Below are 57,671 nucleotides of genomic sequence, written 5' to 3'. Positions count from 1 at the left end.
GAAAACTACATCACCCTGATAGTTCTTTTCCTCGCCGGCAATAATGCGCAGCAAAGTGGATTTACCCGATCCGTTAAGACCGAGGATCCCGATCTTGGCTCCGTAGAAAAAGCTCAGGTAAATATCTTTTAAAACTTGTTTATTGGTACTTTGGTAGGTCTTGCTGACCTTGTTCATTGAAAAAATGACCTTCTTATCGTCTGACATGTTTTGTTGTTTATTGTTCCTCCCCCGACCCCTCCGAAGGAGGGGAGTTTTGTTTGCTGTTTGGTTTATTTTGGTCCAAGTTTGATACTTCTAACCTCTAACTTCGTACTTCCTTACACTCTTCCTTTTAATGCATTGAAGACCCAGGCAATGGCAAAAAAGCCAACGCCCACGGAGGCAAATCCCCATCCTGCAACATCATCGTAGCGAAATGCGCCTAATGCTATTAAAGCGATTCCGACAATGATCATGATCCAAGTAGCCCAAGCTAAAATTGTGTTTTTATTCATTCCCATATATAGTAACTTTTAAAAGGTTGAGGGTTTGTTTTAAAGGTCGCCAAATATCGTACAATTTAAGGAAATAATAGCGAATTTTAGAAGATATGATTGGTTGGAATGCTAGAACGTTAGATTATTAGATTGTTATGATGTTGTTTAATTACAAATATTACTTTTCTATTTTTTATCCGCTATGAGTTCTTTAAAGAAGTCAGCCACTATTGAAGCTCCTTTTTTTCCACCATCATCAATATTGGATAATATTACAATAGTATAATCGTCATCCATAAAATCCATCAATTCGGTGTGAATTCCATACCAGCCTCCACTGTGTCCTAGTATGGTTTGGTTATATCTGTTATCTACATCTATTCCGTAACCTAAATGTGTATTGTAACCTTTTACTTTAGGTTTAAACATCAACTCCGTAGTTTTTTTATTTAAGAGCTGGTAATGCCTTAGTGCCTTTGAAAAATTAAATAAATCCTCTAAGGTTGAGTAATGAAAGCCTGCGGGCATAGTTTTCATGAGGTAATATTCATTTTTTCTTAGCGTCTTGCTTTCTCCGAACGTGGATGTATAACCACTCGCTTTATTTTTTACTATCGAATCTACTTCTAATGCAACGGTATTTGTCATGTTAGCCGGTTTAAAAATATGCTCATCAACATATTCATAATAACTCTTTCCGCTTACTTTTTCAATAATCAATCCCAAAACCACAAAACCGGAACCACTGTAACTGTACTCTATTCCGGGTTTAAACAACAGGGTGTCATTGACAAAAAAGTCAGCAAAATCAGAAACTTTCTTATACTTTAAGCTATTGCCTTCCGGGAAATTATTATTAGTTCCCGAGGTATGCGTTAGAAGTTGGTGTATCGTAACACTTTCTTTAATGGTTTTATTCGGGTAGTTTGGAAGATATTTTCCGATTGGCACATTCAATTCTAATTTTCCTTGTTCGTAGAGTTGTAAGGTTGCAACCGCCGTAAACATTTTTGTGATAGAAGCAATATTGAATTTCGTGTCAACATTATTTTTTACTTGATATTCAATATTTGCAAAACCGTAGGCTCTTTTGTCTAATATCTTATCATTATGTGCTACTAAGATTGTCCCTGAAAATTCATCCTTAGTTAAGTTATTTAAAAATGATTCAATTTTAAGCTCATATGAATTTTTTGACTGTCCGTTTACTGAAAATGTTAATAGGAAAACACATATCAGAAAACTTAATTTATATATTTCTTTCATTATTTGTCTTACAGTTGTAATTAACGACATTTACATTTCTTTCACCTCTCTACCCCCTCAAAACCTTCTCCATAGCCTTCCCCCTCGCCAATTCGTCCACCAACTTATCCAAATACCGAACTTGCTGTGTCAGGGGATTGTCGATTTCTTCTACACGATAGCCACAGATAACTCCGGTAATAAGGTGTGCATTGGGATTTAATGTAGCCTTCTCAAAAAATGTTTCAAAAGTCACCTTTTCCTTAATGAGTTCTTGCATTGTATCTTCGTCGAAGCTGGTTAACCACTCAATGACCTGATGTAATTCTTCTTTTGTCCTGCCTTTCTTTTCCACTTTTGTGATATAATGTGGATATACCGAGGCGAATGTCATTTTTGCAATTCGTTGATTGTGCTTGTCTGTTATCTTCATACTTTGTGCTTTAATGTTCTTCTCTCCTATTTAGATCAATCGCTCCAATTTACCTTTTCTTTTCACTATATTTTTATAATCCCACTGGATTTCTTTTGATTTTTTGAGCCAACGTTTAATATCTTTTATATTGATTTGTTCAACCGTAGTATAAAAAATAGAAGCATCCTTAAATTTTTTGCCTTTCACATTCAATTTTTCTTCATCAAAACTCGCTCCACTCCAAAACATCAAACGCCAACCTGCTTTTTGTTTGCTGTAACCAACAATTGGATTACCGTCTATAAACCATACAGGATGGGCATGCCATATTTTGCTTTCCTCTCCGGTTAGTCCACTATCAATTGTCCTTGCAAGCAAGTCACAAATTTCTTTGTCAACCGGTGCCTGTCTGTCGTTATATGCTTGGATTTCTGAGTTCATCTTTGTCTGTATAATGTCAATCTGTAGACTAATATTTTAATTAGATTTCATCAAGTTTTTTTTACGGTAAATTCGTTTTCAGTTGATATTTATTATCTTCAAATATAACTTTTTTCTTTAGGAATGTTCAAGAAGCTTCTGGCCAAAAAGCTGCCCTTTTTAGGTGAAAAGATGGGTCAGATAGGTTACTATGGTGCTTCTTTAGCTAACTTTTTTCTGAAAAATCGGTAGAAATCTATTTAAGGGGAGTTTAGTCAACCTTGTAATTCAGGTTGAGCGATTTATGCCAGTGTTAAAAATAATGAAGAAAACTAAAACACCCTAACAATCAAGTATTTAAATCCGAAATAATCGATATTTAACCTTTAAGATTTAAATTCCAAACTTCGTGCTCCCGACTTCTGACTTCTGACTTCAGTCTTTACCCCACTATTTTGTATTTTAGCGTCCGAGACGAAATAACGATCCATGGATATAAAATTCAATAAAAACGAAGACTACAATAAACTCCTCACTGCCGACCTTAAAAAAAGACTTGCCAAGGTACATCTGGGCGGTGGAAAAAAACGAATTGAAAAACTCCATTCACAAGGAAAAATGACCGCCCGGGAGCGTATTGATTACCTTTTGGACAAAGGGGCAAAAAGCATCGAAATTGGTGCTTTTGCCGGGGATAACATGTATGAGGAACACGGTGGTTGTCCGTCAGGGGGTGTGGTGGTCAAAATTGGCTATGTAAAAGGACGACAATGTCTTGTTGTAGCCAATGATGCCACGGTAAAAGCCGGCGCTTGGTTTCCGATTACAGGGAAAAAGAACCTTCGGGCACAAGAAATAGCCATGGAAAACAAACTCCCCATCATTTATCTGGTGGACAGTGCGGGAGTTTACCTTCCTATGCAGGATGAGATCTTCCCAGATAAAGAGCACTTCGGACGTATTTTCAGGAACAATGCTATTATGAGCAGTATGGGAATCACCCAGATTGCTGCTGTTATGGGAAGTTGTGTTGCCGGAGGGGCTTATCTGCCGATTATGAGCGATGAGGCTTTGATCGTTGATAAAACCGGGAGTATTTTCCTCGCAGGCAGCTATTTGGTAAAGGCAGCTATCGGAGAGGACATCGATAACGAAACCTTGGGTGGCGCTACGACGCACTCTGAAGTCAGCGGGGTGACCGATTACAAGGCAAAAGACGACAAAGATGCCTTGGATACCATCAAAAATATAGTGGATAAAATAGGTGATTATGACAAAGCGGGCTTTAACCGGGTTAAAGCTGAAAAGCCTGCTGAAAAGGAAGAAGATTTATACGGAATCCTCCCAAAAAGCCGTACCGAGCCTTATGACATGAAAAAGATCATCGCCAGCCTTGTTGATCAGTCAGAATTTGAAGAATACAAGGAGGGCTACGGAAAGACTATCATCACCGGATATGCCCGTATTGACGGTTGGGCTGTGGGTATTGTCGCCAACCAACGTCATATCGTGAAAACCACCAAGTCGAAAACCAAATCGAGCGAAATGCAATTCGGCGGGGTGATCTATTCGGATTCCGCCGATAAAGCCACACGGTTTATAGCAAATTGTAATCAGAAAAAGATTCCGCTGGTCTTTTTACAAGACGTGACCGGTTTTATGGTGGGTAGTAAAAGTGAACACGGGGGCATCATAAAAGACGGCGCGAAGATGGTCAATGCGGTAAGTAATTCCATTGTGCCAAAATTCACCGTCATTATCGGAAATTCATACGGTGCCGGAAATTACGCCATGTGTGGCAAGGCTTATGATCCGCGTCTTATTGTCGCCTGGCCCAGTGCCGAACTGGCTGTAATGGGAGGTGCACAAGCCGCCAAGGTCTTGTTGCAGATAGAAACAGCTTCCTTAAAAAAGAAAGGTGAAAAAATCACAGAAGAAAAGGAAACTGAACTTTTCAATAAGATCAAATCGAGATACGACGAACAAACATCACCGTATTACGCTGCGGCAAGGCTGTGGACAGATGCTATTATCGATCCGCTGGACACCCGAAAATGGATCAGTATGGGGATTGAAGCTGCCAACCACGCTCCTATCGAAAAGGATTTTAATCTGGGAGTGATACAAACCTGAATAATAAAAAGAGACTGTCTAAAAAGCTATATATTCAGATGTCATGTTGAGTAATGTCACCCTGAGCTTGTCGAAGGGCTGTCGAAGCATAATCGAAGTACAATAGGTCTTCGACATACTGAAACTAGTTCAGCACAGGAACTCAGACTGACAAATCAAATTCATTAAGGGCTTTTTAGACAGTCTCGAAATACTAATAGAAAGAACGTCAACAAAACAATAAAAGCTCCGCTAGGAGCGCAATATTAAATAGACAACAACCTTGAAACAAACCGAATTAAAAGAATTCCTGGACGAAAAAGTAGCCTATTACAACCATCCGCGTTTTGTGGAAACCGATCCCATTCAGGTACCGCACCGTTTTCAGCAGAAAGAAGATATTGAAATTGCGGGGTTTCTCGCTTCAACCATCGCTTGGGGAAACAGAAAGAGTATCATCAAAAACGCATCGGGAATGATGGAGTTGATGGGCAACACTCCATTCGATTTTGTCATGAGTCATAAAGAAGAACACTTGGAGGGGCTGCTCCCGTTTGTTCACCGTACTTTTAACGGACATGATTTTATTCAGTTTATAAAAAGCCTTCAGCATATTTATAAAAATCACGGTGGATTTGAAGCTGTTTTTGCCAAACATGCTGAAAAAGATTCGATGCAGTCGGCTATTTCAAAGTTCAAAACAATATTTTTTGAAAAAGAACATCTTGCCCGTACCAAAAAACATGTATCAGATCCGCTAAAAGGCTCAGCTGCCAAAAGAATTAACATGTACCTGCGGTGGATGGTAAGACCTAACGAGACAGGAGTTGATTTTGGCATCTGGAATAGCCTTTCCCCTGCTCAACTCTCTTGTCCGCTTGATGTGCATTCAGGAAACGTAGCCAGAAAATTAGGCTTGTTAAAACGCAAACAAAACGATGCAAAAGCGTTAGCAGAACTTGATAAAAGTCTTCGTAAATTAGACGCATCAGATCCCGTTAAGTACGACTTTGCTTTATTCGGACTCGGGGTTTTTGAAAAGTTTTAATTCATGAAGGAACAACTGAGAACATATCTAAACCGCTATATATCGCTTACAGACACCGAACTGAATTTGTTTTTCAACCATTTAACTGAAGATTTTTTCAGTAAAAAAGAATACCTCTTAAAGCCGGGAGAAACCTGTAAATACAAGTATTTTATCACCAAAGGATTAATCCGCACCTTTTATATCGATGAAAAGGGTGATGAAAAAATAACCCAATTTGCCATTGAGAATTGGTGGGTGACCAATATGGAAAGTTTTACCCTTCAACTCCCCTCAAAACAATACCTACAGGCTATTGAAGACACAGCGGTATTGAAGATCGACAAAGAAAATTTAGAACAAGTATTTGCCAAAGTGCCAAAGCTGGAAAGGGCTTTTAGGATAATGACAGAAAATATGCTGATTGCCATACAGCGTAACCACGATTTTTATCAGAAAATGAACAGCAAAGAGCGCTATGAACATATGGTAAAAGCACAACCGAAATTCACACAACGCGTGCCTCAGTATATGATTGCCTCCTATTTGGAGATCACTCCTGAATATCTGAGCTCGCTTAGAAAAGGGTATTAAGGTGTCTATCGACAAAATATGTCGCCCCTACAGGGCTTATAGACCTTACCATTATATCCTTTACTATAAATATCATCCGCCTAAGGTGGGTTAAAGTCCGTAGGACTGGAATATTTATAGCAAAAAAAAGTAGACAATGACAAGTTCAAACCCGCCCTAGGCGGGGTAACACATAATTGTCATGAAAGTCTTTTTAAGATATCTTAATTTTTTCCTCTTCCTTCTCCGCTAATTTTGGATCATGTAATCATTTAAAAACAAAAATCATGGTACAAATTAAAGAAAATGACATCCCTGCGGGGTTCTATGAAAAACTAATGCCAATCGAGGGTTATCTAAAAAACTCAAGCCTTGATTTTCAATTATTGGAATTGATGCGACTTAGGGTTTCGCAAATCAACAAATGTGCGTATTGTGTGGATATGCACCACAAAGAACTAAAACACGCAGGGGAAACTGAATTGCGGATGATTTCCGTTTGTGTGTGGCAAGAAACGCCCTATTTTTCAGAAGAAGAACGTACAGTACTTCAATTTGCAGAGGAACTTACTATTCTGAATAACGAATCGGTCTCTGACAAACTGTTGGACAAGCTCAACCAGTATTTCAGTAAAGAGAAAATCTGCTATTTAACGCTGGCAGTATCACAAATCAACACCTGGAATCGTTTGATGCGAACTTTTAGCTTTATCCCAGGTAAATATGAAGTTCAGAAGCAAGAGGAATTGTCATAACTCCTTTTAAATATCCGATTTATAAACCTCACAGATTCACCCCGATGATTATCGGAGCCTGTGAGGTTTTGTCATTTCTTAAGATATCTTAACCCTTTCTCCCTTTCTGTCCGGTAATTTTGCTTTATCCAACTATAAATCATGAGATTATTTAGAACAATGTCATTATCGTTTGTTTTGCTCGTTTCCGTTACAGTTTATGGACAAGTTGAAAAACAAACCTTCACCTACTCTGATACGCTTCAACTGGATTTCTATTCCGAAGAAAACAATATTGATGCTAATCGACTTTTAGTCCTATTGGTACACGGAGGTGGTTTTTATGCAGGTAAAAGAGACAATCCATTGGAAACTGAATTTTGCAAAGCAATGGCTTTAAAAGGATACGCAGTGGCATCTATGAGTTACCGTCTAACCAGAAAAGGGAAACCTTCCGGATTTGGGTGTGGATGTCCTGCTTCAGAAAAGATAGAAACTTTTGTGGCGGCATCGGAAGATATTGCCGATGCGGTGAAATTCCTTCAGCATAAAAACAAAACATTGAAATTTGATGCAGATAAATTTGTTTTAATTGGCAGTAGCGCCGGAGCCGAGGTTGTACTCAACAGTGCTTTTATGCAAGACCATTATGCGTTTAAACACATTCCGAAAATCAAACCCTCAGGAGTCGTATCAATGTCGGGGGTGGTGTTGGATGCAGATTATATAATTAAGGAAAATGCAATTCCAAGCCTTTTTTTTCACGGAAAGAAAGACAAAATAGTGCCTTTTGCTACTGCTCCACATATTTATTGTAAGCCTAAGGATGTAGGTTATATTATTTTAGACGGATCAAAAACCGTAGCTGTTAAACTCGATAAATTGAAAACCTCCAATGTGCTTGCTTATGATGAAGAAGGAGATCACGAGTGGTCAAATAAATCATATGCCGAAGTTAATCTGATTAACTGGTTTATTCAAGAAGCAGTCGTAGAACAAAAAATACTGAAGGAAGAAATCATTTTAAATGACAAACCGATATCCAGAGACTATTAAAATTTATAAAGAAAACTCATGTCATTTCTTAAGATATCTTAATTTTTTCTTCGTATTTCTCAGCTAACTTTAAATCTTAAAAAACAATCACAATGAATCATTTATATACAAAATTATTTTTAAGGGTAGCTGTGGCTGCCGGATTTTTATCAGCGGTAGCCGATCGCTTTGGCCTTTGGAGCGAAAATATCTCCGCTTGGGGAAATTGGGAGAACTTTGAAGGTTACACCCATTCGCTTTTGCCATTTTTACCCGAAACAGTAATCCCTTTCTTTGCCTGGACTGCCACATTAGCTGAAATTGTTTTTGGAATACTCTTGTTAATCGGTCTTAAAACCCAACTTGTCGCAAAATTAAGTGGTGTTTTACTGATTTTGTTTGCATTGGCAATGACTATATCTTTAGGAATAAAAGCCCCATTGGACTATTCAGTACTCCCAGCTTCTGCCGCCGCATTTGCTATCAGCGTAATAAAAGGGAAATATTTAGAGCTTGATATGCTATTAAACAAAAACTAATAAGGAGTCTCTATATGTATTAATACTGGTTTTGTTTAAATTTTGCCCTGCTTGTGTAATTTCAATAGTGGTATTATTACAGTTATTTTATTACTTTTAGGCTTTGACATCAACCCCTAAATTGGGTTGAAAAAACTAAAAAACATTTCAACGCAAGCCTGTCTATCGATAGGCAGGTGTCGAAACTCCCGGCAGTTATCGGGATTAAATCTCACTTAGTGAGTTAAAGCTTTTTCTAATGATAAAACGTCTACTTTATTTTTGTTTCTTATTTTCCATTATCATCAATGCCCAGGATCGAAAAATTCCTGTGGACACCATTATCACTACTTCCCATCAGGTAAACATCAATGGGGTGAGGGTTTCATATAAGTCCAATACCGGAACTTTACCGGTCTGGGACGATAAAGGAAAAGTAATCGCTACACTATTTCACACCTATTATTATCGTACCGATGTTGGTGATAACAGTTCCAGACCTCTTTTGATTTCTTTTAACGGCGGACCGGGATCGGCCTCTGTTTGGATGCATTTGGCCTATACCGGACCTAAAATATTAAAGATTGATGATGAAGGTTATCCTGTTCAGCCTTATGGCGTAAAAGACAACCCGAATTCCATTCTTGACGTGGCCGATATCGTTTATGTCAACCCGGTAAACACTGGATATTCGCGTATGGTAGCCGATAAAGAAGGGGAATATCCCGACAGGGAAAAATTCTTTGGTATCAACGCTGATATTGAATATCTGGCCGATTGGATTACCACCTTCATTACCCGAAACAACCGCTGGAGATCTCCAAAATACATCATCGGGGAGAGTTATGGTGGTACGCGTGTAGCAGGACTATCGCTCGCTTTACAAGAAAGACAATGGATGTACCTAAACGGAGTAATCATGGTCTCTCCGGCAGATTATAAAGTTATTCGAGTAGGTGGGCCTGTATCTTCTGCTTTGAATTTGCCGTATTACGCAGCTGCGGCCTGGCATCAAAAAGCTTTGAGGACGGATTTACAGCAAAAAGACTTATTGGAAGTGCTTCCTGAAGTAGAAAACTATACCGTAAACACCCTTATCCCGGCTATTGCCAAAGGCGGATTTATTTCTGATGCTGAAAGAGAGTCCGTAGCTACCAAAATGGCGCAGTATTCTGGACTTTCAAAAGAATCGATCTTGCAACATAACTTGGATGTGCCTACTTCATTTTTCTGGAAGGAATTACTTAGGGACAAAGGCTTTACCGTAGGACGTTTGGATTCTCGCTACCTTGGAATTGACAAAATGGCCGCAGGTACAAGACCAGATTACAATGCTGAACTTACTTCTTGGTTACACTCCTTCACCCCTGCCATTAATTATTATCTGCAGGAAGAACTCAATTTTAAAACCGATGTCCCTTATTATATGTTCGGACCGGTACACCCCTGGAATAACGAAGATGACAACACCCGGGACGATCTAAGACAAGCTATGGCTCAAAATCCGTATTTACATGTACTTTATCAGGCCGGGTATTACGATGGAGCGACGACTTATTTCAATACCAAATACAGCATGTGGCAAATGGATCCAAGCGGAAAAATGAAGGATCGCCTACGTTTTGAAGGCTACAGAAGCGGACATATGATGTACCTACGAAAAGAAGACTTAAAAAGTGCTAATGAGCATGTTAGGGAGTTTATCCGTTCAACCTCGAATCAAGGGAAGTCTGCGAAGTATTGATTGGATTGAAGATTGAAGATTGAAGATTGAAAAATTTAAAGTTTAAAATTCAAGGTTTAAGGTTTGGTTGTTATACAATAGTTAGCACTCATCAAAAAAACATTATGCATAAAACGTTAATCACATTATCTGTCTTAATACTTATATCATTTTTGTCTTATGGACAACAGCATCTTGAAAAAACAGGCTTAACTAAACACCTTGAAATAGAGTCAAAGTATTTAGGAGAAAAAAGAGAGGTGGAAATATACTTCCCTCCTAGTTATCAGGGATTAGAAATAAAAAAATATCCCGTGATGTACGTAATGGACGGGCAAGAATATTTTTTGCATCCTGTTGCCTATCAAAAGATGTTGCGATTTAAAGACAAATCGCCAGAGTTTATAGTTGTAGGCATAAATTCCGATAGAAAGAAAAGAAGAATCTTGTATCATCAGGATGCTAGTAGATTCATCAACTTTATAAAAAAAGAACTAATTCCGCTAATAGATGAGAATTACAGGACTTTGGAAGAAAAAGAACGTATATACTTTGGTTGGGAAATGGCTGGAGGTTTAGGATTGGAGATTTTTGCAAATCATCCAAACATGTTCAGTGCCTTCTTTTTGGCAAGTCCGACACATTTCACAGAAGACAGGATTGCAGCTTTAGATAAAACCACAACAGAAAATACGCCTTATCTCTATTTTTCAAAAGCACCGGAAGAAACTTATATCGAAAAATCATTAAATGAAGTTGATAGCGTTTTCAAAACCCGTAATCCAAAGCATACTTTTTGGAAAGTCGATAATTTATTGGGTGAAGACCACTATACCACTCCGCTTAAAACAATAAGCAATGGATTAAGGGACTATTTTAAAGATTACAACACCTTGCGTTTTTATAGTCTGAAAGAATTTGACGAATTTGGGAACCTGGACAGTATAAAGAAATACTATCGCCATAGGGGAAATCGCTACGGAATTTCTACAGACGTTCACAGAACTACAAAACATTTTTTGTTGCTCAATGCCATGACGGAAAATAAGTTTGAACGCTTTGAAGAGTATGCCAATGAATTTGGAAAATACCTATCAAACCCAACCCGAGAAATCTGGGCGGTTAGGTTTGGAAATTATTTTGCTGAAAATAACAAGGATAAAGAAGCGTTGGATATTTATGAATCTGGTTTAAATAAATTTCCCGAATCACCTGCAATTCATAATGCAATAGGAACATTCTATACAAACAAAGGAAATGAGAAAAAGGCAAGAATACATTACAAACTGGCCATTGAATATGCTGAAAAAAACGATGATTCTGAATTAGGGCAATATAAAAGTGATTTAGGGAAGTTATAAACGAGCTTTAACACTGTACAACAACACAAAAATGATTCTTTGCCCCTTTGCGTCTGCCAAAGGCAGGAAAACCTTGCGGCCCTTGCGGTTAAGTTTAACCGCAAGGCGCGCAAAGAAATACGCAAAGTACGCTAAATTTTAAACTTTGAACATTAAACTTTAAATCTTCAATAATCGTATATTTGAATAGATTTATAAACTACAGGAATGCAATTTAAACATCCGGAAATCCTATGGGCGCTTTTTCTACTTGCCATTCCACTTATCGTTCACCTATTTCAGCTTAGGAAATACCAGAAGGAAGCCTTTACCAATGTCCGTTTCTTAAAGGAACTGAGCATCAAAACCCGTAAGAGTTCCCAATTGAAAAAGTGGTTGGTGTTACTGATGAGGATGCTTGCTTATGCGTCCATTATCATCGCTTTTGCGCAACCTTATTCTGCCAACAGGGATATTCGGCAAACGGAAAAAGAAACCGTGATCTACCTCGATAACTCTTTCAGTATGCAATTGAAGGGAAATCAAGGGGAACTGTTGCGTAGGGCGATCAACCAAATGATTGAAAACATCCCTGAAACTGACGTTTTTAGCTTTTTTACCAACGAAAAGACCTATAAAAACATTCGTATCAACGATATCAAGAACGAACTCCTGGGGCTGGAATATTCAACAAAGCAATTGTCGTTGAAAGAGGTCTTTTTAAAAGGAGAACAACTTTTTTCTGATGCTGATGCGCTTGAGAACTTTATCTTTATCTCCGATTTTCAGCAAAGAAATGCAGAAGACATCCCCCAAAGGGAAACAGCTCCCGTTTTTGTGCAATTACGTCCGACTTCAACGTCAAATATTTCGGTTGACAGTGTTTTTATTGCTGAAAAGAGTGCGGATACCTACGAAATTGAGGTGCTCACCTCCAAAAATGACGCTACGGAGAATGTCCCTATGGCTTTGTACAACGGGGATCAATTAATAGCTAAAACCTCGGTTACTTTTAACGAAAACCAAGGAAGTGCTACTTTTTCCGTTCCGGCGACTGAAGCCGTCAAAGGACGTGTTGTTATTGAGGATAACGGACTCCAATATGACAACGAGTTCTTTTTCTCCATCAATAAACAGGAAAAAGTCAACGTGCTTTCCATCAACGATGCTGATGACAATTTCCTAAAAAAGATCTATACGGAAGACGAATTCAACTATTCCTCCTCCCCTTCCAACGCCATTGATTACAACAGTATTTCAGATCAAAATTTAATTGTCCTCAACGAACTGAAAAGTATTCCAAATGCATTGATCACCACTTTAAAGAGTGCTGTTTCAGAAGGAATTAGTATTTGTATTGTCACTTCAAAAGAAAACAATTTAAATACTTATAATCAATTACTTACAAATTTATCAAATCTCACATTTACTTCCGCCAACGAAACAGAAAAACAAGTCACTGGAATCGCTTTTAACCACCCTCTATTCAACAAAGTTTTTGAAAGCGAAGTATCCAATTTTCAATATCCAAAAACACAGTTTTCATATTCGTTTTCCGGTCAGACAAATCATGTCATTTCCTATGCGGATAACAGTCCGTTTTTAGTAGAAAAGAACAATGTGTACATCTTTTCCTCCCCTTTAAACAAATCAGTGTCCAATTTCCAGAATTCCCCTTTGATCGTTCCTGTGTTTTACAATATGGCCAAGCAGAGTCTAGCGCTTCCAAGTCCGTATTTTACTATCGGAAAGGAAAACATTTTTGATGTAAAAACGACTTTGGGCAACGACGAGATCATAAACATTAGAAATGCAGAAGCCTCTTTTATCCCCCTTCAGCAAAATTATGGAAAACATGTAAGAGTCACTACAAGCGAAGCTCCCGATAAAGCCGGTATTTATACAATAGACAACGGTGGACAAGCATTAAAAGACCTGAGCTATAACTACAACCGAAATGAAAGCCTGTTGAATTACCTCGATTTGAGCGCTGTCTCGTCCGAAAAAACATTCAATAGCACCTTTGAGGCACTTAAAAACATAAAAAGTGAAAACAATGTCAACGAGCTTTGGAAATGGTTTGCTATTTTTGCATTGGTGTTTTTATGCATCGAACTGCTCATCTTAAAATATTTTAAATGAATATCCTTCTAAAGTCAGCTAAAATAATTGCTCCCAATAGTGAGTTTCACCAAAAAACCAAAGACATTCTTATTGAAAATGGCGTTATCAGTAAAATTGCAGCGAATATTGAGCCTTCGAAAAAGGTAAAGACCATAACACTTGATAACCTGTACGTGTCTGAAGGTTGGTTTGACAGCAGTGTGAGTTTTGGAGAACCGGGTTATGAGGAGAGAGAGACTATAGAAAACGGACTTAAAACCGCGGCGCTAAGCGGATTTACAGCCGTAGCCGTCAACCCCAACACCAATCCCATCGCCGACACCAATGCCGATATTTCATTTTTAAAGTCAAAAGCCTCGGGGCATGCCACTTCACTTTACCCGATTGGAGCGCTCACCTTAAAAAGTAAAAGTGTTGACCTAGCAGAGCTTTATGATATGAAAAATGCCGGAGCGGTGGCTTTTGGTGACTATCAAAAACAAATTGACAATCCGAATCTAGTTAAAATTGCAATGCAGTACGCCCAGAATTTTAACGGACTTGTGCTTTCTTTTCCGCAGGAGGACAAGATTTCGGGAAAAGGAATCGTCAATGAAGAAATTACAGCTACCAAACTCGGATTAAAAGGAATTCCCGCACTTGCGGAAGAACTCAATATCACCCGCGACCTCTATATTTTGGAGTACACGGGAGGTAAATTGCACATCCCGACCATTACCACGGAAAAATCGGTTGCTATCATTAAAGAAGCGAAGAAAAAAGGACTGGACGTAAGTTGTAGTGTAGCTGTTCACAACCTTGTACTGACAGACGAGCTGCTTTCAGAATTCGATACTAATTATAAGCTACTTCCTCCCCTACGCACTAAAAAAGATACAAAAGCCCTGTTGAAAGGCCTGAAAGACGGTATCATTGATTTTGTGACCAGTGACCACAACCCTATCGATATCGAGCACAAAAAAATGGAGTTTGATCATGCCATGTACGGAAGTATTGGCTTGGAAAGTGCCTTTGGGGCGCTCAACAAAGTTTTACCACTGGAAACGGCTATAAACACCCTTACAGCCGGAAAATTGAGGTTCGGGATTGCTTCCGAAGGCATTAAAGTTGGAGAAAAAGCAGACCTGACACTATTCAATCCGGAAACGGAATATGTTTTTACTGAAGAACACGTCATATCCACCTCAAAAAACAGTGCTTTTCTCGGTAAAAAGCTAAAAGGGAAAAGCTACGGAATCATCGCCAATAACAAAATAGAACTAAAATGACCCTGGAAAAGAAAGGAAAAACACATGCCATTGTCGCATACATTACCATTTTTGGCTTGATCATCGCTATGATTCTGAACATGGAAAAGCAAAACCCTTTTGCCACTTTTCATATCAGACAGGCATTTGGAATTAACCTCTTATTTTATGTTATTGGTTATTTTATTATAAGTAATTTTGATTCCTTGATGATTTCAACAGCCTTTTGGATCTTTATTGCCATCCTTTGGTTTTACGGATTTATAGGTGCGCTACAAGAAAAATACAACAAAGTACCTTTGTTGGGTGAATACTTCCAGAAATGGTTCACTTTTATCAAATAACAACCTCCAAAAGCAACAAACATTGCAAACAAAAACACTTTCACTTCATCATATTATAAAGGAACCGGAAAACAAACAGGAAAAACCGAAAGCCCTCTTTATGTTTCACGGTTATGGGAGTAACGAAGATGATCTTTTTTCTTTTGCAGGGGAATTGCCCGGCGAACTTTTCATTATTTCCGTTAGAGCACCATACGACCTGATGCCTTTTGGATATGCCTGGTATGCCATACATTTTGATGCTGAAGACGGGAAGTGGAGTGACGACGAACAAGCTATTGAATCACGGGAAAAAATAGCCGCATTTATAGATGAAGCATGTAAAGCCTATGATCTGGATGAAAGAAATGTGACCTTACTCGGTTTTAGTCAGGGAACTATCCTTAGCTGTGCCGTGGCACTCTCCTACCCTGAAAAAGTAAAAAATGTGATTGCCCTTAGCGGTTATATCAATCAGGATGTTTTAAAAGAAGGCTATCAAAATAACGATTTGTCTAAACTTCATTTTTATTGCTCCCACGGATCGGTCGATCAGGTTATTCCGGTGGATTGGGCCCGTAAAACAGCACCTTTACTCAAATCTTTGGAAGTAGACCATATCTATGAAGAATTCCCAGTAGGTCATGGTGTAGCGCCGCAGAATTTCTTTTCACTTAAGAATTGGCTTGTTGATAGGGTTTAGTTGTTGGTTGTTGGTTGTTGGTTGTTTGAGTGAAATTAGTGTTTTTCATTTTAGGTATTAAATAAGAATAAAACCAAAAAAACGGCTCCTCCCTTGTGATGAAGAGGGCGGAGCGTTAAGAAACAGTCCACCGGACTGTTTTAGCGAACGAGCCAGATGGCGCATGGGGAAATAGATTCAGTTTTGCGATAGCGAAACTGAAGACGGAGGGTTTTGAAATCCCAAACCATAGGAAGAAAACAGATATTTGGAGATTAACCATAAGCCTGCGTTTGTCAAAAACTCTTTCTCGTATTTCGTATTTCTAATCTCATAACTCCCAACTTCATTAGGACAACAAAAGAATAATAACTAATTTAAAGCCATAAAAAAATCTTCTATGTGGCGTTATATTAGTATCGTTCTCATCTTTTTAATGGGGCTAAATGATGTTTTTGGGCAAAATAAAAGACTTCGTGATTATGGAATTGAGATCGGGGTATTAAAACCGGGCGAACACAACGCCATAACTGATGTGAACAATGTCAAAGTTGGACAGGTCACCCTAATTGAAGGTGATAGCATCCGAACCGGGGTTACGGCTATTCTTCCCTACTCTGGGAATATTTTTCAGCAAAAAGTGCCCGCAGCCATGTATATCGGTAACGGCTTTGGGAAATTAACCGGCTACAGTCAGGTTAAGGAATTGGGAAATCTGGAAACCCCTATCATCCTCACCAACACATTAAGTGTGCCTACAGCGAGTAATGCCCTGATAAGTTACACCCTTTCCCTACCGGAAAATAAAGATGTCAAGTCTGTCAATCCCATTGTAGGGGAAACCAACGACGGTTATTTGAACGATATCCGCGGAAGACATATCAAAGAAGAACATGTACTAAGTGCCATACAAAATGCAAAAAGCGGCACTGTAGAAGAAGGTAACGTAGGTGCCGGAACAGGAACGGTTTGTTTTGGATATAAAGGTGGTATTGGTACTTCTTCCAGAGTATTACCCAAGGCGTGGGGAGGCTATACCATAGGTGTTTTGGTGCAAACCAATTTTGGAGGTGTCCTGGAAATTAACGGAGTCCCCGTAGCAAAAGATCTTAAAAGATATCCTAATAAGTATATTGAAGAAGCCGATGGCTCTTGCATGATCGTTGTCCTAACCGATGCACCTCTCGATGCCAGGAATCTGGAACGCCTTGCCAAAAGAGCGATGTTGGGATTGGCAAAAACGGGAGGTATTGCTTCCAATAGTAGTGGTGATTATATTATTGCGGTGTCCAATGCAGAAGAAAATCTGGTAGATTATCAGAGTGATTCTAAGTTCCATAAACAAACGATATTGGAAAATGATGCCATGACCCCTCTTTTTATGGCTACTATAGAAGCTACCGAAGAAGCTATATTAAACTCCCTTTTTGCCGCAAAAACCATGACGGGAAGGAATTCGCATACCGTAGAAGAGTTGCCAAAAGATACCATCATTGAACTATTAAAAAAGTACAATCGGATTAAAAATTGATCTAACCATTCTAAAAAAAATTGCATGAATACACTCTTTAAGAAATTTATAGTAGATCGGGTACGTCGCAAATACCGAAAAGCATCAAAAGAAGACATAAAAACCCAGAAAAGCTTTAAAAGACAGGTCCGGGACCTTGAAGTAGAAATTACTCATGAGATCAACGATGTAATTTACTTGATTATTGGTGTTATGGCGGCTGCATTCGGATTAAAGGGCTTCCTTTTGCCCAGCTCATTCATTGACGGAGGAGTGACCGGTATTTCATTGATCGTCAGGGAACTCACCAACATTCCCCTTTCGGTATTGATATTTGTCCTCAACCTCCCTTTTGTTATTTTGGCCTATATCGCCATAAGTAAACACTTTGCCATCAACAGTATCATTGGGATCTTTTTATTAGCGTTGGTCGTACATTTTATTCCTTTTCCTGTGATTACAACCGACCAGATCCTGATTGCTGCTTTTGGCGGTTTTTTCCTCGGATTGGGAATCGGGATGGCTATCCGTGGCGGGGCTATTATCGACGGAACGGAGGTCTTGGCCATATACATCAGCAGAAAATCCAGTCTCACGGTCGGGAACATCATCCTCATTTTCAATATCATTATTTTTACAACAGCTGCCTATATTTTTTCTATGGAAATCGCCCTGTATGCTATCCTTACTTATTTTTCGGCTTCCAAAACAGTAGATTTTGTCATAGATGGTATTGAAGAATATATAGGTGTGACCATTGTTTCTGATAAAAGTGACGAGATACGAAGAGCCATTATCGGGAATATGGGACGAGGGTGCACGCTTTTAAAAGGAAAAAGAGGATTTGCCCCCGAAGGTTCTCCTTTAAGGGATGTGGATGTGGTTTATGCTGTAATAACCCGTCTGGAGATGGCCGATTTTAAAACCGAGATCGACAAGATCGATAAAAGCGCTTTTATCATTATGAATTCGGTAAAAGACACCAAGGGCGGGATGATTAAGAAGAAACCTTTAAGTAAGATTTAGGTTTAACAATAGCTTTCAATTTGAGTTATAAATGTGATAGCGCGGAAATATTTTCCTTGCAAAGCACACGGATTGCAAGCCTGTCTGCCAAACTTGCCTGACGGCAGTCAAGTAGGTAGATCCGCAATATCTTATGATTTGAGATTGAAAACAATAATCACTTTGCCTCCTTTTTCTCCTGATGTAAAGACACCCATACCCCTACGCCTAATGAAGCTCCTATAACTGACAATGATAGCCATTCTGGTATTTCCACATGATGGGATAGGATCATTTTTACCCCTACGAAACTCAGTATCACAACCAAACTGTATTTCAGGTAACCAAAACGTTCCAGCATATTAGCCAAAAAGAAATACATGGATCGGAGTCCGAGTATCGCCATGATGTTGGAACTAAACACAATAAACGAATTGGACGTAATGGCTAAAATTGCCGGAATACTATCCAAAGCAAAGAGAATATCGGTAAACTCGATGATGATCAGCGTTATAAACAAAGGGGTAGCTACCAACAAATGCTTTTTCCTTACAAAAAAATGTTCGCTGTCGGTCTGTGTTGTTACTGGAACAAATTTCCGAACCAGTTTATAAATGAATGTCTTTTTTGGGTCGTATTCATCATCCTCCTTTTCAAGAGCCATTTTAATAGCTGTGTAAATAAGAAACGCTCCAAAGATATAAATCACCCAATCAAATTTTTTGATCAGGAACACGCCTAATAAAATCATCAACGCCCTGAAGACAATGGCGCCGAGTATCCCCCAAAACAAAACCCGGTGCTGGTAGATTTTTGGGATTTTAAACGAAGTGAATATAACGGCAATCACAAAAATATTGTCAATACTCAGCGATAGCTCGATCAAATACCCTGTGATGTACTTCATCAAGGCTTTCCACGGTGTTAAATGATCGGTATTGGGAATCCAATCGTGTTTGAAGATGAAATAGATCGTTATAGAAAAAAGCAAAGCCAGACTTACCCAAATACAGGTCCACACTGTGGCTTCTTTATTGGTGATTTCATGTGGGTTCTTATTAAAAACCCCCAGATCTATGGCTAGAAAAATAACAATAAGTGAAATAAAAACAATCCAAACTACCATGCTAACTACGCGTGTATAACAAATGATCGAGCAAAGTGAAATTAACGCTCAAATCATCTTTTAATTCATATCTAAGTAAAAGTTCGCCCCAATATTTCCCATCGGAAAAATCAGCGATGATCCATTTTTGGTTCATCACCTTTATTTTATTGATCTTCATCGGAGCTCCGGACATGCCATCGTAAGGCACCAAAGGGTTGTTCCCCTTACTTTCATTTGTTTCAAGTAATTTATCGGATATATAACGGGAAGGGTTCTCTAATTCCAAATGATCGTAATATGCCAATGCGTCATCGTTGTTCTCTAACGAAAAATATTGTAGATCGAGATTGTTGAGGATAAGTGCTTGTACAGAATCCTTCAATGTTTCATTTTCCTCTTTCAGATTCTCCATTTTAACCGTTTCAGAATCAAAATATTTCTTCGAACTCACATATTGGTATATGATATACAAAGCTGCAAAGAGAAATAGATACATAAAAATGTTACGTCTCATATCAATGGGGTTGTTTTAAATTTCAATTTTTAAATTATCATAGGCAATAAAAACACCTTCCGGTAATTCCTTTTGTACCACTTCATGAAAGCCCAGCTTCGGACTAATATGCGTAAAATAAGCTTGTTTTGGTTGCACTTGGTCTATAAATTCCAAAGCTTCCTCCACATTAAAATGTGAATGGTGTTTTTTCTTTCTGAGGGCATTGACGACCAAAACCTCCACGCCTTTCAGTTTTTCGACCTCTTCATCTTCTATCATCTTCACATCCGTTAAATAGGCAAATTTATCAAATCTATATCCAAAAACCTGCAATCTGTTGTGAAAAGCATTAATAGGAATGACATCCAGATTCCCCAAAGTAATGGGCACATTGTTTTCCACTACATTTGCTTTAACCGCCGGGGCTCCCGGATAACGGTCTTTATCGGCAAAAATATAATCAAATTTTATTTGGAGATTATCCAAAACCCTTTGGTGTGCATAAATGGGAACATCACCCTGCCGGAAGAAAAATGGCCTGATGTCGTCCAATCCCATGATATGATCGGCATGTTCATGGGTAAACAAAATGCCGTCAATGCGTTTTACATCATTGCTCAACATCTGTTGCCTAAAATCAGGGCCACAATCAATAACATAACAATAATCACCCCACTCTACCATCACAGAAACCCGCAAACGCTTGTCTTTCGGGTCTGTACTTTTGCTAACGGGATCATCACTACCTATAATGGGGATTCCTTGAGAAGTTCCGGTACCGAGAAACGTAATCTTCAAAACTGTATTTTTTCCAAATTTATCATTTATATTCTGAACTTGTTTAAACTTTTTGGATTGAAGCAAAAATTTAACCCCTGCGCCAGCTGGCTCGTTCGCTAAAATAACCCAAAGGTTATTTTTATACGCTACGCCCTACGCTCAATTGGAGACTTTTTTGCTCCCGAAAGCTTTCGGGAATATAGCAAAGCTAAGGAAAGAAAACCTGCCTGCCGACAGGAAAAACTGGACCGAACGTTAAGAAAACACCCCGTGGCTGATTAAGCAGGTTCAAAAGAGCAATTTTTTTAACCAATTGGTAAAAGTTTAAACGAGTTCTGCAAATAGCTTCACGAAACTTTTTTAACTTTGTCACAAATCAGGGCTGCTATGACATTAATTTTAAAAGGCGATAAAAATTTTGAGAATATTCCTTCTCTAAAATCCAAGGCGTTACGAATTAATCTGAATGAAGATATTTACGGAACCTTTGCCGAAATTGGAGCAGGACAAGAAACAGTAAGGCATTTCTTTAGAGCCGGTGGCGCCTCCGGAACCATTGCAAAAGCGATGAGTGCCTATGACAAGAACTTTAGTGATTCCATTTACGGTGTTGAAGACGACAGTCGTTATGTAACCGAAGCCCGTTTAAAAAAAATGCTGTCGCACGAAATGCGATTGATGGAAGAACGTATTCCGAGAGACGAAAATCCCAATAAAATATTCTTTTCTTACGCAAATACGGTAGCTACTATCGATTTTGCCAAAAAATTTAAAGGCCACGGATGGCTGGGGATTCGTTTTCAATTGGATCCAAAAGAAGATTATAACGAGATCATTCTGCATATCCGTTTCAAACAAAACGAAGCCCGACTGCAACAAGAAACCTTGGGAATTGTGGGGGTTAACCTTATTTACGGGGCGTTTTACAAACATCACAAACCCAAAAAACTATTAAGATACCTCTACGATCATATCGATAAGGATACCATTGAAATTGATATGATCAATTTCTCAGGACCTCGTTTTGAAGATGTAGACAACCGCTTGATGAGCTTACAGCTGGTTAGAAACGGAATGACCGAAGCTGTGATGTTTGGCCCGGATGGCAACAATATTCTTCCTGCGGCCATTCTGTATAAAAAGAACATTCTCGCACTTCGGGGTAGTTTTAGACCGGTAACGCTCGTCAATATGGACATGTATAAAAAATCATATGATATTTTTGTACGGGAAAACAAAGTAGATGTCGACAATGCCGTTGTTGTGTTTGAAATTACACTTTCCAATCTTCGCGCTGAAGGCGAGATTGACGAAGAGGATTTTATGGACAGGGCCCGGTTGCTTTGTTCATTAGGGCAAACGGTGATGATCTCCAACTTCCAAGAATATTATAAACTGGTAGAATATTTCTCTAACTACACCAGAGAACGTATGGCGCTGACCATGGGGGTAAACAACCTGATCGATATTTTTGATGAGAAGTATTACCGTCACTTGAGTGGCGGTATTTTAGAAGCCTTCGGAAAGCTTTTCTACAAAGACCTGAAGGTCTACCTCTACCCTATGACCAATCCGGATACAGGTTTGTTAATGACGAGCAACAGTTTGAAAGTACATCCGCGTATGAAAGAGCTGTATAAGTTCTTTAAATACAACGGAAAAGTGGTTGATATCTTTGATTACGACGATAAGATCCTTCACATTTTCTCCAGGGAAGTACTCCAAAAGATAGCAGACGGAGAAGAAGGTTGGGAAGAAATGTTGCCAAAAGGTATTGCCGAGCTGATCAAAGAAAAGGAACTGTTTGATTACGAACCCGCTAAATTAGAAGAGAAAGAGAAATAATATACTCCTTAATGAAAGGGGGCAAAAAACTCTAAATTCAGATGTCATACTGAGCCTGTCGAAGTATAGTAGTTTATTGAAAATCATGAGTCTTCGACAGGCTCAGACTGACAAATCAAATCAATCAAAAACTTTTTAGACACCCGCTTTAAAAATATCCCTTGCATAAACGCATTAGAGATCAAACAGCATTTTATATCTTAGCTCAAAACTTTTTCAATGCAGGTCTTTTTAAAAAAATATGTGCTCGAGCTACAGCACACTTTTAGTATTTCAAGAGAGTCCCATGATTTTCAGGATAGTATGGTCGTTGGCTTGTCGCTAAACGGACAAACTGGTTACGGAGAGGCAACAGCAAATCCGTATTACAAGATCACCGTAACCTCGATGATGGAAGAAATTCGGGCAATAGAAACTGAAATCAATCAATTTCCATTTGACACTCCTGAACAATTTTACATTTTTCTAAAACAAAAAGGTCTGAGCAATTTTGCTATTTGCGCTTTGGATTTGGCTGCTAATGATCTCTACGGAAAACTTCAAGGTAAACCGCTATACGAAATATGGGGAACAACTACCGATAAATATCCGAAAACCAATTATACCATCGGAATAGACACTCCGCAGAAAATGACGGAGAAAATGCTTGAAAAACCCTGGCCACTCTATAAAATAAAGCTGGGAACAGAAAATGATGTTGAGATCATTAAACAACTAAGAGCACATTCCTCTTCCGTTTTTAGGATAGATGCCAACTGCGCATGGACTCCGGAACAAACCCTGGAGTATGCGCCAAAACTAAAAGAACTGGGGGTTGAATTTATTGAACAACCGCTTAAAGCGGATGATTGGGACGGATACAAGAAAATTATATCAGATAGTGCTTTGCCGATTATTGCTGACGAAAGCTGCATCGTTGAAGAAGATGTAGAAAAATGTGCCGGACATTTTACAGGAGTCAACATCAAACTGACAAAATGTGGCGGACTCACCCCTGCTCTACGGATGATAAAAAAGGCTAAAGAGCTCGATTTAAAAGTCATGGTAGGTTGTATGACCGAATCCAGTGTGGGAATATCTGCTATCGCACAATTATTACCACAATTGGATTACGTCGATATGGACGGTGCCATGCTGCTGAAAAAAGATATCGCAAAAGGTGTTGAAATATTGGAAGATGGTAAAGTTGTTTTTCCAACACTGGGAGGAACAGGTGTAACTTTGTTGTCATGATATATTTTACAGACGATTTTCCCGGAAGGACCGTAAGAACCAAAGAAGGTGAGTTTCTTTATTTTGGAGGGACTTCCTATTTAGGCCTACAACAACACCCTGAATTTCAAGAAATCCTCATCAATAATATCAAGAAATACGGGACCAACTACGGGGCTTCCCGAAAATCGAATGTGCGTCTCTCCATTTATGAAAAAGTTGAAAAACACTTGGCTCAGTTCGTAGGAAGCGAAGCTTGCTGCACTGTTTCATCAGGATATATGGCTTCCCAACTCGTTTGCCATTATTTCAGCAACAAAAAGTACACGCTTTACTATGCTCCACATACGCACACATCACTTTTACAAGCAGACTCAAGGGTTTATCAAAGTTACGATGTCTTAGAAGATGACTTGAAAGATAATCTACTCGATACCACTCCGGTTATTTTATTGGATTCGATTGATTTTCTGGGTATCAATTATCCTGATTTTTTAGCTTTACAGACTATGGATCTCACCAATGTGATTCTCGTTGTGGATGATTCCCACGGATTTGGAGTTCTGGGAACGAAAGGAGAAGGTGTTTTCCCTTCATTACAGCAATTAAATGCAAAGGAAGTTATCGTTTGTGGTTCTTTGGGAAAAGGCTTCGGATTACAGGCTGGAGCTATCCTTGGAAGTAAAAAGAGAATCGATGAACTTAACAATACTCCGTTTTTTGGAGGGGCGAGTCCGGCAACCCCGGCAAACATGGCTACATTGATCGACGCTCAGCATATCTTCAGGACACAATTGAAAAAACTAAAAGAAAACCTTCACTTTTTCAATGATCAATTAAAAAATGAGGGACTGTTTGTCCATCCGGGAACGCATCCCACCTACACTTTTTTAAATGAGAGACTGGTTGACTTCTTAGTGCAGAAAAAGATTTTGGTAACGAGTTTCAGATATCCCGATAAAGATTCAGCTGTGATGAGTCGTATCGTGATCAGTGCACATCATACCAAAAACGATTTGGAGTACTTGACGGAAAGCATAGATTCATTTTAAAACAAAGAAGCTATCTAAAAAGCTCTTGGTGAATTTGATTTGTCAGTCTGAGCTTGTCGAAGACATGTCAAGTTTCAATAAATTATACTTCGACAGGCTCAGTATGACATCTATAATTTGTAGCTTTTTAGATAGCCTTCTTCTATTTACTATGTTCTGAATATTTTAATTCTCAGCTTCACTTTTTACAACGAGCCTAAATCCTTCACCGTGAATATTGAGTATCTCCACATCGTCATCCTTTTTAAGGTATTTACGGAGTTTGGCTATATAAACATCCATACTTCGCGAAGTAAAGTAGTTATCATCCCTCCAAATCTTTGTCAGAGCCAATTCGCGGGGCATCAAATCGTTTTCATGAAGCGCGAGTAAGCGTAACAATTCATTTTCCTTTGGTGATAACTTGATAGGTTCTTCTTCTTTATAAGTAAGAAAGCGCAATTTCGAATTCAAATGGAAGTTTCCTATTTCAAATTCAAACTGTTTGCTATCGGCCAAAGATTCTGTTGATTTTCTTTGGATGATCGCTTTGATCTTGAACAACAACACTTCAGAATCAAAAGGTTTGTTCAAATAATCATCTGCTCCTACTTTATATCCTTTTAGCACATCTTCTTTCATTGTTTTGGCGGTAAGAAATATGATCGGGATATTTTCATCCTTTTCCCTTATTTCTTTTGCCAGTGTAAATCCGTCTTTATAAGGCATCATGACATCCAGAATACACAGATCATAATTATCCTTTCTGAATTTCTCATAGCCTTCCATCCCATTTTTAGCTAATGTGACATCAAAATCGTTCATCCCTAAATAGTCCTTGAGAACGGTTCCGAAGTTGGGGTCATCTTCTACTAATAAAATCTTTTTGTTAACTGTTTCCATACTTTTATATTAAAGGTAACTTTACAAAAAAGGTACTTCCTTTATCTTTTTCACTTTCAGCATACACTTCTCCTTGATGGTCTTCTACAATACTTTTCACATAGGCCAACCCTAATCCGTGTCCTTTTATGTTGTGAATGTTCCCTGTAGATTCCCTGTAAAATTTTTCGAATATGCGTTTTAATACCGCTTTGCTCATTCCAGTTCCCTTGTCTTCTATCTTTATAATGATACTGTTTTTCACCACTTCGGTATAAACATCAATCTCGGGCGCTTTGGGCGAATACTTATTCGCATTATCCAAAATATTTACTAAAATGTTGGTAAGGTGGAATTCATTTCCCAGAATTTCACTCCTTGATGCATCAAAATGTGCTTTTATATAGCCTCCTCGATTTTCAACCATAAGATTAACATGTGCTATGGCCTCTTCCAAAAGGTCATGAACATCAACTTTGTCCTTACTTATATCCAACTGATTTTTTTCCAGCTTGGATATCCGTAATACATTTTCAACCTGAGCATGCATCCGTTTGTTTTCATCCCTGATCATCTGTAGATAGCGCTTCACTTTGTCGTTATCTTGAAATGCCTTAGGGTTTCTCATGGCGTCTAAGGCCAAATTGATGGTCGCAATCGGTGTTTTAAACTCATGCGTCATATTGTTTATAAAATCGGTTTTGATTTCCGATATCTGCTTTTGTTTGATCAGCTGATACAAGGCACTTGAATAAGCCACTAGAATAACCAAGGTAAACACTACCGAAAGCAATGCCATCTCAATAATAGACGAGATGAGAAATTTCTTTTTATCCGGAAAACTCACCAATAAGTTATAATTGCTATGTCCTTCGCTATCTGTGAAAATGGGGGTTTTATATTGCGAATCGTATAATTGTCCCATATTCATAGACCGAACTCGGGTTGCCAGGCCTCTACTATAAACACCATATTCAAAATTGAGATCGATTCCTCTGTCTTTCAATCCTTGTTGAACAAGCAATTCTACTTCCTGCGGCGTCACCCTTTTATGAATAGGCACGCGCTTAGCTGATTCCTTGAAAACATCTTCGAACATGGCTTTGTCCATGGCTGAAAAGCCTCCAATCTTTTCAATTCGCTCTACTGGAGAATACACCTTACCGTCAATACCGAATTCTTCCTTAAAAATTTGAGTAGTCCTTCTACTCGTATAATTTTTTATGGTAGACGTATCGGCATTGTTATTATCAAAGAACGTTGAAGATATTCCGTAGTCTTCTTCCAAGATTCCGTGGGAATAAATAAATGTTTCATTGTTATTTCCATCCCGCTCTACAAAGAAGAATTCCCTTAAATTTGATTCCTTCAGTTCACCTATGCTATCGCGTAGTTTAATGAATCTATCAAAATAATCTCTCATTTCACGGCTTTCAATCTTTTCTGAAACCGAATGCAATACCTGAAAGATTGTATTGGAGAATTGCTCCTCTTTATCTTCTACTGCTGTTTTAATCCAGTAACCTTGTACGAATATGATTCCGATAAGGGATAAACTCATCAAGATTACCAAAAAAACAAATAAGCGTCTACTCATTTGGTCAAAATTAAGGCTTTGTAATTAGGTACGTTAAGCATTTAACCTAACGTTAACAAAAATGTTAAATTTTTTGGTTCAAATACTTTTTTTGAGTAATTGTTCGTGAATTTCTGTAGTTGTCAAACGGGTAGTTTCCATGTCAATGTTTTCAATAACAAAATCGGCCCGTTTTATTTTTTCTTCTTCACTCCACTGATTCTCGATACGCTCCATAACCGCTTCCCTTGTGGTTTGGTCTCTCTCCACTACCCTGTGTATTCGCGTTTCCAAAGGAGCTGTAACGATTATTATCACATCACAATCCTTGTCTGCACCACTTTCAAACAGCACCGCTGCTTCTTTGACCACATAGGGGGCTTCTTGTTCCTGGTACCATTTTTTGAAAGAAACCCCTACAGCCGGATGGATAATCGCATTCAGTTGCTCCAGCTTTTTCGGGTCATTAAAAACAAGATCGGCCAGGTATTTTCTGTTCGGATTATCCTCTATATATGCCTCTTTTCCAAAAGCTGAAACAATAGCATTTTTTACTTCGGAACTTTCACGCATCAAGCGCTTTCCTTCTGTATCGGCGATAAACACCGGAATTCCCAATTCAACAAATACGGACGCCACGGTCGATTTTCCGCTTCCGATCCCTCCTGTTAACCCAACTATCATAAACTACTGTTTTTTGATCAGAAATTCCACTTTTCTATCCAAAATATTGATTGACGATACAAACGATGGTCGCTTTTCAACTTTCGGAATTAAAAAGGTGCTGTTTTCCGTGATCTTATCATAATCACAAACTACAACAAAACTGTTGGCTTCAACACGTTTCAGTTCGGATATCGGTGCCTTGCAAAGCAAACGTACTTTTTCAGGATAAAGCTTAATGCTTATGTTTTCCGGTAGGTTTTTCACCATAACGGGTATGGAGACCATTTTTTCTGAATAACGTTCTACAGTGCCGCTAACATTTACATATTTAGTCCCCAGCTCTATCCCCTGTAAAGAATCAGGTATCTCGATCGTCAATTTATCGCTAAAATCTTTCCTGAGATTGTTATAGCTTTTTCTTTCGGTTTTCAAAATAGTAACCTTTGCCACAAGGTCTTCCGGACCTTTCACCATAATACTATCCGGAACCACTCTAATCTCATTTTTCAACTGATGGTCTTCAACGAAAGTAAGTTCGATATCGGATTCTATTTTTACGTATTTATTTTCGTTTATTCCCAATTTTACTATCAGACTGTCAAGGTCAACTCTTTGAACGGGAGTCGATTTATACTGATCCCGAATAGCGGCTTCAACATCGCCCGATAACAAATAATAGGTGTTCTCATTATTTTTGAAATCCGGCAGTTTAAGGTCAACACCTCTGTTGAACAAACGGTAATTGAGTACCTTAAAACCGGAGGCTTCTATATCTGCAGTTAGTTTTTCCACAGGCTTCCCCAATATGAGTTTATCTTCGGGCACCTCGGTATAGTTCACTTTAAAATTCACATGCGCTACGTAGGTGCCGGAAAGTGATATTAAGAACCAAATAAAAAATGAAATCACGAGAAACATCAAAAAAATTGATGCTTTGGGCTTGCTCAACAAGCTCTGGATATATTGAATGAACCTTCTTGCCATTAGCTAAAAAATAGTTTCGGAAAAATTTCTTCCGGTTTTTTCCCTGAAAAGGTAACCAAAAAAGTAGATTTGGCAAAAGCGAAGCCGTAAGCAAAGAACTGAATAAGAACCGCGTAAACAGACATGAAAGCGATTTTAAGGTTTTTGTATTTTAATAAAGCGTCTATCCATATCATCAGGAAATAAAGAAAGTAAAAGTACAGAAACACCGTAATGCCAACAAGTCTTAAAGCAACTGACATCAATAAACCGAATGTAAACAAGCTAGGAAACCAATAGGTTATTTTTTGGGTTTCGGGATGCCATTTGTTGAGTATGGGACGTGTTAACCCGAATTTTGTTACCTGTTGATAGAATTTCTCCCAGGAAATCCTTCGTTTATGATAAACAAAAGCTTTTTCTATAAGCACGGTTTCAAATCCGTTTTTCCACAAACGAATGGTAAGGTCGGGGTCTTCTCCCGGATGTATTTTCCCAAACCCACCGGTGGATTCAAAGGCTTTTCTTGAAAGCCCCATATTAAAACTCCGCGGTTGAAACTTGTTTACAGCCTTCTTCCCGCCTCTTATTCCTCCGGTAGTCAATATGGCTGTCATACTGTAGTTGATGGCTTTCTGTACATCAGAAAATGACTCATGTGCCGCATCTGGGCCACCGTAACAGTCAACGTACTTTTCATTCAGGGCTTTTGAAGCTTCTTCCAGATATTCCGGAGGAAGGATACAATCAGAATCAAGAATGACAAAATAATTCCCTTGAGCTTTTCGCATTCCGTAATTCCTGGAATCACCCGGACCCGAATTTTCCTTGAAATAATAGGAAATATTAAGTTTGTCCTGAAAGGTTTTTACAACTTCTTCCGAAGAAATAGTGGAACCATCTTCTACAATAACCACTTCAAAAGGAATTCTCCCTGAAAGGGACTCCATACTCGAGAGTAGTTCTTTGATCTCTTCCGGTCTATTGTATACCGGGATAATAAAAGAAAAGTTTAATTCCACTTTGTTGGGTATTGGGTGTTAGTTATTAACTGCTGGACATTGATAAAAACACAACACTCTAAAAATCTAACAATCTGTAACTCTCCTTCTACTTAGTCTTCGTCCCCAAATTTTGCTATCACCTCCTCACTTACGCCGGTTTTTGAGAATCCACCATCGTGGAAGAGGTTTTGCATGGTTACTTTTCTTGTCAGGTCAGAGAACAAACTTATTGTATAATCTGCACAATCCTGTGCTGTAGCATTTCCAAGAGGCGACATCTTATCAGCATAAGCGATAAAACCACCAAAACCTTTTACTCCCTTTCCGGCAGTAGTTGGCGTTGGTGATTGTGAAATGGTGTTTACGCGAACGTTTTTCTCTTTTCCGAAGAAATATCCAAAACTTCTCGCTATCGACTCCAAATATGCTTTGTTGTCCGCCATGTCGTTATAATCCGGGAATACGCGTTGAGCCGCCATATAGGTCAAGGCAACGATGCTTCCCCATTCGTTCATCGCATCTTTTTTAAAGAGCGTCTGACAAACTTTGTGGAAAGACAATGCCGATACATCCCATCCTTTTTCGGTAAAATCGTATTTCTCATCAGTATAATGTCTGCCTTTTCTAACGTTTACAGACATCCCGATGGAATGCAAAACAAAATCGATCTTTCCACCCAAAATCTCCATCGATTTTTCTACAAGGTTTTCCAAATCTTCAACATTGGTCGCATCCGCAGGAATAATTTCGGAACCTGTTTGTTCTGCCAATTCTTTGATCTGTCCCATCCGCATTGCTATGGGAGCATTGGTCAATACGAATTGAGCTCCTTCTTCATGGGCTTTTAACGCAGTTTTCCATGCGATTGAATTTTCATCTAATGCTCCGAAGATAATCCCTTTCTTCCCTTTTAATAAATTATATGACATATCTTATGATTAACTTTTTTAAGAACTCATCTAAACTTTCCCCTATTGGCTGCAAAATGATCTTTTTTTCCATGCGCCTCCCGACCCATTCACTAAAACAGTCCACCGGACTGTTTCTTTACGCTCTGTCCTGCCTTTTTATTGCTCCGTAGTTTTCCAACGCAAGCTGGCTCCTTCGCTAAAAAAGTTTGCCAAACCTTTTCTTTTGACAGTTCAAAAATATTCAAATTATTTCATATTTGTAGCTATAATCGACATATTCAACTAAATATTTCATTTGTAATAAGTTAGAACTCCTATAAACGCAACAATTCCTTGGCATGGGCCATGGCTGAAGCGGAAAGATCCTTCCCTCCCAACATTTGGGCAATTTCATCCACCCGTTCGTCCGTCGAAAGTTCTTTCATTTGTGAAGCAGTCACACCGTCTTTATCTTTTTTAAACACCTTGAACTGCATATCACCTTTGGCAGCAATTTGCGGCAAATGCGTAATTGAAAATACTTGCATGGTTTTGCTCATTTGCTGCATGATATCCCCCATTTTGTTTGATATTTCGCCTGAAACCCCTGTGTCGATCTCGTCAAACATAATGGTTGGCAAGTGCATATATTGTGATAAAAGTGATTTTATAGCCAGCATGATCCGCGATAATTCCCCTCCGGAAGCCACTTTTTTAAGTTCGTTGAACGAACTGCCTTTATTGGCGGAGAACAGAAAATGCAATGCGTCTTTTCCGTTGGCAAAATATTTATCGGTTTTATCCAAAACAAATTTAAACTCAGCGTTAGGCATCCCCAATTGTGAAAGCACGGTTTCCAAATGCGACTTTAGCCCCGGAATGGCCTTAGCTCTGTTTTTATGGATTTGACCCGCGATTTTATCCAATTTCTCTTCCTGAGCAAGCACCTCCAACTGTTTTTGTTTGATCTCTTCTTCCAGGTTTTCGGTCTTGGATACTTTTTCTTCCAGTTCTCTTTGCACTTCAAGCAATTCCCCTATTTCGAGAACGTTGTGCTTTTTCTGTAAATTATAGATCAGCTGGAGTTTGTTACTCACCTCTTCCAATTGCTGCGGATTAGCTTCCAGAATCTCTTCAATGCCTTGTATTTCCACATTGACATCGTCCAACTCGATCAAAACGGACTGGATACGTTCCAAAAGTTCTTTATAAACCGTTCCGAATTTCGAGAGCTTATTGAAAATGGATTTCAATTCGTTCAAGCCGGCAATGGTTCCCATTTGCTCCTCCCCTAAAATTTGAAGTGCATGACCTATGTTTTCCCCTATTTCTTCAACATTGTTCAGTTTTTCATAGGAAGCTTCCAGTTCTTCCAACATGCCTTCCTGAAGCTTCGCCGATCGTAATTCTTCTAATAAAAAGGAATTGTAATCATATTCCTTATCCGCTTCCTGTTGAAAATCGATGAGTTTCATCAACTCTTTTTTAGATGAATGATATTCAGAAAGCTTTTCAGCATAATCATCTAAAACAATGTTATTCCCCGCCACGGCATCCACCACCTGAAATTGAAACTCGTTATCGGTGAGTTGTAGGGTTTGGTGTTGTGAATGGATATCGATCAGTCTTTCTCCCAAGGAAGACAAAATATCGAGGGTCACCGGGGTATCGTTTATAAAAGCGCGGGATTTTCCACTCGGGAGAATTTCCCTTCGGATGATGGTTAATTTTTCAAAATCAAGGTCAACTTCTTCAAAAAAGCTTTCCAAATTATAATGTTGAATGGCAAAACACGCTTCGATCACACATTTTTCCTCACTGTTCTTTATACTGCCAAGGTCGGCACGTTTTCCCAAAACCAATGACAAACCACCCAAAAGTATGGACTTCCCCGCACCGGTTTCCCCGGTAATGGTTGTAAACCCTTCTTTAAAAGTAACCTGAAGCTTATCTATTAAAGCGTAATTTTTTATGGTAAGCGATGTTAACAATGCAATCTAATTTTAAGCTCAAAAGTACATATTTTTTTTTCGTTGTAAATCACATAAAAACAATGAAAAAAAATCACGGACTTTCCCGAAGTGAAACTAAAAATTGTACTTTATCTTATTACATATTTTTAGTTTTTCACAGAAGAGGAAAGATAATTTTTATTTTGTTTAAAAAAACTGAAAGTCACCTAATATTATAGGCAACTTCCAATTTATCTTATGTTATTTATAATAATCTATCCAATTATTTCCTTATTGGAAATATATGGCTGATCGTAATGCCGTTGTCCGGTTGCTTTGTACAAAGCATTTGCCAAAGCTCCCATAATAGGCGGGAACGGTGGTTCCCCTAAACCTGTGGGATCGATATCGCTTTTCACAAAATGAACATCGATGGCTTTTGGTGCTTCGCTGTGACGGATCAATCGGTACCTGTCAAAGTTTTTCTGCTCCGGAACACCGTCTTTAAAGGTCAAACCGCTAAACATGGCATGTCCGATACCATCAACAGAGCCTCCTTCTACCAGGTTGGTTGCTGCAATAGGATTAACAACTATACCGCAATCCACAGCGCAATATACTTTTTCCACTACGGGTTTGTCATCTTCCATAACCAGATCCAAAACATTGGCTACGTAAGAATTATGACAGAAATATGCAGAAACCCCTCGATGTACGTTTTCACCGGCCCCATTCTCCCAATTTGACTTTTCCCGTACCAGTTTAAGTACACCGGCATAACGTTTCGCTTCGTAATCATTGTTTTCGCCTACCGGTGCTTTTTGCGCTTTATCCAGTAGATCTAAACGGAACTCAATCGGATCTTTACCGGCTGCTTCAGCAACTTCATCCAAAAAAGATTGCTCAGCCCCCGCAATAAAATTGGAACGCGGCGCCCTGAATGCTCCCACGGTTATATTGGAATCTATCGTCCAACTTTCCGCAAGGTAATTCTCTATCGCTCCCGCAGGAAAACGATTGGCAAACAGCGGACTTTCGGGTATTCCTCCGGCACGCACATGGAAACCGATAAGGTTATTGTCTTCATCCAAAGCCGCTCTGTATAACGCATGGTATGCCGGACGGTAATTTCCATAAGACATATCGTCCTCTCGGGTATACACTAACTTTACAGGTGCTTTCATTTCCTTGGAAATCACAGCAGCCTCTACAACAAAATGTCCGTAGAGTCGACGGCCAAAGCCTCCACCCTGTCTGGTCATTTGTAGATCTATTTTATCCAAAGGCAATCCTAATCTCGCGGCAATGGATTTCTCCATAAACTCCGGCGTTTGAATAGGTCCTACTAATTTTGCTTCCGTATCGGTAACATTGGCAAAAAAGTTCATGGGCTCCATAGTGTTATGCGCCAGAAAAGGAGCTGTATAACTACGCTCTATAACCTTGGCAGCATTTTTAAAAGCCTTTTCCGGGTCACCATCTTTTCGTACTGTTTCAGCGGATTGAACAGCAACCTTTTTCATTTTCTCCACGTGAGCAGGAGAATTTTCTTTTCCTGCCGGGACCGCTTTTTCAAAGGTATTGTCCCCTGACCAGCCCATAAATGTATTGGAATGGCTTTCAAAAGGTTCCCATTCAGCTTTTACCTTCTTTCTTGCATTCATAACCTGCCAAACAGATTCACCAACAACAGCAATCATTTCCGGGAAGGCAGTTTCATCAAACATTCCGTAGGTGTGACCGTCTTCAAAGGTTTTGAATTTAAAAACGTCTTTAATTCCGGACATTCCTTTGGCTTCAGAAGCGTCAAGGGATTTCAGTTTCATACCAAATGCAGGCGGATGGATGATCATCGCAGTCAACATTCCTTCTTCCCTGTAATCCAACCCGAACAAAGGTTTTCCCGTTACAATTTTTTTACCATCGACATTCTTTCTCGAGGTTCCGATAATGGAAAAATTACTTTTATCTTTTAATTCTACTTCCTCCGGCACCGCAATATTGGCTGCTTTGGAAGCCATCTCTCCATACTCGGCAGATTTTCCTGAACCTTCGTGATATATCATGCTCTCTTTGGTCGTGATCTCACTTACGGGAACCTCCCATTCTTTGGCGGCGGCTTCTTTCAGCATTTGTTTTGCCGATGCCCCTGCCATGCGAAGTCCGTCCCATCCTTGCCTGATGGACTGGCTACCTCCCGCTATCTGACGGGTAAAAATATCGGTGTTTAAAGGTGCTTGTTCAACAATTACTTTCTTCCAGTCTACGTCGAGCTCTTCAGCAACCAACATAGGCATGGAAGTTTTTACATTTTGTCCTATTTCCGGATTTGGAGACATAATAGTCACCAAACCATTATCCCCTATTTTTAAATATCCGTTGATCTCAAACCATTCTTTAGGCATATCGAGAACTTGCTCCGGTGACGGTTTACACGATGCTAACCAACTAAACCCAAGCATAAGCCCTCCCCCGGCCATTGCAGTGCTTTTCAAAAAAGATCTTCTTCCGTAGGATGTTTTTACTAATGACATAATTTCTTGTTTTTATTGGTTAGACAGTTTTAGCAGCAGTTTTGATCGCTGCTTTTATACGTGTATATGTTCCGCAGCGGCAAATATTTCCGTTCATTGCCTGATCGATATCTGTATCACTTGGATTCGGATTGTTCTTTAAAAGTGCCGTAGCGGACATGATTTGTCCGGCTTGACAATAACCACATTGCGGCACATCGTGCTCCAACCAGGCTTGCTGTACCGGATGATCTCCTTCTTCTGAAAGTCCTTCAATGGTAGTAATTTCTTGATCTCCAACTGCTGAAACGGGTAATTGACAGGAACGCACCGCTACATCATCTATATGAATGGTACATGCGCCGCATTGCGCAATCCCGCAACCAAATTTAGTTCCCACCATTTGTAAATGGTCGCGTAAAACCCACAACATAGGCGTTGAGGGGTCTACATCTACTTGCTTATCTTTTCCGTTGATGTTTATTGTGTAGTTTGACATGGTTGATTTTTTTTATTAAAGTAATAAATATCCTAAATAATTCACAGTGGTTCACTGTAATTAACAAATTCTTAAATATTTGAAGCCAGCATTTGTGAAGTGGAGTGTTTTGATTGCTGCCAAATTATCAGGACGACTTTGTACAATGATTATAACTTTTATATTTTAGTTGAATGTATCTCGTCACCGTCAGTTCAGTGATTTTTTCGTAGCCCTGCGAAGAAAAAATTGTATCGAGAACAAAGCATATCGAGAAGCATCTCAGTAAAGGGTCTCGATACAATTTTGCTATCGCAAAACCACTCGACCTGACGCTACATTTAAGCTTAGTTAATACTTTATCCGTGCCCAGGTTTTGGAGTACAGGGGAGCGATTTCATTCAGGGTTTCCGTTAGATCAACGATATTTACTTTGGGACCGTCGGAAAAAACATTGGCTATTTCTTCAGATTTGGCGTCAAAAAAGGTCTGAAGGACAAAAGAATTAGGCCTTACATTGTTCAACTGATCAAAAAGTTTCATCGAACCGGCAACGGATTGCTTTGCCAAAATTGGATTCTCCACCAGATTGTCCAATCCCAGCCTGTGGTAGTTGTACAAGGCCAATCGGTAATTTTCAAAGGTGTTGGAAAGCAGATTATCTACCAATTCCCAACGGGTTCTGTTACCATCGGTTTGCTGCCAACCGTTGTAGCCGCTTGACTGTGCCAGATTGACAATGTTCTGGGCCTGTTCAAAATAAGGTGTTCCGCCTTCACGGGTAAAAGTATCGGCATCAATCCCTAGAATAATGTATACATAATAGGTGATCACAGCCGTGAGGTTGGATTCAAACACATTCGGATTGAAATACAAAGGGGAAAACTCTACATAATTAAACGTAAAGCGCTTGTCCTGATAGTTAAACACCGGTGATTGGTAGGTAGAATTATACACCGGTCTGTTGGATTGTATCTGAATGGTACCGCTAAACGCACTATTCTCATAGTTATTCACCGTGATCATCATGCTGCACTCAATACGCTCGGCAGGTGCAAAATTGCGATTGGTCCATTTTGTTTTGTTCACATAATCGTTTAAAGCCCTTTCGAGGGTTTTAAAAACCTGTTTGTTAGTTTGGTTGATCTGATCGGCATTAACAATCACCATACAGTTCAACTCTTGTGCTGCAACAAGGTTGAAGGTGCATAAAAGGATGAGAAAAGTAAGTATCTTATTCATTCAGGCAGTTCAGTATTTCGTTAAAGATATCGGTGGCTACTTCCGTTTTTGGTTTCAATTCAAACGGAGTTACATTCAATTTCTTGTCTATAAATGTAACTTTATTTGTTGTTTTTCCAAAACCGGCGCCTTTATCATTTAACGAATTTAGAACAATCGCGTCTAAATTTTTGGCTTCCAGCTTCTTTTTAGCGTTTTCCAGTTCGTCGTTGGTCTCTAAAGCAAATCCGACTAAAAACTGTTTTTCTTTGATTTCCCCTAAAGAAGCCAGGATGTCTTGTGTAGGAATGAGATCGATATGAAGTTTGTCTGTTTTCTTTTTTATTTTCTGATCGGCCACCGTTTCGGGTCTATAATCGGATACGGCTGCAGATAGGATCGCCACATCCACCTGATTGAACACCTGATGGGTAGCGTTATACATCTCTTCTGCTGAAGTAACGCGAAACAGTTTTATATGTGAATGTTCGTCAATGGTTAAATGCGTCGGACCGGAGATCAGGAAGACTTCAGCACCCAAATTGGCTGCTTCTGTCGCCAGGGCATACCCCATTCTTCCGCTGGAGTGATTTCCGATAAAGCGCACCGGATCGATAGTCTCATAAGTAGGGCCTGCGGTGATCAGTACCCGTTTTCCTTTTAAGGGTAGTTGTGAAAGTATATCCTTTTCAACAAAGGAAACGATATCTTCCGGTTCTGCCATTCTCCCCTCTCCTATCAGGCCACTTGCTAGCTCGCCATGACCGGCGGGAATCATTTTATTTCCGAAGGAGATTAACTTATCAAAAGTTTGTTTTGTACTCGGGTGACGGTACATATCCAAGTCCATCGCAGGAGCAAAATAGATCGGACATTTCGCAGAAAGATAGGTCGCCAATAAAATATTATCTGCCGTTCCCGATGCCATTTTAGAAAGTGTATTGGCCGTTGCCGGGGCTATGATCATCAGATCTGCCCACAGGCCAAGTTCCACGTGGTTGTTCCATACCGCATTTTCTTCCTCTTCATCTGTAAAAGAAGAATAGACTTCGTTTTTGGACAAAGTAGAAAGCGTTAAAGGGGTAACGAAATCTTTTGCATTTTCCGTCATTACCACTTTAACGCTTGCTCCGGCTTTAATAAAATGTCGTACCAAAAAAGCCGATTTGTAAGCAGCAATGCCTCCGGTTATCCCTAGTAAAACTTTTTTGCCGCTAAGTATGGACATGCCCTACTGCTCTTTTTCGGTATTTCTGTAATATATCTTATCCTTCAACCACTCTTCTACTGCAATAGCATGTGGTTTTGGTAATTTTTCATAGAATTTTGAAACTTCGATCTGCTCTTTGTTCTCAAAAATTTCTTCAAGACTATCAGTATAGGTCGCAAACTCTTCGAGCTTTTCTATCAACTCCTTTTTGATGTCTGCATTGATCTGGTTGGCACGCTTTGCAATCACAGAGATCGCCTCATAAATGTTTTGTATAGGCGCATCAATTTCGTTTCTATCATAGGTGATCGTAGAAACGGCCGCTTCAGAATTTCTTAATTCGCTCATAACTCTTTTTTATTTACTTATGTTGTACTCTTCCATTAATTGTTTTAGCTCTACTAAAGCTTTATCCAAGTCTTCTGCCATTTTATCGGCTTCTTTCTTGTATTCAGTTTCCGCATAATCCTTTAAAAATAAGTCGTAAGCCGCTTTCGCATTGCTGATACGATCTTCTTTCTTCGCATAGATACTGTTTATCGCCAAATTGTATTTTGCCAAATAATCATAGAACATGGCATCTTCTTTGTAAACAGAACCCGGAAATTCCTTAAAGAACAACTCAAAAGCCTTGATCGAGGCATTGTAATCGGATATGCGGTTGTATTGTTTAGCAATTTCAAAGGCTTTCTTTTCCAGTTTGGCCCTTAGGATGCTCACCATTTCGTTGGCCTCGTCCATATACTGAGACTCCGGATGGGTATTGATAAACACCTGGAGTTTTCCGATAGCATCATGGGTGTCGGTTTGATCTAAGCTAAAGCGCGGTGAGGTATGGAACTTACTTTTCGCACCCAAAAAAGCGGCTTCTTCGGCCTTTTCGCTTCGCGGATAGGATTTGCTGAACCTTTCAAACTGATAGGCTGACAAATAATAATCCTCAGATTGATAATAGGAATCGGCAAAGAAGTAAAGAATACGTTCCCCTTGTGGTTTCCCTACATACTCAGGGGCGATCTGTTCAAAAAGCCTGATGGCTTTTTTGTAGTCACCATCGTTATACAGCTTTTCGGCCATATCATATTTATTCTTTATATCGCTGTTTTTCAATACTTTTTGGTATTCACTACATCCCGTGAACAACAAAACACTAAGCGCTATTAAATATGTGTACTTCATATTTTTAATCATCCGGCAAAATTAGGTAATTATCTGTAATTTAAAAAACTATTTATGCAGTGAAAATAATACTATCTATAACGACTACACAACGACCTTCTTAGTTTTATTAAAAATTTAACGGATAGCAATAGGTAATTGTCCCTTTGAGGGGACTTTAGGGGTGTCGTACTTCATTTCTAAATTACTATGAAACTTTCCTTAAATACTTCTTCACAATTTCCATTAAAATATAAATTGTAGGTGTTGTATATGTTGGGTCTAAATTTTTTCTCCATCATTTAATCAGTTTTTAAATCCCTATGATAGCTTTTTAAGCGAAATAAATAGTGTTAATCCATATTGTTATACTCAATCTTACCGTCTTTCATCACCAATTTAACTTTAAAAAGAACTTCTTTAAAATTAGCTTCAAGATCCCCATCAAAAACTGCGATGTCTGCTAAAGCATTTTCTTTGATGACTCCTAACTGGTCTTTTCGATTCAATGCAATGGAGGCATTATATGTAGCAGTTTTTAAAACATCGTTTACTTTTAAACCAGCTTCATAGTAACCAACTAATGTAAATTTAGCAGCATCTCCCCGGGGTATTCCAAGATCAAAATATGCATCAGATCCCGCTACTATCATTACCCCTAGTTCATGCGCACTAATTAATACTTTTTGATTTGGCTGAAAATTCTTTTTTAACTCTTCAAGATCATAGGGTTGATTCATCATTTTATAATAATGGACAGCAATATCTACGGAATTAAAGGTAGGTACAAGATAAATGCCTTTATCTGCCATTTTCTTAAGTGTGGCATCTTTGAACCCATATCCATGTTCTATTCCATCAACTCCTGCTTCGATGGCATTGTGAACTACCCAATCCCTGTCGGCATGAGCAGTAACTTGAAGCCTATTCGAATGGACCGTTTCCACAATTGCTTTCATTTCTTCCAAACTCAGAGGTAATCTATTTCCAAATGCGAGAATCTTAATGACATCCACTGATTGGACGATGTGCTCATTAACTGCTAACCGAGCATCATCCACACCATTGACAGTTGTGTATTCCTGTTCGGTAATGCGCTTAAAATCTTTCGGAGGCAATCCACCGAATTGACCATCTACTGAGCCAATAATAGGACCGGAGACAAACATTCTCGGTCCATCCACATATCCCTTTCTTATAGCATCTCTCAATTCCACATCGAGGTAGTATCCTGAATTGCCCACATCGCGTATGGATGTAAAGCCGGCCTGAAGATAAGTTTTGGCAAAGTGAGCTCCCCGTAATACTCTCGTTTCATCCGAAAACATGATTGCATCCAACGCCAGATAAGACCAGTCGTTGTCGCGAGTCAATTTTTCCTCTGACAAAATATGCGTATGGGCGTCGATGAGTCCCGGGGTTACCGTAGAATTACTTGCGTCAATAATTACTGTATTTTCCGGAACTTCGAGATTTTGTCCTATCTTTTTAATCTTATCTCCCTGGACGTAAATTTCTTGATTCGTTGTAAAAACATTCTTTTCAGCATCGTACAGTTTTCCAGCTTTGATTAAGTAAGAACTTTGAACACTTTGTGCTATTGAGAGACTGGTCAAACAAAAAATATTGATGATTAGTAGTGTGAATCGTATCATGGTTTAGTGTTTAGATTATAATAGTTTCCTTGAATTGCAGGTAACGGTTCGCGTATATAGCGTATTTTTTATTCCTTTTGACATGAAGATTTAATATCTTCTACAGCCTTTATTAGTTTATCAATATTCATATCATGCTCATCTAAAAACCTAAAAACAATTGCTTTACTCGGCAGAAATACTACATAGTTTTCTCCAAAACCCAACATATAAGTTGCTTTTATTTTACAATTCCTTGTCTTTATTTCTTTTGACCAAAATGCGTGTTGATAGTTCGACCCTCGAAAATCATTATTGGTGCTGTATCCATTCCAATCCGTTTTTCCAAAAACTTCCTTTACCCTTTTTTTATTTAAGATTTGCCTTCCTTCAAAGCTTCCTTCATTGGCAAACAACAAAGCTATTTTTGCTGCTTCATCAATGGTTGGTAATGCACCATAGGCTAAGATAGGAATGGCTTCATTTTCATCTTCTTCGAGGGTATGCAGCACCGTAAAATACTCTGCGTTAATTGGTACAAGTACATTTTCGTGCACCAAATCCCAATAATTGACTTTATCGCCTTCTTTTTCTTCTACATATTTTTGCAATGCACAAGATAACACAAATAAATTGGTAGAAGCATAATTGAATTTTTGACCCGGCAATTCTGGATAATTACCAAGTTTTGCAATATTATTAATAGCTTCTTCTGCCGTTGCAGCAAGAATTAATGTATTTAATAGATGCTCTGGACTTTCACTTCCTTCAGTTCCCGTAACCATATTGAGTGCTTGTGAGAAGGTTACCCCTTTCCATCCTTCGTGGTCTGCTAATGCTGGTACATAATCTGAAATGAGTTTATTGAATACATCCTCTTCGTATCGTTCCTCAAAATATATTAGTGCCAAAGCACCAGCCATACTTTTGGTAACAGAATATAAACCATGGCGCATATCATTAGGATAGGGATACAAACCATGACGGGTTTTGGGTGGATGCAGGTAAAGTTTATTGTCCATTAAAACAGCACCCAAACTTGTTGGTGCATTGGTAACTATCATTTTCTCAAAGAAATCAGCAACTTCATTATTTAAATCAATCTCACTTAGAGGACGAATTGGAAGTCTTTTTGACTCAAATAGTTTATGTTGTTCAATTATTTGAATTGAATCTGCAAATTGTTTTGCTTGATAATTCGCTGGTATTATGCCTTTGATGTTTCCAAGCCCTTTATCATCAATATCTGCGGTTTCTTGGCTGCACTGCAAACAAACATTGCTTATTGAATCCGGCTTATAAGCAAATGTTGCCACGCAATTTCTGGCTGTCCCTATCCACCTGTCTGTTAGGGTGAAGGGGAACGAAGCACGACTCCATTCACCATCATTTTCTTCATGCCATGTTTTCCCAGTTCCAACAAATACATCCCAGAAGTAATTTTTCTGATACCTTGTACTGATTTGTTCTTTTTGTAGAGGGATTAGTTCTCCATTATCTGAAATAAAATCTAACTGCAGTTTCGGAAAAAAACTTTCTCTGGGATAATGTTCTTTTTCCTTGGGATAATTCAATGGTGTACCTTGAAGAGTTATAGTGCCTGATAATGAATGTTTTGCATTAGTTCCCCATTTGGGTTTTGAAAAATAACTCATATCAATGAGAGGTTGTGTTTTACCCTCCAACAATTCTTCAACTGTCAAGCAATCCCGGGGTTGTGTCAAGACAGAACCGTTCCACGGTGATGGTCTGTGACAAGAAAAAGCTAGTAATATTAGAAAAATAAATTTTGGAACTTCTTTCACAGTTGATTTCAGATTTTATTTATTCTGTACAGGCCGCGGCTATGCACTGTGGCGTGGTTTTGCAACGAATTTAGCAAAAATGAGTACCATTGGAAAATCCGCAGTCCCGAAACTTCGGAATCCCAAGTGGGCAGGTCGAAAGCCATAGCTTATGAGCCGCTGTAAGGTACAGTTTTTATTCCAAGTTGTTCCAACCTTTAATTCCATCTCTTTTCAGTTGTAACAATAGGTAAATTATTATTATTCCAAGTAAGCCAATGAGGGATACAGCTCCAATTCCTATACTCAGATTAATTATTAGTGTTATAATACTTGTTCCAAGTAATGCCCAAAACGCCCATTTTTTCCAGTAAAATAAAAACACGATTAAAATCAAGTCAACAATTCCGAGTATTCCAAATACTAATTCCGTTTTATTTAATTCTTTCAGATTATTGTCAAGTAAGAAACTTTTGGTCGTAATTAAATCAGTTAGGAATATAATAGAAAGGAAAATAGTTAGTATCAAATTCCTTTTTTTTGAGGTTTCTGTTAATATCATTTAGTTCATATTTTAACTTGCACACAACGTTTAGTATATGCAAAGTAGGCGATTGCGGGCTTTATACTTATCAAACCGTTAAAATTATTAAGCGGGCTACAACCGTTAAATTTACTACTGTTACGCCTATTTTGTATATACATTGTGCCTGTTGCACAACCAAAAAATCGGTCATTTATAGTAAAAAGCAATCATGTCATAAAACATAAAGCATTTATTTTCAGTCAATTATCTTTTTCGTTTTTTTGTAAATGGTTTCACTTTTAAAAACTAGTGGCTTGTGCAACGGTTACCGATGTTAGCAGCTGTTTTTTTAATTCCATATATCCTCATTTTTTTCTATTGGAAAGTCTTTACTTATTTTTTCGAAAAGAATTTCATCTTCCTTATTTACTCTAGTAGCAAAATGCCATTTTTTTTTCATTTTTTTCATTCTAATTAATTGTTTAAAACTTCCATTTCTGGCACTTATGAAAATATTAAGATTCTTGTAATTTTCTTTTCCTAAATCTATTTCTCCTATTATCATTCCGGTTTTTCCAGAAAGTTCAGTTACGTTGGTTGTTTTACCATAAAGACTTATGATACTATTAGCGGTTTCATATTCGTTCAAATCAACGATTCTTACTTGGATATTACTCATTAGATATTCTCCATCGTTTTTAAGTAATAATCTATATCTATTTTCATACTTTGGATTGATAATAGGCAGTATATAACAGAAACTGTCTCCGCCTGTAATATTTGAATTGATAATTTCAGATTGTTTTTGGAGATTATCAGTTAATTCAATATTTTGAGATGTAAGCTCTAAATTTTTATTAATTAATTCGCCGTTTAAATTCGTAAATTCAATATTTTTTGTAATTAAAATTTGATTTTCACTTGTTAGTCTTTTATTTTTAGTAGTTAGGACTATATTTTCATTAGTTCTTTTTTTAATCTCTGAATTATATTCATTAGTTCTAATATAAATTATTAAACCCCCGATAAATGAAAACAGTACTCCTAATCCAATGAATATTTGTGGTAAATAATTTTTAAAAAAGTCCATAATTATTACTTGGGTTTACTCAATAACTGTTAACGGTTTGCGTGTAAAAATAGTTGCGGTTTTGTGCGCGAGGATTTTCCGCAGGAAAATCAGAGTAAGCAAAACTGCAACTGCCTTTGGTCAAGCACTAAAGTAGCAATTATTTTTTACACGCTGTTGTGGTGCGTATTTTATTCAATTTCTATTTGTTCTTTCGATGGTGGCGGTGGAGGTGGCGGAATATCAAATTTCTCATTCAGCCATATTTTTAAAACGGTACTGTCCGTGATTTTTTCGTATTCATTAGTCAGTCTCTCCAAAGTTTTTGGTAATCTTTCTGTCCAATTATTGTCATAAGAGATAAAAATCAACAGCTTTTCAGGACTACGACTCCAAGATGGAATTTTTCCATTATTCTGAAAATCTTTTTTCAAAACAGTGGCTAAACTGTCTAACGGATAAAAAAACCTATCAGATTTACTAATTGTGTCGTTATGGATTTGAATTGTATTTCTTTGTTTTATTAAAATGCAACCAAAATTTTCCCAACAAGGATTTCTTAAATAAACCTTTTTTATCACACTATCGTTTTCAATTGTTACCTTTGGAATACTATCATTACAAACAATTTGTTCAGTCCGTTTGAGCAAAACTTTCCAGTTATCATATTTAGTCAGTTCTAATTCTACGGCAATGCTGTCATTTTCGTTTGGGAAAAGTCCAAAATCTTTTTCAATTTTTTTCAAAGGTTTACGTTCCGAATTTTGGCAACCAAAGATTACCAAAATAAATAAGATTAATGACGGTATTTTAATTTGACTTAACATTTCTCGTATGCACCACAACTCGTTATATAAACACTAAAATACATTTTTATCTCTTAAAATTTCGGGATAACAACACTTTTTTATTGTCTTTTTCGGATTTTGTTAAGGAAGATACCGTTACATCAAGAGGGCAATCTGTTCCGCATTCCGGTGATTTAGTTTTTCTAGTGTTATTGTAATCCGTTCCATAAGGTTTTATAAACAATCAATATAAAGGGGAATGGCATTTTTACTGATAATTTTCACCGCAAACTGTAGCTGCAAGCTGCAGGGAGATTTCAGACTTAAACAAAAGCCTGCTGTAAATTGCAGCAGGCTTTTGCAACTATACTGAAAGGTGTTTTCAATCATCAGATTAATAGTTGGCCCCTCTCCAGTAGGGGTCTAAGCCCTTAAGAAGGGCTAAAAAGGTTTAGAAAGAACATTTATAAGCTCCTTGTTCAGGGTTATTGCCCCTGTCTGTCACCTTTCCAAGCGTTAGGGACATCCTTATAACGATGAAAAAGGTATTTCGAATGACCTTTTTGATCATCGTTCCCCCTATCAGGTAGGGGGTATCACCCCTAAAAAATCAAAAATATCCCTTGCGGTAAGCCTTAAAAAGACCTTTTTCAGGCCTTACGACTATGTGTAACAGGCCCAACAACAATGTTTTTCATCCTTACAAGAATGATTTTAATAGATAAAAAGATGTTTGCAAGGGGTAAGAAGGGTATCAGGAAGGGGTATCCCCCTACCCCTATATTAACCAGATAGCGCAGCAATGTTTACCGTGCCATGCATTCTTTAATGGATCCCGTTTAGTGTTTAGGGCAATCAGTTCCAAACACGTTTGCCGCAAATGGGAGTACACGTTACCATTTATATACAAACAAGTTGCTCTTCATTTATCACAATCCGTTTTGGTTAATGGCATCGTAGAAGTATAGTTGATATTGCTCTTATCAACAAAAGCAGTACCACTTTCGCTAAGCTCGCCATAGCCTTCAATAAGTTGGTTGTCTTTTATCAAAAATGCAATGTCCCTTTTACTTTCAATTCCTTCAGATATAAATGTATATATCCCAAATAGTTTGTCGTTCTTCAATTCTCCATTAAAAGTTCCAGAGTTGCTATCCTTGCCATCAAGTGCGTAGGTCAATTTCCCTGTAACACCATTCTCTAAACTGGTAATTTCTAAATTTACAGCGTTATTATTGTTGTCGTTGTAAGCGTAACAGCCCATTTCTAACAGAGAAGATGGTTTTTCTATGGCCACAGCCTCTTTTTCTTCTGGCGTGTTTTGTTCCTCCTTTGCAGTCTTGTTTTTACAGCTTGTAAAGCTTATTGCCAGCAGCGATAATATGATTAGTTTTTTCATGTGTTTATATTTATTGTTTTTCAATGGTCACATGGAACCTTTGATGATTAAAATAATCATTGCCTTTGTGTGTTTAAAGATTATTTTAATCATGTCGGTTTCATTTTATTGATTTTTTTAAGGCTTAATCTATTTTTTTGAATACTAGCAGTTCCCCTTCAGGATTTGACAGCATTAAGCGGTTGTTTGCAATTTTATAGGTGGTACCGCTCTGTAATGCCTTTATAAATTCAGGCTCTTTATTGGCAGGTTCGCACATCATTTTTGTGGTAGCAATGTTCGTGAAGCGAAGCAATTCTTTTTCAGAGAACAAAGAACCGTTCATACGGTTGCAACCTGCAAACCCTGAAAATGTATTAGCCGTGCTGTTGATTTCCATTGTAGGCAACTCTTTGCTGAAATCTTCTTTTGTTATATCGTTGCCATTTATTTTCTCCAATACCCAAATGTCGTGCAGGCGGTAATCAGTTATGTAGCGCCCACATCCATGCAATGTTGTTAACTCTTCATCGGTGTTCTTCCTGTAATCTATAGTAACCGTATAAGGTGATACCGCACCTGACATGGTATCGGTACATTCGGATTCCATAATTTGAATAGTCATTTCATTGGATTCCGTTTGTACTTTGTACATTTTAACATTGGCATCCATAGCACGTACTGCAGCGGTATGTGGTGTTACTATGGAGTCACCAATTGTTGTCAGCTTTATACCGTTTTCCGATATTTCCAATCCCCAAAAAGGTTCATTACCGCTAGCCTTAAAATAGATGTCATTGCTGACCTGGTTATTGTTTTTTAGGCTTGTTGTTGGTTCTACACCTACGGAGTCGCTTGAACTTGTCTTTAAAACATCGTTGCTTTTTTTCGCTTTATTATTGCACGATAATAGTATGATGGAAAGGAGAAATAACGGTATTGCTACTGAAAGTTTCATTCTTGAACAGATTTTTTAAAGCGCATCATTGGTACATCATCAATCATTAAGTTCAGTTTTCCTTCGCTATCGATCTTGTACTTGTTTACTTTTTTTATGGTATTTAAAAAGAATTTTTCGCCTTCACCACAGAACATCATTGTTGTCGGGCCTGGTTCGCCAAAAGAAATGCCATCACCGTTCAAGGTATAGTCAGCGGAATAACCATTGCAACTGTTATTGCCCTCTACTTTGTTGGTTGCTTTGTTGAATGTGATTTTTGGCTTTTTATCGGGGTACAGCCCGCTAAAGGCAATTCGTGGCCCGGAGAGGTGCTCCAGTTCCCATGTGGTATTAAAAAGAGCATCGTCGGTCATTTTTTTTGTTGATGAGCAAGAACCGATAATCATTGCAAAAATGAACAGCGAAAGGGTTTTTGTGGTTTTCATGATTGGACGTTTTATAGGATTTTATTTTTTGTGGCTCTATTTTTTATACCTACTAAAATAGTCATTATAAATAACATAAACAGTAAGATCAATAAAATATTCAATAACACCTTTCCGGTTCCAATTCCCGGAATGTTCAAAAAAGGGTATGGATAATAGTTGGAAAAAATGCCCCTTGCTAAAACAAAAAGGAGATAAACCACAGGATATGGCAACCAAATCCCTACATCATGGAAATTAATTTTTTCTTTTGTGGAATATATAAACCAATAAATAAAGACGCATAAAGGTATAATGGTATGTAATAATTCGTCCACAAGGCGTTGCATCCCTTTCGGCTCCCAAATACCCCGCAGTATAAATTGATATACAAGCCCAACAATAAGTATGAATGCTGTAAGGGCGGTCAATGTTCCTTTTTTATTGAATATTCCAAATTGTTTTGCAGAAGGTTTGAATATTTTATGGGTAAAAAATAAGGCTACCAAAATATTTGTGAGGATTGTAAAAAAGCTAAAAAAGCGTATGATTGTTTCAGGAATATTTGCTTGCCTATTTTGGAGCATTAAAACAAACTGCGTAATGATGGCAAACCATCCAAGGCAGAATCCTACTGTTTCAATCTTTTTGCGCATTTTTAAAATGTATGCCAGTGGTTAGTGTATAGGTTAACGGGGTAGTCACTCATATAATTTAGGATTCAAGATATACAATTAAACTCAAAAAGAGGTTTAGATGATTACCCAAATGGCTATTGCCTATATATCTTGTGCCTGTTTCCCAACCTTATAAATGAGTTGTTTCAAGTAAAAAGGCAAAATTAAAAAAATAAAAGCCCTTATTCTTAGCCACTTAAAAGTTGTATTCTCCTGAAATTTTCTTGCCTTATGAACGTTAAGGGCTTGTCAAAGGGTTACCAATGTTGTACATCGTTTTTCAGTATTTCTCCTTTTTCTGAATGATTCTATCAGAGTACAGCATAAATAATAGCACATCCAAAAAGTGTTGAAAATGGTGATGTTAGTCTAACGTAGTTAGGTGTCAGAATGTCGGCACACCATAAAGCATATTTGTGGTGGATTCTTCGAGGCACGAAATAAAGTACTACGGAAGTTGCTATCATAAACCACCCTAAAATTTTGAATATTTCAGGATACTTTGAAAATTCTGAATATATAACCAATCCTGCCGCAGGAATCATTCGGATAGTTATTTCAGAGTAATTAATTAAGTTAGTGCTTCCTGCTTTTCTTAAATATTCTCTTGCTTTAGCTGGTCTTAAAAGTATTAGCACACCAACTCCAATGAGGAAAACACCGAAAAGAATCACAATATATTTGGCAATGAGTATCATATTTTATTGATTTTGAATGACATAAGTGTCTTTTTAAATGATGTACAACGTTAAGAATATGAGTAGTGGCGGTTTAAACGTTCAAATCTATCAAGTTATTACTAGGCTTCATTGAAACACAATTTTTTGAATAACCACATTGCCCGCCATTACTTATATTTAGTGTTGTGCCCAGTTGTTTTATGTACTCTTGTAATTGTTTAGTCTTTTCCAAGGACATAGGTTTTAAAAACATATATCCAAGGTGTGAAAATAACCGGAATAATCATCAACATAAATATCGGAACCCAATCTTCTGCCTCACTACCAACAAGTTGTTCATTTTGCCATAATGGATAGGCAACAAAAAATAGCCAAAGACCTTTGTAAAAGAACATAAAAAGCATTATTGGCAACATTTTTAATGTGTGAAATACTCCCAATCCTGATAAAGTTGTGTAAGCGGCAATAGCACACCAAGCAATTGCAATTTCAGGATTCCATTCTCCTTTATGGGTAATTAATTCGGTCCACGCATCTTTTGCTGCAAATAGAAACATAAGTAGAAAGAATAGTTTTAATACATAAACTTTTATTGGCCAAACACCTTTATGCTTATCAGACGGCTTAAATAGATTTTTTATTAATTCCATATTTTAACTTTAATTGGGCACAACGTTTGATGGTATGGTGTCGTGCGGGATTACGAGGCGAAAACCTATCAGTTTACACCGACTTTTTTTACGAGCCACAAACGCTCGAAAACCGCTGAAACCCGCATGCACTATACCATGTGTTAGCAACTGGCTTTATTTATATTTTATTTAAAAATCCTTTCGCAATATCATCTACAATATCGTGGTGGACGCTCCATTTCTCATAAACTTCCAATGCCCAATTTTTTATTAAATCTTTACAATCCGTTTCGTTAGTTGACTTCTCTTTAATATCAGTTGTCGTGATATTTCCTCTTTTAAGAAGTTCAGGTGGGGTCAGATATTCGTCCTGTTTATGAACCTTGTATTTATTCAGATAATCGCTGAGTTTCGGTGATAATTCATAAGTCCATTTAATCCCATATTCAAATATCAAGTGAAGTCTTGACAGGTGAAAGTGATTATTCCATCTGCCGTGAATTTCAGGGTGTTGTAAAGTATGGGCGTCCACAATCAGAAATCTGTATATGTGATTTTCAAAATTGGAGAAGTCAATTTCCTGAAACCCAAGATTGAAAATTTCAAGGCATTCGTGAATTCCTCTTTGGGTATTTGCACCACAAAATTGACACTTTCCAATATCTATAAGTGTGACTCCATTCTTCTCTGCTAAATCAATATAGTCTTGCATTGTCGCTTTTGCTTGTTGCTAACGGTCTCTGGCTAAGCTTGCGTTGCGTGTTTGTTGTTCGGTTTAGTCAGATGAACTCTTAAGGTTTTTGAAAGATAGAATTATTTTTTGAAACTTTCAGCAGCAATGAAGCTTAGGCGTTGTTAGCAACTTTTTTACTTATTCTCCGCCATATTTTGCAGGTATTCCGACACTTTTAGATTCTATAGTCCATAAGAGACTGACTATCCACCATCGACCGCCATAATACGTTAATTGATAGCTATTTATCCCTCTTTCTTCAGATCCCTCAGAGTCCTTACCATAAAAAGTCTGGAATACTTGAGCCATTCCATTGTATTCATCAACAACTTTATGAATTTCTTTTTCAAGATATCCTTGTTCATAGTAAGGGTCTTTCAAGAGATTAAGGAAGTCATCAAGTGATACAGTTTCAGACTTTGTAGAATCAGCAATTGTAAATATTGCAGAAGGATGAAATAAATTCCTAATTGCTATAGTATCCATTTTCTCCCCCTTTTCTATAGTTATTTGATCAAGTAGTTCATCGATAATTCCGTTAATAGATTTAAAAGGAACGTCATATTTTTCCTGAGCTAAAGAACTAATTGAAGCGGTCAAAAAAAGTATTATGCAGAGAAAGTATTTCATATCGTGTTTATTAATTGTTGCTAACGTGTTTCGGCTATGAGTAGTTGCGTGGTTTAGCGGTTAACTTAGCAAGTACACACCAAACTGAAAATCCTTGCGGATTTTCAGAAGTAGGCGAGAACAAGCAATTACTTATAGCCATTGTTGGCATTTCGTTTTTTTTTAAATTACGTTTTTTAATGGAACAGAATGTCTTAATCCATCAGGCAAAACCTCTAGTATCTGTCCGTATTTAACAATTGTATTTTCAGTTTGCACTTCTTTGGCAAATTCCATGATATAATTAAAATCAGATTCTATATCAACTAGCTTTAATAATTCTTTGCCAATAGTTGTGAATAAATATATGTTGATTGTAAACTTGGGTGTATTTTCTTTTATTTCCATAAAAACAATATCATTCCCAAATACTAAATGAGGATTTGAAGGTTTATCAGATTTAGCATATTCATAAGAGGTAAATTCACTGGTGTGTAATAATCCTAATTCTTTAAGTAAGGCAAGGTCATTGAATGTTATTCCAAATTTTTGATTTAGTAAATCCTTTTTACCTTTAAACAGAAAATAATCGTTACTTGATTTAACAGCATATTTAGCCACTTTTGAAAAAATCTCTGCTTCACTTTTAGATAAATTTCTAATTAGTTCTAAAGCTCTTAAAGAATAAGATTTAGGACTTTCAACTTCACCAGCTAAAATTCTTCCCCATAAATTTTGCATTTCTTCATTAGAAACGTCTTGTGCATAATTAAAAAAATGTGTAGTCCAATCTTCGTCTACTTTTTCATCACTTACTTCTTTAACTGATTCAAGTTGTTCAGCTGCAATTTGTGTTACTCTTTCAATATTTTGTTGTCTTTTTTGTTCTTGATATTCAATTCTATTTTCAGCACGTTCGGGTAATGATGTTATTTCTTCGATTGTTGATTTGTCTAAAGAGTTTAGACTTAATTTAGATTCCTTATATTCAATTTTTTGAAGGGAAGATTGGTTTTGTGCGATTGCTTTAGAAACAACATTAATTTCATATGCTTTAGCTTCAGCATTTTTTTTAATTAAATATGGTTGAGTAATTGCACCTGTTCCTTGAGCAATCACTTCAATCAATTTCGTTAAAGGTTTACTCAAACCTAAAATGTCTTTTATTTTATCAAAATCTATTAATGCCATTTTCTTGTTTTAAATGAATGCCAACGGTCTCGGCTATGCGTAGTGCGGGATTGAAAAGCGGAAGTTTTCAATCTTGCACGAACGGTAGCGAGCTGTTTTTTATATTTCTTAATTTTCTTTTCATAAATATCTAAACTGCGAGCGGAAAAATAAGCCGAAACTTTGGTTTATCACCTACAACCCGCATTACGTATAGCCATTGTTGGCATTTCGTACTTTTATTCTAATTTCATTTTAGTGTTTTCCTTTATTTCTTTTGCAATATCAGGTCTTTTTTTATTTATCAGTTCAGTAAAAACTTTTTGAATAAATGGTGCAACCCAATATTGTGAATCATCTTCAGGAGTCATTCCTAAATCCAAGTAGTCAACATAGTCGCTTGACATAAAATAATGGTCATTTAAATAAAATAGGTAAGCAAAATGTTGTATAAATAATGATTGCATATCGAAGGATATAACATCTAAATATTTTATTCTATTCGGATTATGAATTTCGTTATCGTTTAATAACACGTTGTGGAAAAAGTTGTAATGAGTATTGTCATTACATCTGTCCCTTATTTTTTTATATCTGTCATCTTTTTTCAATAATTCAGTTATTGGCAATAAGGTTTGAGATTCCTTAATATATCTCGAAATAATTCTAAATTCGGGAATGGTGTCAGTTCCTTTTCTCCAGTTATCGATTTGTTCAACAATGAAGTTATCTATACTAAAGTGGTCTTGTAAATATAAGTTGGAATATATATTTATGAATGTAGAGTCAAAGTACTTCCTTATTAGTGCATAAGAATCATTAATTCTACCTTTTTTCAGAATTTGACTAATCGAATTAACAGTTCCTTTAATGGAAGATATCGCATAGGTGTCTAGGTTTACAAATGCTTTTGTTCCTTGAGACATCCAATTCATAATGGAAAAGGATAATGATTCATAAAAGTCCGAGTAAAACGTCAATTCCTCAAAAACTTTATGTTCAGTATAATCTTTACCTAATTTATCCTCTATTGTTATGTTTCCGAATTCCAATTACGATTAGTTTTTTCAGTATGAATGCCAACGTTGTTGTATATGGTTTGTTGCGTGTTTTAAACACCTAATTTAGCAAATAAAAACCGAATAGAAAATCCGCGAGGATTTTCGTAAGTAGGCTTGCACTAGCAATAAATTATATACGGTGTTAGCAAATGTTTTACTCTATTTTTGCATTGAAGAGTATATCAGCGTTAACCCAATAAATTTCTCCTTTTTCAACTCCTGCCCATCCTTTTTTTTCAGGGTTATTATATCTCCTGGAGTAGATAAAATATTTTCCGTCAGAAGACATATACGGAGAATAATATCGCCAGTTGCTTTCATATTTTAATGATATTTCTTTCGGTTTTGCCCATTCACCATCATTATTAAACGTTATTTGAAATTTACCTTGTCCATTAGTAATGGCATATCGTTCATCTGGTGAAACATAAGTTATTAGTTCCTTTTTCTCTGTCTTAGTGTTTACGATAACAGGTGTTTCAAATTTTTCATTTCCTAAATATTGTGCACGATATGTGTTCATTCCTCCTTCATCACTTGGTCTATTTGAGCGAAAATATAAACTCCCATCCGCTGTAACAACAGGATAGGTTTCTAAATATTCGGTGGAAACCCAAAAATCCACTTTAGAGGCTAATCCCCATCTACCGTCCACTTTTTTACTCTTATAAATGTCTGGTGGTATCGTGTAAAGTTCTTCTCTGGTAACATCATTTTCATAAAGCTTAGGGTCTACACCGAGAAAATACATTGTCTTTCCATCTTTGGTAATTGTAGGGTCACAAGCAACTGAAACTAAGACATTATCGTCATACATTTTAATGGGTTTAATATCAGACCACTTGCCATCAATTAATTCAGAATGGAGAATAACAAAGCTGTTGTTCACAATTCTTGAAAAGAACATTTCTGTATTGTCATAATTAAAAACTACATTAAGTTCGATATTGCCAGTATTAACAATTGATGGTGCAAATAATTTAGGAATTGTAGAGGGTGGTTTTTGGTCGAAATATGAAATAGTGTTGTTTTTACAACTAAAAAATATTACAATGATTAAGAAAATCGATAAAAATTTATTCATTTTGTTTATAATTTTTACTAACGGCCCTGGCTATGGAAAGTGCGGGATTTCGATGCCCTTTCTTGTCCGCCTACCATAAGTTTGTTTAGTTGTAATATCTTCATTTTTTAGCAGTCAGCCCGCATTTGCTATAGCCGATGTTGTACTTTCGTGCTTTTTATTTTTTCTCTAAATTCTTCGCTGTTGTGAGGCGGAGTCTCTTCGTAGGTTATATAACCTTCTTCACTTCCACAGAATTCTTTGATATTCTTAAAAATCTTGTCTTCAATCTCTGTGTCGGGATATTTTGTCTCGCAGTAAATTCCCATAATTACATATCCATCATCTGTGAAGAAAATCTCAGCCCCCCTTAATTCGGATTTTATAGGGTTCGCCCAATAAAGGCTGTGTTTAACTGATTTATTCTCAACCAAGAACCTTACAGCTTCACGAGCTGTTTTGAAATTTTCAACAGGGTTGTCCGCATATTGTGGCACTTCATATTCGTCTGCCGTCTCTCGTCTTTCTGGAACGAAATGATCAAGGAATTCTTCAATAAAGGATTCAGTCCTTTTATCAGTTAAGACATAACAGTCAGCAAAATATCCTTCGTATTCGTCCATTTCTATTTCTCGTGTTTTTGCATGAAACACAACGGGCTTGGGCTAAGAGCAGGTGGGCATTAAAAAGTACTTTCCTGTCCGCCACCACAAAAATATGCAAAAAGCACCAAAGTATAATAACCTACAAACGCCCACTTGATTTTAGCCCATGTTGGCAACTGGCTTTTATTTAACGTGACATAATACATTTAATTTTAGGTGAATTAATTGAAATTAGATTCTAAAAGAATTATTTTTTTCAAGACTTATTTTTATATTTTTTCATTCCGAAAAGTATTCTTGTTATTTTAAAAGGATAGATAAAGAAACGATAAATAAATACAATCATTAAAAATGAACTAATTAAAAGAATGATAAGCTTTGCAGGAATATTCAAGTCGAGTTTAATGATATAATATGCAAAAACTACTATTACGGTTTGATGTAAAATATAAAATGGATAAATAGCTTCGTTCATCCGTTTAAGGCAGAGACTTGGTTTGTTGAAGTAAACTTGTCCATACCCCAATATTGTCAAAACAAAACTCCATCCCAACAAACAGCACAAGCCATACCAAATATCCCAACGAAAAGAAAGACTTAAATAAGGCTCTACCATATTATTCGGTATTAAATAGTAACCGTAGAATAAAAGTGAACTAACGATAAAAACAACAAAGTGAAAGCGTCTAAATTTTTTCAAGTTTCCCCAAAAGATTTGTGAGGTTGCAAACAGAATACCAGAAACAAAAAAGTAAGTGTAAAAGAATGTTTCAGAAAGATTTGTCAAAGAAGATGACCCAGTTGGATAATACCTTTTTAGTACTGCTGTTAAAATAATAAGAGGAAGTCCGCCCAGTAAAAATCCAATTTTATAGGAAGACATTTTTTCAAACCAATTTCTAAATCTATTAGATTTTTGAGATTTAAGAAAAATAATCAAAGGAATCACAATTATAGAAATCACATAAAGATTTTCTATAAACCAAAGGTGATTGGTTTCAAATCGACCCTCTGTGTATATCTGCCAATAGGAATTGAATTCATTGAAATATTGATAATACGTTTGTGGTGGCACAATAAAAAGTACACCAAAAAAGAGTGGAATTAAAAGCCTTCCCGTGCGCTCCTTAAAAAATTGTTTCCAAGTCCGCTTAGAGAATGCGAGAACTGTTCCAGTTCCTGATATTAAAAAAAGTAAGGGTAATCTGAATTGTTCAAAGTAAACCATAATGTCATCTAACAGTTTACTAGATTCTGAATTCATAATATGAAAATCATCTCCATTAAAAGGCATGCCTAAATGATGGAAATAAACTGCTAAAATAGCGATGACTCTTAGCCAATCTAAATCGTATCTTCTTTTTGTTGTATCCACAAATCTTGTTTTTGTTGGCAAGGATAAAAACAAAATCAATGCGATTTTTGGTAAAGTGACAGTTGACAATCGAAAGTGACGAAATGCAAGCCTACTGGCTTTTTAAATTAGTATAAAGCTGATTAAATTCTTCAATTTTAGAACGAGAAACAGGAATAGTTCTTTGGGAATAGTCTTTTAGGTGAAGTATATATCCTTGAGCATTTCCCGAAATAGATTCAATAGCCTTAAGATTTACTACATAAGAACGATGAACTTTAAAAATGAATGGAAAAGAACTTAGTTGGTCATCAAATTCTTTTAAGGTTAGTCTTTTTAGGTCTTTTTCTAGTCTACTAGAACCCTTATAAAAAATTTCTAGATAGTTGCTATCCACTTTTGCAAAAAGAAAAGACTGAATGTTTAACTCGAATTTTTCCTCTGCTATTGGCATAAAAATTTGAACAATTGTAATGGCTTCCTTGACATTTTGCTGATGAGTAGGTAATTTTTTTAAATCTTTTAAATGTTTATTGATTAAACGTTCTTGGTTTAGAGGCAAGAGTATTGCAAGAAGTAAACTACCCACCAAAAACGTATTTCGTATTTCCTCCCACAAGTAGCGAAAAGACCAATTATCTGGATTTGTGTAAATAAAGTCACGAATTAAGAAACTGGCGAAACCTACAAGTAAAAGAATTAGAGCCAAATGCAAAAACTCTTTACCAAGTGTCCAATTTTCAATGTTATTCACCGATTTTTTTAGGAAGAAAAAATAGACAAAAGCAATTGGTATTGGAATAACGGAATGCAATAATATAATCCATAAATTATTTATTTTGTGTTCTTCAACATTTACAATAAATGGTTCAAATAAATAAGTGAAAAGAAAGCTAGCTATTGCAACAAAGCAAAGAAATAGGAATACTTTTTTTAATTCCTCATAATAAGGTAGCATCTCATAAACTGTGTAAATAGAAAATATCGGGGGTCATGACCCCCGATATTTTTTTATTAATTTTAAATTTTACACAGTATGAAGAAAG

Annotated in this window: 58 protein-coding genes (1 of these 58 running past the window's edge); 18 read left to right on the top strand and 40 right to left on the bottom strand. The window is 37.4% G+C overall.

Translation table 11 applies throughout. The annotated features are described in order from the left end of the window. From ettA to OOZ15_RS17300, 5 genes are all read right to left on the bottom strand, one after another. Positions 1-207, bottom strand: the 5' portion of a protein-coding gene (gene ettA / locus OOZ15_RS17320) for an energy-dependent translational throttle protein EttA (protein WP_265957704.1). 1,488 nt of this gene lie to the left of the window's left edge; only the first 207 of its 1,695 coding nucleotides appear in the window; the start codon lies at positions 205-207; its stop codon lies beyond the left edge, outside the window. 113 nt (positions 208-320) lie between these two features. Beyond that, on the bottom strand, positions 321-503 hold the full coding sequence (locus OOZ15_RS17315; RefSeq protein WP_265957703.1) for a CAL67264 family membrane protein: 183 nt from the start codon (positions 501-503) through the stop codon (positions 321-323). A gap of 162 nt (positions 504-665) precedes the next feature. Beyond that, a complete protein-coding gene (locus tag OOZ15_RS17310; RefSeq protein WP_265957702.1) occupies positions 666-1,745 on the bottom strand; it encodes a serine hydrolase domain-containing protein in 1,080 nt (359 codons plus the stop codon). A gap of 49 nt (positions 1,746-1,794) precedes the next feature. Further along, complete coding sequence (locus tag OOZ15_RS17305; protein WP_265957701.1) at positions 1,795-2,157, bottom strand: DUF2200 domain-containing protein; 363 nt, start codon at positions 2,155-2,157, stop codon at positions 1,795-1,797. 30 nt (positions 2,158-2,187) lie between these two features. Next, positions 2,188-2,580, bottom strand: a complete 393-nt coding sequence (locus tag OOZ15_RS17300; protein ID WP_265957700.1) for a DUF1801 domain-containing protein — start codon at positions 2,578-2,580, stop codon at positions 2,188-2,190. Between the two features lie 468 nt (positions 2,581-3,048). On the opposite strand from OOZ15_RS17300, the gene OOZ15_RS17295 reads away from it, so the two are divergent. The 14 genes from OOZ15_RS17295 to OOZ15_RS17230 all read left to right on the top strand — a co-directional run bounded on the left by OOZ15_RS17295 (position 3,049) and on the right by OOZ15_RS17230 (position 18,533). Then, positions 3,049-4,692, top strand: a complete 1,644-nt coding sequence (locus OOZ15_RS17295) for an acyl-CoA carboxylase subunit beta (RefSeq protein ID WP_265957699.1) — start codon at positions 3,049-3,051, stop codon at positions 4,690-4,692. A gap of 262 nt (positions 4,693-4,954) precedes the next feature. After that, a complete protein-coding gene (locus OOZ15_RS17290; RefSeq protein ID WP_265957698.1) occupies positions 4,955-5,719 on the top strand; it encodes a TIGR02757 family protein in 765 nt (254 codons plus the stop codon). A gap of 3 nt (positions 5,720-5,722) precedes the next feature. Continuing rightward, complete coding sequence (locus tag OOZ15_RS17285; RefSeq protein ID WP_265957697.1) at positions 5,723-6,292, top strand: Crp/Fnr family transcriptional regulator; 570 nt, start codon at positions 5,723-5,725, stop codon at positions 6,290-6,292. Between the two features lie 266 nt (positions 6,293-6,558). Further along, positions 6,559-7,026 (top strand): carboxymuconolactone decarboxylase family protein, encoded by a 468-nt coding sequence (locus tag OOZ15_RS17280; RefSeq protein WP_265957696.1) that lies wholly within the window; start codon positions 6,559-6,561, stop codon positions 7,024-7,026. A gap of 141 nt (positions 7,027-7,167) precedes the next feature. Beyond that, a complete protein-coding gene (locus OOZ15_RS17275; protein ID WP_265957695.1) occupies positions 7,168-8,061 on the top strand; it encodes an alpha/beta hydrolase in 894 nt (297 codons plus the stop codon). Positions 8,062-8,153: 92 nt separating this feature from the next. Next, entirely contained in the window at positions 8,154-8,579 is a 426-nt protein-coding gene (locus tag OOZ15_RS17270) for a DoxX family membrane protein (protein ID WP_265957694.1), read from the top strand. Between the two features lie 238 nt (positions 8,580-8,817). Beyond that, positions 8,818-10,302 (top strand): S10 family peptidase, encoded by a 1,485-nt coding sequence (locus OOZ15_RS17265; protein WP_265957693.1) that lies wholly within the window; start codon positions 8,818-8,820, stop codon positions 10,300-10,302. A 104-nt stretch (positions 10,303-10,406) separates the two neighbouring features. Continuing rightward, positions 10,407-11,642 (top strand): alpha/beta hydrolase-fold protein, encoded by a 1,236-nt coding sequence (locus OOZ15_RS17260; protein WP_265957692.1) that lies wholly within the window; start codon positions 10,407-10,409, stop codon positions 11,640-11,642. Between the two features lie 207 nt (positions 11,643-11,849). Further along, a complete protein-coding gene (locus OOZ15_RS17255; RefSeq protein ID WP_265957691.1) occupies positions 11,850-13,763 on the top strand; it encodes a BatA domain-containing protein in 1,914 nt (637 codons plus the stop codon). After that, the gene (locus OOZ15_RS17250) at positions 13,760-15,013 is read left to right on the top strand and encodes a dihydroorotase (protein WP_265957690.1); all 1,254 of its coding nucleotides are present in this window, start codon (positions 13,760-13,762) and stop codon (positions 15,011-15,013) included. Before OOZ15_RS17255 ends, OOZ15_RS17250 begins: the two co-directional genes overlap by 4 nt. After that, a complete protein-coding gene (locus tag OOZ15_RS17245) occupies positions 15,010-15,336 on the top strand; it encodes a hypothetical protein (protein WP_265957689.1) in 327 nt (108 codons plus the stop codon). Before OOZ15_RS17250 ends, OOZ15_RS17245 begins: the two co-directional genes overlap by 4 nt. A 22-nt stretch (positions 15,337-15,358) precedes the next feature. Next, positions 15,359-16,018, top strand: coding sequence for an alpha/beta hydrolase (locus OOZ15_RS17240; protein ID WP_265957688.1), 660 nt, complete (start codon positions 15,359-15,361; stop codon positions 16,016-16,018). 379 nt (positions 16,019-16,397) lie between these two features. Then, entirely contained in the window at positions 16,398-17,528 is a 1,131-nt protein-coding gene (locus OOZ15_RS17235; protein WP_265957687.1) for a DmpA family aminopeptidase, read from the top strand. A gap of 24 nt (positions 17,529-17,552) precedes the next feature. Then, positions 17,553-18,533 (top strand): YitT family protein, encoded by a 981-nt coding sequence (locus OOZ15_RS17230; RefSeq protein WP_265957686.1) that lies wholly within the window; start codon positions 17,553-17,555, stop codon positions 18,531-18,533. 157 nt (positions 18,534-18,690) lie between these two features. Here the strand turns inward: OOZ15_RS17230 and OOZ15_RS17225 are convergent, their stop codons facing one another. Genes OOZ15_RS17225 through OOZ15_RS17215 form a run of 3 tightly spaced genes read right to left on the bottom strand, consistent with a single transcriptional unit; the run spans position 18,691 to position 20,914 of the window. Continuing rightward, entirely contained in the window at positions 18,691-19,638 is a 948-nt protein-coding gene (locus OOZ15_RS17225; protein WP_265957685.1) for a TerC family protein, read from the bottom strand. Position 19,639: 1 nt separating this feature from the next. Next, a complete protein-coding gene (locus OOZ15_RS17220) occupies positions 19,640-20,134 on the bottom strand; it encodes a hydrolase (RefSeq protein WP_265957684.1) in 495 nt (164 codons plus the stop codon). Positions 20,135-20,149: 15 nt separating this feature from the next. After that, positions 20,150-20,914 carry an MBL fold metallo-hydrolase gene (locus OOZ15_RS17215; protein ID WP_265957683.1) on the bottom strand — a complete coding sequence of 255 codons (765 nt, stop codon included), beginning with the start codon at positions 20,912-20,914 and terminating at the stop codon, positions 20,150-20,152. A 369-nt stretch (positions 20,915-21,283) separates the two neighbouring features. On the opposite strand from OOZ15_RS17215, the gene OOZ15_RS17210 reads away from it, so the two are divergent. The 3 genes from OOZ15_RS17210 (at position 21,284) to OOZ15_RS17200 (ending at position 25,005) form a co-directional block, all read left to right on the top strand. Then, entirely contained in the window at positions 21,284-22,741 is a 1,458-nt protein-coding gene (locus OOZ15_RS17210; RefSeq protein ID WP_265957682.1) for a TonB-dependent receptor, read from the top strand. 219 nt (positions 22,742-22,960) lie between these two features. Then, positions 22,961-23,974: a dipeptide epimerase gene (locus OOZ15_RS17205; RefSeq protein WP_265957681.1), complete on the top strand. Its 1,014-nt coding sequence runs from the start codon at positions 22,961-22,963 to the stop codon at positions 23,972-23,974. Beyond that, positions 23,971-25,005 carry an aminotransferase class I/II-fold pyridoxal phosphate-dependent enzyme gene (locus OOZ15_RS17200; protein WP_265957680.1) on the top strand — a complete coding sequence of 345 codons (1,035 nt, stop codon included), beginning with the start codon at positions 23,971-23,973 and terminating at the stop codon, positions 25,003-25,005. Before OOZ15_RS17205 ends, OOZ15_RS17200 begins: the two co-directional genes overlap by 4 nt. A gap of 165 nt (positions 25,006-25,170) precedes the next feature. Here OOZ15_RS17200 and OOZ15_RS17195 read toward each other — a convergent pair whose 3' ends face one another. From OOZ15_RS17195 to OOZ15_RS20335, 22 genes are all read right to left on the bottom strand, one after another. Next, positions 25,171-25,887: a response regulator transcription factor gene (locus OOZ15_RS17195; protein WP_265957679.1), complete on the bottom strand. Its 717-nt coding sequence runs from the start codon at positions 25,885-25,887 to the stop codon at positions 25,171-25,173. Between the two features lie 4 nt (positions 25,888-25,891). Further along, a complete protein-coding gene (locus OOZ15_RS17190; RefSeq protein WP_265957678.1) occupies positions 25,892-27,463 on the bottom strand; it encodes a sensor histidine kinase in 1,572 nt (523 codons plus the stop codon). A 78-nt stretch (positions 27,464-27,541) separates the two neighbouring features. Next, positions 27,542-28,126, bottom strand: coding sequence for a dephospho-CoA kinase (gene coaE / locus OOZ15_RS17185; protein ID WP_265957677.1), 585 nt, complete (start codon positions 28,124-28,126; stop codon positions 27,542-27,544). A 3-nt stretch (positions 28,127-28,129) separates the two neighbouring features. Continuing rightward, positions 28,130-29,092 carry a YbbR-like domain-containing protein gene (locus OOZ15_RS17180; protein ID WP_265957676.1) on the bottom strand — a complete coding sequence of 321 codons (963 nt, stop codon included), beginning with the start codon at positions 29,090-29,092 and terminating at the stop codon, positions 28,130-28,132. After that, positions 29,092-30,093 carry a glycosyltransferase family 2 protein gene (locus OOZ15_RS17175; protein ID WP_265957675.1) on the bottom strand — a complete coding sequence of 334 codons (1,002 nt, stop codon included), beginning with the start codon at positions 30,091-30,093 and terminating at the stop codon, positions 29,092-29,094. Before OOZ15_RS17175 ends, OOZ15_RS17180 begins: the two co-directional genes overlap by 1 nt. A 92-nt stretch (positions 30,094-30,185) precedes the next feature. After that, positions 30,186-31,004 carry an enoyl-ACP reductase FabI gene (locus tag OOZ15_RS17170; protein ID WP_265957674.1) on the bottom strand — a complete coding sequence of 273 codons (819 nt, stop codon included), beginning with the start codon at positions 31,002-31,004 and terminating at the stop codon, positions 30,186-30,188. Positions 31,005-31,300: 296 nt separating this feature from the next. Then, positions 31,301-32,956: a DNA repair protein RecN gene (recN, locus tag OOZ15_RS17165; RefSeq protein ID WP_265957673.1), complete on the bottom strand. Its 1,656-nt coding sequence runs from the start codon at positions 32,954-32,956 to the stop codon at positions 31,301-31,303. A 236-nt stretch (positions 32,957-33,192) separates the two neighbouring features. After that, positions 33,193-35,451: a xanthine dehydrogenase family protein molybdopterin-binding subunit gene (locus OOZ15_RS17160; RefSeq protein ID WP_265957672.1), complete on the bottom strand. Its 2,259-nt coding sequence runs from the start codon at positions 35,449-35,451 to the stop codon at positions 33,193-33,195. A gap of 19 nt (positions 35,452-35,470) precedes the next feature. Then, the gene (locus OOZ15_RS17155) at positions 35,471-35,929 is read right to left on the bottom strand and encodes a (2Fe-2S)-binding protein (protein WP_265957671.1); all 459 of its coding nucleotides are present in this window, start codon (positions 35,927-35,929) and stop codon (positions 35,471-35,473) included. A 330-nt stretch (positions 35,930-36,259) separates the two neighbouring features. Continuing rightward, positions 36,260-37,150: a type IX secretion system protein PorD gene (gene porD, locus OOZ15_RS17150; RefSeq protein ID WP_265957670.1), complete on the bottom strand. Its 891-nt coding sequence runs from the start codon at positions 37,148-37,150 to the stop codon at positions 36,260-36,262. Continuing rightward, positions 37,143-38,357, bottom strand: a complete 1,215-nt coding sequence (coaBC, locus tag OOZ15_RS17145) for a bifunctional phosphopantothenoylcysteine decarboxylase/phosphopantothenate--cysteine ligase CoaBC (RefSeq protein ID WP_265957669.1) — start codon at positions 38,355-38,357, stop codon at positions 37,143-37,145. The genes porD and coaBC overlap by 8 nt, the downstream gene beginning before the upstream one ends. Positions 38,358-38,360: 3 nt before the next feature. After that, positions 38,361-38,687, bottom strand: a complete 327-nt coding sequence (locus OOZ15_RS17140) for a DNA-directed RNA polymerase subunit omega (RefSeq protein ID WP_265957668.1) — start codon at positions 38,685-38,687, stop codon at positions 38,361-38,363. A gap of 9 nt (positions 38,688-38,696) precedes the next feature. Beyond that, complete coding sequence (locus OOZ15_RS17135) at positions 38,697-39,518, bottom strand: outer membrane protein assembly factor BamD (protein WP_265957667.1); 822 nt, start codon at positions 39,516-39,518, stop codon at positions 38,697-38,699. A gap of 332 nt (positions 39,519-39,850) precedes the next feature. After that, on the bottom strand, positions 39,851-41,152 hold the full coding sequence (locus OOZ15_RS17130; RefSeq protein WP_265957666.1) for an amidohydrolase family protein: 1,302 nt from the start codon (positions 41,150-41,152) through the stop codon (positions 39,851-39,853). 68 nt (positions 41,153-41,220) lie between these two features. After that, positions 41,221-42,936 (bottom strand): serine hydrolase, encoded by a 1,716-nt coding sequence (locus OOZ15_RS17125; protein ID WP_265957665.1) that lies wholly within the window; start codon positions 42,934-42,936, stop codon positions 41,221-41,223. Positions 42,937-43,111: 175 nt separating this feature from the next. Then, complete coding sequence (locus tag OOZ15_RS17120) at positions 43,112-43,477, bottom strand: hypothetical protein (RefSeq protein WP_265957664.1); 366 nt, start codon at positions 43,475-43,477, stop codon at positions 43,112-43,114. Positions 43,478-43,790: 313 nt separating this feature from the next. Next, positions 43,791-44,531 carry a hypothetical protein gene (locus OOZ15_RS17115; protein ID WP_265957663.1) on the bottom strand — a complete coding sequence of 247 codons (741 nt, stop codon included), beginning with the start codon at positions 44,529-44,531 and terminating at the stop codon, positions 43,791-43,793. Between the two features lie 170 nt (positions 44,532-44,701). After that, the gene (locus OOZ15_RS17110; protein WP_265957662.1) at positions 44,702-45,256 is read right to left on the bottom strand and encodes a hypothetical protein; all 555 of its coding nucleotides are present in this window, start codon (positions 45,254-45,256) and stop codon (positions 44,702-44,704) included. A 964-nt stretch (positions 45,257-46,220) separates the two neighbouring features. Continuing rightward, positions 46,221-46,697: a hypothetical protein gene (locus OOZ15_RS17105; protein WP_265957661.1), complete on the bottom strand. Its 477-nt coding sequence runs from the start codon at positions 46,695-46,697 to the stop codon at positions 46,221-46,223. Positions 46,698-46,821: 124 nt separating this feature from the next. Beyond that, positions 46,822-47,634: an META domain-containing protein gene (locus OOZ15_RS17100; protein ID WP_265957660.1), complete on the bottom strand. Its 813-nt coding sequence runs from the start codon at positions 47,632-47,634 to the stop codon at positions 46,822-46,824. Continuing rightward, the gene (locus OOZ15_RS17095) at positions 47,631-48,062 is read right to left on the bottom strand and encodes an META domain-containing protein (RefSeq protein ID WP_265957659.1); all 432 of its coding nucleotides are present in this window, start codon (positions 48,060-48,062) and stop codon (positions 47,631-47,633) included. The genes OOZ15_RS17100 and OOZ15_RS17095 overlap by 4 nt, the downstream gene beginning before the upstream one ends. 11 nt (positions 48,063-48,073) lie before the next feature. Beyond that, positions 48,074-48,550 (bottom strand): Pr6Pr family membrane protein, encoded by a 477-nt coding sequence (locus OOZ15_RS20335; protein ID WP_265957718.1) that lies wholly within the window; start codon positions 48,548-48,550, stop codon positions 48,074-48,076. Between OOZ15_RS20335 and OOZ15_RS17085 the strand changes: the two genes are divergently transcribed. After that, entirely contained in the window at positions 48,450-48,722 is a 273-nt protein-coding gene (locus OOZ15_RS17085) for a hypothetical protein (RefSeq protein WP_265957719.1), read from the top strand. The two genes, OOZ15_RS20335 and OOZ15_RS17085, sit on opposite strands and share 101 nt — an antisense overlap. Before the next feature lie 307 nt (positions 48,723-49,029). Here OOZ15_RS17085 and OOZ15_RS17080 read toward each other — a convergent pair whose 3' ends face one another. The 10 genes from OOZ15_RS17080 to OOZ15_RS17035 all read right to left on the bottom strand — a co-directional run bounded on the left by OOZ15_RS17080 (position 49,030) and on the right by OOZ15_RS17035 (position 57,583). Beyond that, a complete protein-coding gene (locus tag OOZ15_RS17080) occupies positions 49,030-49,416 on the bottom strand; it encodes a hypothetical protein (protein ID WP_265957658.1) in 387 nt (128 codons plus the stop codon). Positions 49,417-49,616: 200 nt separating this feature from the next. Then, complete coding sequence (locus OOZ15_RS17075; protein ID WP_265957657.1) at positions 49,617-50,048, bottom strand: hypothetical protein; 432 nt, start codon at positions 50,046-50,048, stop codon at positions 49,617-49,619. A 160-nt stretch (positions 50,049-50,208) separates the two neighbouring features. Then, on the bottom strand, positions 50,209-50,742 hold the full coding sequence (locus OOZ15_RS17070; protein ID WP_265957656.1) for a DUF5946 family protein: 534 nt from the start codon (positions 50,740-50,742) through the stop codon (positions 50,209-50,211). A gap of 159 nt (positions 50,743-50,901) precedes the next feature. After that, positions 50,902-51,393 carry a hypothetical protein gene (locus OOZ15_RS17065; protein ID WP_265957655.1) on the bottom strand — a complete coding sequence of 164 codons (492 nt, stop codon included), beginning with the start codon at positions 51,391-51,393 and terminating at the stop codon, positions 50,902-50,904. A gap of 162 nt (positions 51,394-51,555) precedes the next feature. After that, complete coding sequence (locus OOZ15_RS17060; RefSeq protein ID WP_265957654.1) at positions 51,556-52,563, bottom strand: DUF2806 domain-containing protein; 1,008 nt, start codon at positions 52,561-52,563, stop codon at positions 51,556-51,558. 218 nt (positions 52,564-52,781) lie between these two features. Next, positions 52,782-53,594 carry a hypothetical protein gene (locus OOZ15_RS17055; protein WP_265957653.1) on the bottom strand — a complete coding sequence of 271 codons (813 nt, stop codon included), beginning with the start codon at positions 53,592-53,594 and terminating at the stop codon, positions 52,782-52,784. 163 nt (positions 53,595-53,757) lie between these two features. After that, positions 53,758-54,687 carry a TolB-like translocation protein gene (locus tag OOZ15_RS17050; RefSeq protein ID WP_265957652.1) on the bottom strand — a complete coding sequence of 310 codons (930 nt, stop codon included), beginning with the start codon at positions 54,685-54,687 and terminating at the stop codon, positions 53,758-53,760. 128 nt (positions 54,688-54,815) lie between these two features. Then, positions 54,816-55,289 carry a hypothetical protein gene (locus OOZ15_RS17045; RefSeq protein ID WP_265957651.1) on the bottom strand — a complete coding sequence of 158 codons (474 nt, stop codon included), beginning with the start codon at positions 55,287-55,289 and terminating at the stop codon, positions 54,816-54,818. 238 nt (positions 55,290-55,527) lie between these two features. After that, entirely contained in the window at positions 55,528-56,646 is a 1,119-nt protein-coding gene (locus OOZ15_RS17040) for an acyltransferase family protein (RefSeq protein WP_265957650.1), read from the bottom strand. Between the two features lie 91 nt (positions 56,647-56,737). Further along, positions 56,738-57,583, bottom strand: a complete 846-nt coding sequence (locus OOZ15_RS17035) for a LytR/AlgR family response regulator transcription factor (protein ID WP_265957649.1) — start codon at positions 57,581-57,583, stop codon at positions 56,738-56,740. Positions 57,584-57,671 lie beyond the last annotated feature (88 nt).

The sequence above is a fragment of the Galbibacter kalidii genome (assembly GCF_026241135.1).
Lineage (GTDB): Bacteria > Bacteroidota > Bacteroidia > Flavobacteriales > Flavobacteriaceae > Galbibacter.
The sequence above is the reverse complement of the archived record's forward strand: the minus strand, read 5'-3'. Positions and strand labels throughout refer to the sequence as shown.

Coding starts and splice junctions, on each gene's coding strand:
- OOZ15_RS17315 (WP_265957703.1), bottom strand. CDS start 503: ATGGGAATGAATAAAAACACAATTTTAGCTTGGGCTACTTGGATCATG.
- OOZ15_RS17310 (WP_265957702.1), bottom strand. CDS start 1,745: ATGAAAGAAATATATAAATTAAGTTTTCTGATATGTGTTTTCCTATTA.
- OOZ15_RS17305 (WP_265957701.1), bottom strand. CDS start 2,157: ATGAAGATAACAGACAAGCACAATCAACGAATTGCAAAAATGACATTC.
- OOZ15_RS17300 (WP_265957700.1), bottom strand. CDS start 2,580: ATGAACTCAGAAATCCAAGCATATAACGACAGACAGGCACCGGTTGAC.
- OOZ15_RS17295 (WP_265957699.1), top strand. CDS start 3,049: ATGGATATAAAATTCAATAAAAACGAAGACTACAATAAACTCCTCACT.
- OOZ15_RS17285 (WP_265957697.1), top strand. CDS start 5,723: ATGAAGGAACAACTGAGAACATATCTAAACCGCTATATATCGCTTACA.
- OOZ15_RS17280 (WP_265957696.1), top strand. CDS start 6,559: ATGGTACAAATTAAAGAAAATGACATCCCTGCGGGGTTCTATGAAAAA.
- OOZ15_RS17275 (WP_265957695.1), top strand. CDS start 7,168: ATGAGATTATTTAGAACAATGTCATTATCGTTTGTTTTGCTCGTTTCC.
- OOZ15_RS17270 (WP_265957694.1), top strand. CDS start 8,154: ATGAATCATTTATATACAAAATTATTTTTAAGGGTAGCTGTGGCTGCC.
- OOZ15_RS17265 (WP_265957693.1), top strand. CDS start 8,818: ATGATAAAACGTCTACTTTATTTTTGTTTCTTATTTTCCATTATCATC.
- OOZ15_RS17260 (WP_265957692.1), top strand. CDS start 10,407: ATGCATAAAACGTTAATCACATTATCTGTCTTAATACTTATATCATTT.
- OOZ15_RS17255 (WP_265957691.1), top strand. CDS start 11,850: ATGCAATTTAAACATCCGGAAATCCTATGGGCGCTTTTTCTACTTGCC.
- OOZ15_RS17250 (WP_265957690.1), top strand. CDS start 13,760: ATGAATATCCTTCTAAAGTCAGCTAAAATAATTGCTCCCAATAGTGAG.
- OOZ15_RS17245 (WP_265957689.1), top strand. CDS start 15,010: ATGACCCTGGAAAAGAAAGGAAAAACACATGCCATTGTCGCATACATT.
- OOZ15_RS17235 (WP_265957687.1), top strand. CDS start 16,398: ATGTGGCGTTATATTAGTATCGTTCTCATCTTTTTAATGGGGCTAAAT.
- OOZ15_RS17230 (WP_265957686.1), top strand. CDS start 17,553: ATGAATACACTCTTTAAGAAATTTATAGTAGATCGGGTACGTCGCAAA.
- OOZ15_RS17225 (WP_265957685.1), bottom strand. CDS start 19,638: ATGGTAGTTTGGATTGTTTTTATTTCACTTATTGTTATTTTTCTAGCC.
- OOZ15_RS17220 (WP_265957684.1), bottom strand. CDS start 20,134: ATGAGACGTAACATTTTTATGTATCTATTTCTCTTTGCAGCTTTGTAT.
- OOZ15_RS17210 (WP_265957682.1), top strand. CDS start 21,284: ATGACATTAATTTTAAAAGGCGATAAAAATTTTGAGAATATTCCTTCT.
- OOZ15_RS17205 (WP_265957681.1), top strand. CDS start 22,961: ATGCAGGTCTTTTTAAAAAAATATGTGCTCGAGCTACAGCACACTTTT.
- OOZ15_RS17200 (WP_265957680.1), top strand. CDS start 23,971: ATGATATATTTTACAGACGATTTTCCCGGAAGGACCGTAAGAACCAAA.
- OOZ15_RS17195 (WP_265957679.1), bottom strand. CDS start 25,887: ATGGAAACAGTTAACAAAAAGATTTTATTAGTAGAAGATGACCCCAAC.
- OOZ15_RS17190 (WP_265957678.1), bottom strand. CDS start 27,463: ATGAGTAGACGCTTATTTGTTTTTTTGGTAATCTTGATGAGTTTATCC.
- coaE (WP_265957677.1), bottom strand. CDS start 28,126: ATGATAGTTGGGTTAACAGGAGGGATCGGAAGCGGAAAATCGACCGTG.
- OOZ15_RS17180 (WP_265957676.1), bottom strand. CDS start 29,092: ATGGCAAGAAGGTTCATTCAATATATCCAGAGCTTGTTGAGCAAGCCC.
- OOZ15_RS17170 (WP_265957674.1), bottom strand. CDS start 31,004: ATGTCATATAATTTATTAAAAGGGAAGAAAGGGATTATCTTCGGAGCA.
- OOZ15_RS17160 (WP_265957672.1), bottom strand. CDS start 35,451: ATGTCATTAGTAAAAACATCCTACGGAAGAAGATCTTTTTTGAAAAGC.
- OOZ15_RS17155 (WP_265957671.1), bottom strand. CDS start 35,929: ATGTCAAACTACACAATAAACATCAACGGAAAAGATAAGCAAGTAGAT.
- porD (WP_265957670.1), bottom strand. CDS start 37,150: ATGAATAAGATACTTACTTTTCTCATCCTTTTATGCACCTTCAACCTT.
- coaBC (WP_265957669.1), bottom strand. CDS start 38,357: ATGTCCATACTTAGCGGCAAAAAAGTTTTACTAGGGATAACCGGAGGC.
- OOZ15_RS17140 (WP_265957668.1), bottom strand. CDS start 38,687: ATGAGCGAATTAAGAAATTCTGAAGCGGCCGTTTCTACGATCACCTAT.
- OOZ15_RS17135 (WP_265957667.1), bottom strand. CDS start 39,518: ATGAAGTACACATATTTAATAGCGCTTAGTGTTTTGTTGTTCACGGGA.
- OOZ15_RS17130 (WP_265957666.1), bottom strand. CDS start 41,152: ATGATACGATTCACACTACTAATCATCAATATTTTTTGTTTGACCAGT.
- OOZ15_RS17120 (WP_265957664.1), bottom strand. CDS start 43,477: ATGATATTAACAGAAACCTCAAAAAAAAGGAATTTGATACTAACTATT.
- OOZ15_RS17115 (WP_265957663.1), bottom strand. CDS start 44,531: ATGGACTTTTTTAAAAATTATTTACCACAAATATTCATTGGATTAGGA.
- OOZ15_RS17105 (WP_265957661.1), bottom strand. CDS start 46,697: ATGAAAAAACTAATCATATTATCGCTGCTGGCAATAAGCTTTACAAGC.
- OOZ15_RS17100 (WP_265957660.1), bottom strand. CDS start 47,634: ATGAAACTTTCAGTAGCAATACCGTTATTTCTCCTTTCCATCATACTA.
- OOZ15_RS17095 (WP_265957659.1), bottom strand. CDS start 48,062: ATGAAAACCACAAAAACCCTTTCGCTGTTCATTTTTGCAATGATTATC.
- OOZ15_RS17085 (WP_265957719.1), top strand. CDS start 48,450: ATGAATGCTGTAAGGGCGGTCAATGTTCCTTTTTTATTGAATATTCCA.
- OOZ15_RS17080 (WP_265957658.1), bottom strand. CDS start 49,416: ATGATACTCATTGCCAAATATATTGTGATTCTTTTCGGTGTTTTCCTC.
- OOZ15_RS17075 (WP_265957657.1), bottom strand. CDS start 50,048: ATGGAATTAATAAAAAATCTATTTAAGCCGTCTGATAAGCATAAAGGT.
- OOZ15_RS17070 (WP_265957656.1), bottom strand. CDS start 50,742: ATGCAAGACTATATTGATTTAGCAGAGAAGAATGGAGTCACACTTATA.
- OOZ15_RS17065 (WP_265957655.1), bottom strand. CDS start 51,393: ATGAAATACTTTCTCTGCATAATACTTTTTTTGACCGCTTCAATTAGT.
- OOZ15_RS17060 (WP_265957654.1), bottom strand. CDS start 52,563: ATGGCATTAATAGATTTTGATAAAATAAAAGACATTTTAGGTTTGAGT.
- OOZ15_RS17050 (WP_265957652.1), bottom strand. CDS start 54,687: ATGAATAAATTTTTATCGATTTTCTTAATCATTGTAATATTTTTTAGT.
- OOZ15_RS17045 (WP_265957651.1), bottom strand. CDS start 55,289: ATGGACGAATACGAAGGATATTTTGCTGACTGTTATGTCTTAACTGAT.
- OOZ15_RS17035 (WP_265957649.1), bottom strand. CDS start 57,583: ATGCTACCTTATTATGAGGAATTAAAAAAAGTATTCCTATTTCTTTGC.